This window comes from uncultured Psychrobacter sp. (assembly GCF_947500265.1).
GTDB lineage: Bacteria > Pseudomonadota > Gammaproteobacteria > Pseudomonadales > Moraxellaceae > Psychrobacter.
Window position 1 is genome coordinate 230,685 of record NZ_CANMRN010000004.1, and the last position, 57,671, is coordinate 288,355.

Sequence of the window (57,671 nt, forward strand, 5' to 3'; positions counted from 1 at the left end):
AAAATCATTGGCTTGTAGCGTATTGATAGGCGTGATTTTGATATTTTCAATATCTGTCGTCCAGTCAACGGCAGGCGCGCCACATGCTTGTAGTTCAGGTTCGATCTGTGCATTAATATAAGCAAGTTGATAGTAATCGCTAAGCAAGTTCGCAGTTTGCTTTAGTATCGGCAGCCATTCAGGGTTAATTTCATCGGAGAAGTCAGCAAATGCTTTCAACACAGTACGCAAGCGATCAATACCAATCCGTAATTGTAAAATATGATCGTCATCTATACTGCCAGCGACGATAGCACTGCTGTTTGGTAATATCTGCAATAAGCAATTATGTACGATCGCACGTATAAAAGCAGGTGCACTACTGTCTTTGTCTATTTGCAATTGACTTAGGTTTGCGTTGACCGCTGGACTGTGATTTTGTCCGTTAATAAGTAAACCGCCGTTTTCAGCTTTGGTAACGGTAGATAGACACAGCTTGTAGCGCTTGCACCATGTTTTGGCAGTCGTAAATAGAAAATCTAAATCTCCTGACACCAATTCAAACTCTATCTCTTGAATGGCTTTGCGTAGCGAGTCATCAGTACCATGGATGATTTCTCCCTGATCGTAAGCCATTTCGATGCAATTATCGGTTTCATCCTCATTACTTTCTGTTAGTAACCGCGTAGTGCGCTCGACGTCAGTCACATAAAGTCGTGTCAGATTTTTTGCCAACTTTTTTAATTTAAAATCAGCTAATGCTGCAGTGATTGGAGTGTCTTGATATATCGTTAAATCAGGCATCAGCTTATTATTATCGAGCATTATTTGTACTTGCTCATTATCGAGTACGGCATTGTGCTCCAAGCGTGCCGCGATACTATCACCACCAGCTTTAATGGTTTGGACCCATGTATCACCTTCTTTGCGAATACGCAGACCGATACCTGCCTGTGCAAGCTGTTGGTCAGGCGTATCGTAATAGTGTGCAGCCAGTTGTGTCACTTGTGAGGATTTAACATGCGTTTGACGCATTAAACCCTTTAGCCGTGACTCTGGTACCAAAAACTTCAGCTCTATCTCTTGCATATTAGCTCCTAATAATTCTGACTGATGGCTCTGATCGATGGTTGTGATAAACAATTATTAGTCTACCATTCTCTGATTATTTAAACCGTAATAAAAAACCGCCCTACATGATGTAGGGCGGTTTTTTGATAAATACTGCTAGTTTGTCGGTTATTAGAACTGGTTCATCGTGTTCTTGCCGCCGCCAGCTTTCAGAGCGTTATCGCCTGAGAAGATTTCTTTGTGGTCATCGCCAAGGTCAGAACCAGCCATTGCTTGGTGCTTAACACAAGAGATGCCTTCACGGATTTCTTTACGCTGTACGCCAGCTGCATAAGCAAGCATACCTTCTTCACCGAAGTAGCCTTTAGCAAGTTCATGAACGCTAAGAGCAGTCGTGTGGTAAGTCGGTAGCGTGATTAAGTGATGGAATACACCAGCTTCACGTGACGCATCACGTTGGAAGTTCTTAGCGGCTATGTCAGCTGCTGCATCAAGCTCAGTACCGTCATAATCAGCACTCATCAAGTCATCTTTATTGTATGCAGAGATGTCTTTGCCTTCTTCTTCCCACTGAGCGATAACTTGCTTACGGAAGTTAAGTGTCCAGTTGAATGATGGGCTGTTGTTGTATACAAGCTTGGCTTTAGGCTGCTGTTCTTTAATACGGTCAACCATCATTTTGATGTGTTCTACGTCTGGAGTCGGTGTTTCGATCCATAGTAGGTCAGCGCCGTTTTCTAGAGCAGTTACACAGTCAAGTACAACACGGTCAATGTTGGTCTCTTCACGGAACTGATATAGACCGTTAGGTAGACGAACTGGGCGTACTAGCTTGCCGTTGTGCTTAAGTAGGCTGTCATTTTCTTGAGCATTTTCTAGCGTTACTTCTTCCATTTCGATGAAATCGATATATTTAGAAGCAAGATCGCCTGGCTCATTTGATACTGGAATTTTTTGCGTTAGTGACGCGCCTTCAGAGTCAGTACGAGCAACGATAACGCCGTCTTCAACACCAAGCTCTAGGAATGCATAACGAATAGCGTTTAGTTTAGAGATGAAGTCTTCATGCGGTACAGTTACTTTACCAGCCTGGTGACCACATTGCTTAGCATCAGATACTTGGTTTTCAACCTGAATGGCACAAGCACCAGCTTCGATCATTTGCTTAGTCAATAGGTAAGTGGCTTCTTCGTTACCGAAACCTGCATCGATATCAGCGATGATTGGCACAACGTGTGAATCAAAGTTTTCGATTTTTTCTAGGATAGCTGAAGTGTCTTGGCCAGCTTCTTCAGCAGCGTTTAGCTCACGGAAGTAGTCGTTCAATACTTTAGCATCTGCTTGACGCAAGAAGGTGTAGATTTCTTCGATTAGCTTAGGTACTGACGTTTTTTCGTGCATAGATTGGTCGGGTAATGGACCAAACTCAGAGCGTAGAGCAGCTACCATCCAACCTGAAAGGTAGATGTAAGTTTTAGAAGTCGTACCGAAATATTTTTTCTTAGCGTACATAGTTTGCTGTGCAACAAAACCATGCCATGCACCTAAAGACTGCGTGTACTGAGACGTATCATTGTCATAATCTTCCATGTCTTGACGCATGATTTTTGCAGTATATTTTGCAATATCCAAACCCGTTTTGAAACGGTTTTGTGACATCATACGTGCAGCATCAACTTCGCTAATGTTCTGCCAGTTGCCGTGCTTTTGCTTTAATTCACGTACTAAGTCGATCGCTGATTTATATGCAGTTGACATCTATAGTCTCCTTGGTGGGGTGTAAAAACAAATAAGTTAATTGTTAAAATAATGGGTCTGTCGTTTTACTAAAATCCGCTTTACTAAAATCTTTGTACTAAAAAGTAATATTCAAAATTTGGTCCATCATTTATCTATCGAAGCTCTATTTACCCTAAACAAACCGTTAGGCTATTACAAGAAATTTGCTGAACTCAACAGTTGAAAATAATTGCTGGTTTATAAATATTTATCGATTCTCACTATATATCTAGAAGGTATCTGAATACTTAATAGCCAGTGATGTCATAATTGGTAGCAAGAGATGTTACAATAATGAGGTCAATTAACCGTATTTAACGACTGATAAAAACCATTAATATATTACTTAGCGACAATATTTAATCGGATAAAAACAGCTTATGAACCTAAAGTTCGTCATCTATGCTGCAAATCCTTTATAGAACTCACTATAACCACCTTACCAAGATTTATCTAATTTATGATAGTTATCTTTGGTATTTCTGTATGATATAATGTTTATATAACAGGGTCTTACGATAGGTTGAATGAGTTATCATACCTATCTATCAGAAAAAACTAGAACAAAATTAGTAAAAAATAATGAAATTATGCTGTTATAGCGCACAAATCACCGTAGCAGCACTACAAATGCCAGCATTAATATGGCGTTTATTCAAAAGCCAAGAGAACCAAATATGAATTTGCAGCGGGTTGATTTAAATTTATTAGTCCATCTAGATGTGTTGCTACGAGAAAAAAACGTTACTCGCGCAGCCGAGCAGCTTGGGATTACTCAGCCTGCTATGAGTAATATCTTGCGCCGTTTGCGTAAGCTGTTTAATGATCCATTATTGGTACGCTCATCTGAGGGGATGACGCCGACTGAACGCGCCCTTGAGCTACAGCCACGTATCCGCGAGATACTCGCTGACTTGACTCAGGTGTTGGAGCCGCGTACCGAATTCCGCCCTTATAGTACCTCTCGTGTGTTCCGTATCATGACATCGGATTATGCCGAAGCGACCCTAGTACCTAAGCTGGTAAAAGCACTACGTTCTGAAGCACCTAATGTAATTTTGGACTTTTTGACTCCATCAGATGTCTCTTACCGAGATATGGAGCAGGGACGAGTTGATTTAGCGATTAACCGTTTTAATGAGATACCTCAAAGTTTCCATCAGGTTCTAGTGTGGCGTGATACTTTTAGTTGCTTATTATCTTCTGACAGTCCTTATGCCAATCGTTTTAATTTAAAGAACTATCTAAAAGCACAGCACGTTTGGGTATCTAAAACAGGGATGGGTGTGGGTTTTGGGGTCAATCCAGAAAAATCTGGTGGACTAGGGTCTATCGATCAGGCCTTGCAGCGTCTTGGTCAGAAACGCCAAATCAGTGTCTTTACTCGTCATTATCAAATGCCTGCTATGCTTGCAGCAAATAAAGATTTGATAGCGACTTTGCCTACGCGTGTGGCAAGAATGCAGGCAAATAACGACAGTATCATGATGGAAGATCCACCGTTTTTTATCCCTGAATTTGAGCTTACGATGGCATGGTCACCTCTATTGCAGCATCATCCAGCCCATCGCTGGTTACGTCAGTTAATTATGCATGTAGCGCGCCAAGTCGTTGCTGAAGAAGAAAATCCACCACAAGAGATACCTGTCATCAATCATTTGTTTTGATTGGTTTGTGTGAGTCGAACCTATCTTTTATCAGAGCAGAATATTTTTGATTATCTGAATTTTTAATAAACATATTTTCCTATATCTCCCACTATATATAGTTATTAGACCAGCCACTAGGCTGGTTTTTTGTGTTCTAGCGTTTAATAGTTAGTGTATGATATTTAGTTATACTTAATAAGCCAGTCACACTATTAACATCTTCAACACACTTCACAATATATTGTAAAACTCTTAATCAAATAGCTTGTTAAGATAACGGCAGATAGAAAACGAGCTACCAATAGATTGTGCTATCGACGTAAATTTAATAATTAAGACTGTCACAGCAGCACAACTACAAGTGGCAGTAATTCCAATTATAAATCACAAATATAAATTCGAATAATAAGGACAGTAACTATGTCAGACATTACTACTATCAACCCCACCACGGGCGAAGAACTTAGTAACTACAATTATATGAGCAATGACGAAGTCAACAAGATTGTCGATGCTTCACATAACGCATTTCTAGAATGGCGTATAGTGAGTCACGAAGAACGTGGCCGTGTCATCAAATCTATCGGTGATAAGCTGATGGAGTATAAAGAAGAACTGGCTAAACTGATGACTGAAGAGCGTGGTAAGTTGTATAGCCAAAGCATGCAAGAGATTGATCTCTGTAAAGCCATCTGTGATTACACTGCTGAAAACGGCGTCGCTTCTTTGGCTGATGATGTACGTGATATCGAAAGCATGAAAAAAGGGCTAGTGACGTACCAACCTATCGGTATTATCTATGGCATGCAGCCTTGGAACTTCCCAGCGTATCAGGTATTCCGTTATACCATCGCGAACTTGATGGCAGGTAACAGTGTCTTACTAAAACACGCATCAAACGTAACAGGCTCTGGTCTACTAATTGAAAAAATTCTTCACGAATCTGAATTACCAAGTGATTTGTTCCGTACGATTATCATTGATCATGACCAGTCAGAAGCATTGATTGGCAATGACAAAGTACGCGGCGTGACATTGACAGGTAGTGACAAAGCAGGCGTGATCGTTGGTCAGCAAGCAGCTAAAGCGATTAAGAAAGCTGTATTAGAGCTAGGTTCAAATGATGCGTTCATCGTGTTAGAAGATGCTGACATTGAAACTGCTGTAGAAACTTGTACTCAAGCACGTTTAATCAATAACGGTGAAACCTGTGTAGCAGCCAAACGCTTTATCGTAGTCGATAGCGTATATGATGAGTTCCGTAAACGTATCGTTGAGAAATTTGAAGGTACTAAAGCAGGTGACCCAATGGATGATAGCTCAGATATCGGTCCATTAGCACGTGCAGATCTACGTGAGCAGCTACATGAGCAAGTAGAGCAAAGTGTGGCTAAAGGTGCAACGATTGCTGTTGGCGGTAAAGTACCTGAAGGTAAAGGTAGCTTCTATCCAGCAACTATCCTAGAGAACGTTGAAAAAGGTCAGCCTGCATATGATGACGAACTATTTGGCCCTGTCGCTTCACTAATTCGTGCCAAAGATGAAGACGACGCAATGCGCATCGCTAACGACAGTCGTTATGGTCTAGGTGGCGCGATTTTCTCGAAAGATGAAGAGAAAGCTGTTCGTTTAGCACGTGAGCAATTCGATACTGGTATGGTCTATATCAATGGTTATGGTCTTGCCAATCCTGCACTACCATTTGGTGGCGTGAAGAACTCAGGTTATGGCCGTGAGCATGGCGGCTTCGGTATCAAAGAGTTTGTCAACATTAAAGCGGTTCATGTATTCTAAGAATGAACTAATTAGACAAATTACCTAAATAGATAACTATTTACGATTTTAAATGATAGTAAATAATAAATAGTTATCAAATAAAAAAGCCCAGTTGCTCGTAATGAGTAGCTGGGCTTTTTATTGTGCTATATAAAGCATTATTAAAGGCATTTAATAAGCTTAAATTTTTATCCGTCTATCAGCAATTGCAAAGGTAACTTAGGTAAATAAGTTTCCGTTTGCGATGGTGTATTATTTTTTTCAAGTGATAATACGTTTTTTGCTAGTAGTAAAATCGTCCAAGGTAGCAACTGATGTTCAAGCTTCTGTACCCGTGACTGTAAACTCTCTGCGGTGTCGTTGATATCGACATTCAATACGGCTTGAGTCAACACCTGACCTGCATCAAGCTCCGCTGTCACTTTATGAATACTACAGCCGTGACGACGTTCACCCGCTTGTATAACCCGTTTGTGAGTATCTAAACCCTTATAAACCGGAAGTAGAGAAGGGTGAAGGTTAATCATGGGCGCTGGTACATTATCGATAAACGAGCCACTTAATACACGCATGAACCCAGCTAAGACGATCAAATCAGGTTGCCACGCTATTAGCTGCTCGTTGGCATGGGTTTCAAACGTCTTGATACCCATACGTTTACCATTAGTAACGTGTGACAATACCGCAACTGGAATATTGGCATCTTTAGCACGTGTCAACGCATAAGCATCTTCACGATTACTAATGACACCAACGATTTCAATCGGTAGCGCACCTGCTTGCATGGCATTGATTAACACTTGCAGGTTGCTACCACTTCCTGAGACTAGAACAGCAATACGCAATGGTTTGATAGGCTGGCTTGCGTTATCAATTGACATTAACGGTACACCACTGCATCCGCCTGATCATCAGTGCTGCGTTTGACCATTTCACCTATTTGCCAAGCTGTTTCGCCCGCGTCAGTTAAAGTCTGAATAGCAGCTTCTGCTTTGTCTTTTGGCATAACGATGACAAAACCAACGCCGCAGTTAAAGGTACGGTACATCTCACTCTGCGCGATATTACCTTGGGTCTGTAGCCAAGTGAATAGCTCTGAGAACTGCCAGCTATTGGTATCGATGCTAGCCGCTAGATTATCAGGTAGTACACGTGGCAAGTTATCCGTCAGACCACCACCTGTGATGTGTGACATCGCATGTAAGGCTGAGCTACCAAGCGTGTCTTGTAATGCCTTGATTGCTTTTACATAGATACGGGTAGGAGCCATTAAAGCGTCTTGAATAGGCTGGCCGTCTAGTTGCTCATCACTACTCGTAACATCCACACCGCTAACTTCGATGACTTTACGAACCAATGAGTAGCCGTTTGAGTGCGCGCCACTTGAGGCAAGTGCAATCAGTACGTCGCCTTCTGCGACATTTTCACCAGTGACGACTTCTGCTTCTTCAACCACGCCTACACAAAAACCAGCTAGATCGTAATCGTCGTCTTGATACATGCCTGGCATTTCAGCAGTTTCACCACCGATAAGCGCACAGTTAGCTAGTTTACAACCATCACCAATACCAGTCACGACAGTCGCCGCTACATCAACATCCAGCTTACCAGTTGCATAGTAGTCTAAGAAGAATAATGGCTCTGCGCCGCAAACCAGTAGATCATTGACGCACATCGCGACCAAATCAATACCAATCGTGTCATGACGGTTCAACTGTAGGGCTAATTTTAGTTTGGTGCCGACGCCATCAGTGCCAGAAACCAATAGTGGCGAAGTATAACCTGTCGGGATACGGCACAACGCACCAAAACCGCCAAGTCCACCCACGACTTCAGGACGAGTAGTGGCTTTTGCAACGGACTTGATTCGCTGAACCAAAGCATCGCCTGCATCGATATCAACACCGGCATCTTTGTAGCTTAAAGAAGGCTTGTCACTCATAGTCATCTCACAGTTGGGGATAGATAATTGGGATTAGAAGGTAAAGTAATTGAGCACGCAAAAATCAGCGTTATAAAGTTCAAAAGCAAAGTTTAAAGACAGTGCGCGCATTATACCCAAAAACAGACCGTACTCGCAAAGCAACTTGCCAATATTTGACTAAGATTTGCATTAAGTGGCAAATAAGCCGTTAAGAAACAAAAAATGACTGATTTTTTGTTGTACTCTGCGATAATAGAACGCTAAATTTATTGTCAATAATGGCTTTAATACAAGTCCAAATGTGATTGACAGAATAAAAACTAATAAACATAAATTTATCAAAAATTAGATTTTTTAGGAACTTTGATACGTCTCAGTCTAGCTAGCTAAAACTAATGAGAAAAGAATTCGCCTAGTGATACATCGTGATGGCTATAGTTATACCATTTAGAAATCGCTATCACTGACTGACTCACTGTCACTTTTTTAACCTCGTCCAACTATAGGATTACTTGCCATGATGAACCAACCAATAGATCCTTTTTTTCGGCGTTTATTTATTGTCGTGGCGTTAGTTGTGGCTGTGTTTCTCTTGTATTTAATGATGCCCGTCATCGTACCTTTCGTTTTTGCCTTTATGTTGGCTTATCTATTTAATCCTCTAGTCAAGCGCCTATCAAAATACATCAAGCGTTGGGTCGCGATTATTATCGTCTACTCGACGATTACTTTGGGGATGGCGTTATTATTATGGTGGTTGGTACCGACATTGTGGCATCAGTTGCAAGCGGCGTGGGATTATTTGCCAAAGATATTTAATTGGTACAACCAAGTAGTAAGAGAGTGGTTCAATAGTAATACTCGTATCAAACTGCCCCAATTAGAATCTAAAGAGTTTTCCGATACCCTCGTCGATTATATGCAAACGAACTATAAGTTCGCTGATGCTAGCACCATGATGAGCCAAATACTGACCTCAAGTATGAACTTCATCAATAATGCTGGCCTTATTGTATTGGTACCTATTTTGACCTTCTACTTTCTATTTAATTGGGATCAGCGTTTGCATAACTGGAAGATGGCGATACCAGGTGCTTACTGTCAAAAAGTAACTGAAATAGCTAAAGAATGTGATCTTGCATTGATGGCATTTATTAAAGGTCAATTGCTGGTGATGGTATTGCTAGGCGCTATTTATGCTGTACAGTTGCAGCTCATTGGCCTAGAGCTTGGGCTTATCATTGGTATGGTAGCAGGCATTGCCAGTTTTGTGCCGTACTTAGGGTTTGGTATTGGTTTTATCGCGGCTATTATCGCCTGTCTATTTCAGTTCGGATTGGACTGGACGTATTTGTCATTGGTCGTAGGTGCGTTCTTGATTGGACAAGCTGCAGAAGGTTATATTCTACAACCATTGCTGTTAGGTGATAAGATTGGTCTATCGCCATTGTGGGTCATATTTGCCGTATTGGCAGGTGCCAGTCTACTAGGCTTTGTCGGTATGTTAATCGCCTTGCCAGTATCCGCTGTCTTAAACGTTCTGTTCCGCCATTTATATAACTATTATCGGACCACTGACTTTTATAAAGGTCGTAAACAACTGGCACTGTTTGAAAAAAGATAATTATCTTATTATTGAATACACTAGATAAAGATTGCTATGTAATATCAAGATAGGAACGCAATGATTGATAAGGCTTAATGGGTAAAAGACTTGTCAGTCATTTTGTAAATATGTTATATATAGGCGCAGTGTTGATAGTATCAACCGTTTTGGTACCAGTTTTGCTAAATTTGTTTTCGACAAAGTGACTGACCTATTTTTGCAAATAATATAGGGCCATTACTTACAGTTGTAGCGGCTAGTATTGATAGTAATGAATACAGCTCAAAGCAACCTATCTTTTCTATTGTATTTTTCCATTGCACTACGCAACACGAGTTGATGATTCATGGCAGAAGCACAGCTAAGTCTCAATCTGGACATTAAGCATGATGCAAGTCTCAGCGACTTTGCCGGTCCCGGTTGGATGTCGATTATCGATGCAGTACGGCAGTTACATGTCGGCCTGATCGGTCAACTATATCTGTTTGGTAGCCCTGCCACAGGTAAGTCCCATTTGCTGTCCGCTATTTGTGAGTCATTTATCGAGATGGACAAATCGGCTATCTGTTTGTCCCTTAATGAGCTGATTCATACAGATGTCCACGTACTATCATCGTTAGAAAACTTTGATCTCATCGCCATTGATGATTTGGAAGTGCTTGAGCAAAGCAGTCAGTGGCAAGAAGCTTTATTTCACCTGATTAATCGTAGTCGAGAAGGGCAACGCCAGTTGTTGTTTGCCGCCAATAAACCAGCCGACGACTTACCATTTCAGTTAAGAGATTTAATGACGCGTTTGGCACAAGCACCGTCCTTTAAAGTGCCTACTGGTCATGATTTGGCAGACAGACAAGCATTATTACAGTCTATTTTGCGTCGACGTGGATGGCAGTTTGACGATCGAATTATTGATCACTTACTAACTGATGGACCGCATCGTATCGGTGCGATGATGGAAGTACTTAATTATATTCAACCAATGTTCTCTAACCTTGGTCGCAGTAATATCTCAAAAGCGGTCATAAGTGATGCTTTGCGTACCATCGATGAGCAGACGCTTGCCGCGGAGCTGGCGGATATCGCTCAAGAGACGCAAGTGGATAACGATACGCCTGATCAAGACCAACATACGATGCCACTTGATTTTTAGCAGCAAGACTCTTAGCAGTAAAACTTTTAGCAGCAAAAAATGAATAACCGTAAGAATACGAATCTTTTGTCCAACTCGCTTTTACTATTAATGGAATAACTTATGAAATCGAATGCTTCTTTGCTAAAAAAATTAACGATAGGTACGTTATTGGTAGGTGCTGCCTCGGTCTCTATGTTGTCACAGGCAGCAGTGACCCTACAGGTTGATGACCATATCAAAGTAACCGCTATTAATGGGCAGGAAATTCAGCAGAGCGCTTTTCAGCCGCTGCAAAAAACATTTACGTTACAGCCTGGACAACATGCTATTACTGCTAAGTATGACCGTCTATATAACTTGCCTCGTGATCAGCACGACTATTTGCGTTCAGGTAACGTCAGCGTGACAGCACAATTAGCCGACAATCAAACATATCGTTTGACTATGCCTAATCAACCAGAAGCATATGAAGCTGCTAAAGACTATGCCAAGCAGCCAACACTCGCTGTGCAACAAAACAATACGGTCATTGCTAGTCAGCAAAGTATGGTCGGCAACCAAGGCGGCATATTCTCAGGCCTTGGTAAGGCACTAGGCGGCGTGTTCGGCGGTGCAGGTGATGCAGAGCTACAGAATCAACGTGTTATTGCCTCTTTAGATCAACCAGTAGTAAATTCTACTAGCAACGTCAACGCTAGCACGACCACTGTTAAGCAAGCTACTAGTGTGAAGACTTCTACTAGTACGCTAGATACGTTTATGCAAGTATGGCTACAAGCCACGCCTGCTGAACGTGAAAAAATGCGTCAATGGATCGAAAAATAAAACAGTCTTTTCTAAAAGATAGACAATAAAAAAGCACCTAGTTAGGTGCTTTTTTGTTATTTAGAATTTGATAATCATTATAGTTGGTTAGGTTAAGCCGAATAAAAACTAACGACTCTTAACCCAAAAATGCGTTGTACATCCAGACGAGTTTCTCTTGTTCTTGTACGTAGGCATCGACTAGGTCAGCTGAACCTTGGTCTTCGCTCTCTTCTGCTAGGGCTGATACTTGACGCTGCTCTGCAATTAACGCTTGTAAGCCAGTGACCACACCTTTGACACAGCTTGTACCATCTTTGACGTTTTTATCTTCACTGATGCTAGTATGCTGCGTAAAATCACTATAAGCGTGAAGTGGTGTACCACCCAACGTTAAAATGCGCTCGGCGATTTCGTCGATTTGGACCTGTAGTGACGTATATAGTTCTTCAAATTGCGGATGCAAAGTAAAGAAATGCTCACCTTTTACGTTCCAATGATAGCCACGTACGTTTAGATAGAACACGTGATATGTTGATAGTAGATTGTTCAACTTGGCGATGACTTCGCTCATGTCTGCTTTTTCTAGACCGATCTGGTTAGTAGCATTATTAGAATTACTCATAGTATTGTCCTTATAGCGTGAGTGTAGTTATATGATAATGAACAAAGAAGAATAAAGACTCTAACAAATCAAAATACAGAGAAAGATACTTTATTTTTCATCTGTATCTATCAATATAGACTCTATCTCTTCCTTTGATGCTTATAATAATAGCAAACTATTATTAATAAGTTAAATTTAATAAATACAATTTTACGATTGGTTTTATAAAACTTAAATCAAGTCTCTCTACTGTTTTTCTAAACGATAGAGAGACCTCATTACATTTACGCTGGTGGTTGCAAGTTTTCAGGGTTTAAGCCTTTAACGGGAACCACTTCTTGTAAATGTTGACGTATCGTATCGATAGGAAACTTCTGTGCTTGCAAGCGTTTTGGTACGATTTGGCTACCTTGCTGACCTTTTAGCTCAAACATCATAAAGATATAATCATCAGTCTCATCCCAGCTCTTGATAGATGTCCAAGGAATAACTGCTTGCTGAGTCGCACCTGCACGCATTTGCATACCGCGCATTTGCGAGTTTTTCATCATATCAGGCTGGTTGCTTGGCATCGCCATGACTAGACCATGCTTTTGCACACCTAACTTCATCTGGCGCATTTCATCTGGCATCTCTTGGTCAGCCACTTGTTTGTCAAACTCTCTTTTTACGTACCATTTAAAACCTAAAGTACGTGCCAATAGATAAATCACCACACCAACCAGCATTAACCAAAATATAATGGTTGAATAGCCTGTGACAAAGATAAGTCCTGCAATAGCGAGTACCACAACCACGGCCATGATGATCCACTCTTTGGTCTTAAAGCTTGATAAACCAAAAGACGGGCTGGCACTGGCAAACAGTTCATACTGTGCTTGGTGAAATTCAGCCTCAGTTAGGTTTAAGGCGACAGGTTGGAGCGTGTAGGGGTACAGGGCCATAAAGGTTTCTCAAATACTTATATTAAAAGCGTTGGATTAAAACTGCCAAAGCGAAGCAGCGATGCTGTACTTGGCTAGAAGTGAATAAAGGTATGCGCTTATCTTACCGAAAAGTACTCCTAAATGAAACATATAAGCAAGACTGTTCACGGATAGATGTCATATTAATGACGTAGTTCACGCTCTATACTCAGCTTATTCAGACTAGACGAAAGTAAAAGTGAGAAATTAAAAACAGAATAATTTGCTATAAGCGATTAGCATAATGAACAAAACTTGGTGAGAAGCAGCTAAAAACAGGGAAAAGCAGTCAAAGATATCCAAAACATGGTCAAATCTGCCGTGTCTTGGTATTATAGCGACTACAAGATATGTTGATATAAAACATAACGTCATAGCCAGTTATCACAGAGACCGTGATAGCGATGCGCTAGGCAATTACCTTATTAATAATACTTTTAAACCTTTTACTCACCTTTAGTGTTACAGGCAACTACTATGATTGATCCGAAACTCTTACGCGGCGATTTAAGCGACCTACAACAGCAGCTAGCCACCCGTGGTTATGAGCTTGATATGGAGTTCTGGCAGACGATTGAAAACGAGCGTAAGTCTCTACAAGTCAAAACCGAAGAGTTGCAATCGCGCCGCAATGCTGGTGCAAAGCAAGTAGGTGCCCTAAAAAAATCAGGTGAAGATGCCAGTGAGCTATTGGCTGAGATGCAAAGCGTTAGTGGTGAGATTAAAGCTGCGGAAGACGAGTTACGTACGCTACAAGAGCGTATCACTCAAGCGGCTTTGCAAATTCCGAATATTCCGGCGGCGGATGTACCAGTCGGTACGTCAGAAGACGATAACGTAGAAGTGCGTAAGTGGGGCACGCCGCGTACGTTTGATTTTGAAATTCAAGATCATACGCATATCGGTGAGACGCTTGGTATGCTGGACTTTGAGGCAGCGACCAAATTGACTGGTAGCCGTTTTAACGTGCTCAAAGGGCAATTGGCGCAACTGCATCGCGCACTAATTCAATTCATGTTGAACACGCATACGATGAAGTACGGCTATCTTGAGACCTATGTGCCTTATATTGTCAATAGCGATAGTTTAAAAGGTACGGGTCAGTTGCCTAAGTTTGAAGATGATTTGTTTAAGCTAAGCAATCACACCAATAACGATGAGATGGATTTTTATTTGATTCCAACTGCTGAAGTACCAATGACCAACTTGGTACGCGGCGAGCGTTTAGATATTAAAGAGCTCCCATTAAAATTCACGGCGCATACACCATGTTTCCGTAGTGAAGCAGGCTCTCATGGTCGTGATACTCGTGGTCTGATCCGTCAGCATCAGTTTGAAAAAGTTGAGATGGTCAATATTGCCACGGCTGAGCAGTCTGATGACTTGTTAGAGGCAATGACTGGACAAGCCGAATATATCTTGCAGCAGTTAAACCTGCCATACCGCACGGTTCAGCTATGTACGGGTGATATGGGTTTTGCAGCACAAAAGACTTATGACATCGAAGTATGGTTGCCAAACCAAGATACGTATCGTGAAATCTCTAGCTGCTCTAACTGTGGTGATTTCCAAGCTCGCCGTATGGGAACTCGTGTCAAAGATGGTAAGCAAACCAGTTTGGCTCATACTTTGAACGGTTCAGGCTTGGCGGTTGGTCGCACGCTATTAGCAGTGATGGAAAACCATCAAAACGCTGATGGCAGCATTACGATTCCAGAAGTATTGCGTCCGTTTATGGGCGGTGCTGAGACTATTTCAGTTTAATAGATTGACTATAAGTAATGAGCTGCTTGTCACTTAGGTCACTCGCAGCTTATTATTTATAACTTAAATTGAAATATATAACTGTCTATCGTTTAACAAAACTGATGTGAGTCATTGCTAAATATAAACGGTCTTGTCACCGCATTTTTGGCTAGGCTCATAGCAAATATGTTAATATTGCATTTTTATTTTATAGCCTATCCATTGAGGACGCCTGTCGCGTTTTTGATGGATTATCCTCTGAGTAAACTCTCCTCTTATCTTTATACGACTCATTCGAATATTAGGACACTCTATGCCAGCTCCAATTAGCGAACGTAAACTAGCCAATGCCATCCGTGTACTGTCGTTTGACGCGGTTCAAAAAGCCAACTCTGGACATCCGGGTGCGCCAATGGGTATGGCTGATATTGCCGAAGTTTTGTGGCGCAAATTTTTGAAGCACAATCCAGCAGATCCTAATTGGCACAACCGTGATCGCTTTGTACTGTCAAACGGTCATGGCTCGATGCTTATTTATTCATTGCTACATTTATCAGGTTACGATGTGAGCGTTGATGACCTTAAAGGTTTCCGTCAGCTGCATTCAAAAACCCCAGGTCACCCTGAGCTTGGTTACACGCCTGGTGTAGAAACGACGACTGGTCCACTAGGACAAGGCATTGCTAATGCCGTTGGTTTTGCGATCGCAGAAAAAACCCTAGCCGCACAGTTCAACCGTGACGGTCATAACATCGTCGATCATCATACCTATGCGTTCTTGGGCGATGGCTGCTTGATGGAAGGTATCAGTCATGAAGTTTGCTCACTAGCTGGCACGTTGGCGCTTGGTAAGTTGGTATTCTTCTATGATGACAATGGCATCTCAATCGACGGTAATGTCGAAGGCTGGTTCACTGATGATACCGAAGCTCGCTTTGAGTCTTACGGTTGGCAAGTTATCAAAGTTGACGGTCATGATACTGATGTAATTACGCAAGCGACTGAGCAAGCGATTGCAGAGACTGCTAAGCCAAGTCTAATCATTTGTAAAACGACTATCGGTGCTGGTAGCCCGAACAAGCAAGGTCTAGCGGCCAGTCATGGTGCACCACTTGGTGATGATGAGATTGCCTTGACTCGTGATGCGCTATCTTGGAAGCATGCCCCATTTGAATTAGATGACGAAATCTATGAAGCATGGGATGCCAAAGCCAAAGGCGACGTCCAGCAAAAGAACTGGGATGCAGACTTTGCAGCGTATAAAAAAGCCTATCCAGAGCTTGCAGCAGAATTGTCACGCCGTCTCAATGGCGAGTTGCCTGCTGATTTTGCTAGCCAAGCACAAGCTTATATTCAGCAAACGCAAGAAGCGGGCGGTGATGTCGCTAGTCGTAAAGCGAGTCAAAATGCTATCAACAGCTTGCAGCCATTATTGCCAGAACTATTGGGCGGTTCAGCAGATTTAGCGGGCTCAAACCTTACGCTATTCAAAGGTGCTAAAGGCATCGAAAAAGACGCTGACGGTAACTATATCTATTACGGTGTACGTGAGTTCGGTATGACTGCGATTGCCAATGGTATTGCATTGCATGGCGGCTTTATCCCTTACGTAGCGACGTTCCTCATGTTTATGGAATACGCACGTAACGCAGTACGCATGGGCGCATTGATGAAGCAGCGTGTCATCCATGTCTATACGCATGACTCTATCGGTCTTGGTGAAGATGGCCCAACGCATCAGCCAGTTGAGCAATTGACTAGCCTACGTACCACGCCAAACCTACGTACATGGCGTCCTTGTGATGCGACTGAATCTGCAAGTGCCTGGGTAGAAGCAATCAAGTCTGAAAACAACCCATCAGCATTGATCTTTAGCCGTCAGAGCTTGCCACATCAAGCACGTGATAGCGAGCAAGTAGCGAACATCACCAAAGGTGGTTATGTACTGGCAAAAGAGCAAAGCGAGCTACAAGCAATCATCATCGCCACTGGTTCAGAAGTTGGCCTAGCGATGGAAGCGTACGAAGCGTTGAGCGCGAATGGTGTTGGCGTACGTGTAGTGTCTATGCCATGTGCTGAGATTTTCGTCGAGCAAGATGCTAGCTATCGCGAGGCCGTATTGCCTACCAATATCCGTGCTCGCGTCGCAGTAGAAGCCGCACATGTAGATTACTGGTATAAGTTCGTTGGTCTAGATGGCAAAGTCATCGGTATGACCACTTATGGTGAATCTGCTCCTGCTAGCGACTTGTATAAAGAGTTCGGTATCACGACTGATGCTGTGATTGAAGCGGTAAATAGTTTAGTGTAATAAACCTAACTTAGTTAGTATTTAAAAAAGAGCTACTAGAGAAATCTAGTGGCTTTTTTTATGGCTTAATCTTTGGCTTTTCTTTTGGTCTGCTTTCATCAATATGGCTATCGGTAAAATAACTGCTGCAATCAGTACTAAATTCTGTGCCTTAATATAATGATTTAGTGGTAAATTAGAATAGATTGATTGCTCACAAAGTTAAGTTTTATTTCTTGTGCAGCTCTCATATAAAAATAAATTATATGACTATAGAACTGGAAAAATTAGATGGATAGTATCGAACTGGCAAATGCTATTACATGGCTAAAACAGATTGAACTAAGTGAAGGCTTGATAGCAGCCTGCATAATCGGAATATTTGGGCTATGCGGTATTCTCATTACTCAGAGATCTGAACGCAAAAAGGAGTATGAAGCCTTTTTGAGAATAAAGTTTGAGGAAGTGGTTTTTAGACTGGTTGATTTTGCAGCCATTATTCAGGAAGTTCAATCCAAAAGTTTTTCAAGCAATTGCGATGAAGCTTTGGACGTTGATGAGTTTTACAGAGAAGGTGGCAAGATAGAAATATTAATAGCTTTATATTTTCCAGAGCTTGAGAAAAAATATGAGTTGTTTTTGAATACAGGGGGAAACCTGATAAATGCACAGCAGGAATATGAAACTAATCCTAACGATAGTACTTTAGATGTACTTAAACAGCTTGATGAAGAGTATGATCGGGTTTATAAGAGTTTTTATAAACATATCAAATTATGTTCTTCTACTTATGCCAAGCCTTTAAAGCATCGTAAGAGAGTGCTGATTAATTAAATTTAAAGAGTCTTGGTATTACGCCTAGTACATTCTATAACCATTCTAAAGATCGCTACCATGTCCCTAAAATCCTCCTTCAAAGGTTTCCTAGGTGAGACCGTCATCAACGTCGCCATGTGGTTAAAGCTTGAAAAAGATGTTTACCACCGATTAAACGGTATTACTTTGCCACGAGCTAATGACGGCAGTACCCAAATCGATCATATCATCGTTTCTGCATACGGCATATTCGTCATCGAAACCAAAAACTATAAAGGCTGGATATATGGTAGCGAGAACCAAAGACAATGGACACAAGTTTTCCAAAATGGAAGTAAATTCAAATTCCAGAACCCACTCCGCCAAAACTACTTGCACATTAAGACGCTGGCAGATTTATTGGGCTTGGAGCTGAGCTACTTTCATTCGATGATTGCTTTCATCGGTGAGTGCGAATTAAAAACCCGCGATGAGTTGCCCGAGCATGTATTGACGAGTGGTATGGTCTCGTATGTAAAGAAAAAGCAAGATAAGATACTCACTGAAGATGAGGTTGCATCTATTGTTGAGCAGATTAATAGCAATAGATTTAGCAAATCGTGGCGCACCAATCGGCAGCACAAAGCCTATCTAAAAGACAAGCATAGCAATCCAAGCCAGAATACAAACAAACAGCCTAGCGGTAACGCTAATGATAAACCAATTGCTAAAGTGGCTACTAAGGCTACACCAGAGCCGATAGTAAAAGAGACCGCTAAACGCGCTATTCTAAAAAGTAGAGAAGTGCATCGATGGTCTGGTCAGACTGAAATTGAATTTAGCGAGTTACCAATTGATAGTATGGACACTCAGCAGGCAGTCACTCAGCATACAATTACATCGCACGATATTGCTGATAAGGTTTTTCTTACGCCGTTTGAAGTTATGGAACCTGAACTAGCAGCGAGTTCCTCTGCGACAGATGAAGTGATAGACCATACAGCTGATTTAATTCAAACACCAACCTGCCCAAGATGTAACGGTGAGATGATAAAGCGCGTGGCAAAAAAAGGCCTGAATCAAGGTCAGACCTTTTTTGGTTGTAGCAAATTTCCTAAGTGTCGCGGTGTGGTGAATATTGATTAATCGTTAATTATCTTAACCTTAATCATCTTAACCATATATCTCTTCTAAACGTAAACAAGCAACCAATCGACCATCCCATTCGCGCAGTTGTGGCTCTACTTCGCTGCATTGCTGCTTGGCATAGGGGCAGCGTTTGTGTAGGGCGCAGCCACTTGGTGGATTGAGCGGACTTGGTAGCTCACCTTGTAGGGTTAAATCATTCTTATGACCATTTACCGTTGGGGCAGCAGCCAATAACGCGATAGTATAGGGATGCTTTGGCGCATTATAAATCGCTTCTTTGGGGCCGTGCTCAACAGCTTGACCCAAATACATCACCATCACATCATCAGCGACGTGGCGCACGACCGACAAGTTGTGCGAGATAAAAACGTAAGCAGTACGATACTCATCCTGCAAATCCATAAATAGATTTAAGACTTGTGCTTGGATTGATACATCAAGGGCGGAAGTTGGCTCATCAGCGACGACGATTTTAGGGTTGAGCATCATGGCGCGGGCGAGGGCAATACGTTGACGCTGACCACCCGAAAACATATGCGGATAACGACCAGCGTGTTCGGGACGTAGACCGACATGTCTCATCATCTCGTTGATTTTGTCGCGCTTTTCCTCTTTAGACAGTTTGGTATGGATATCCAATGGTTCTGTCAATTGATAGCCAATGGTATGACGCGGATTTAAGCTACCATAAGGGTTTTGGAAGACCATTTGAATTTCAGTACGCAATTCTTTTAGCGCTTTTCTGCTATAGCCAGTGGTGCCTTCATCGTTGATAAATAGCTCACCATGTGTGGGCGCTTCAATCAGCGTCAACTGGCGGGCAAGCGTGGATTTACCGCAGCCTGACTCACCAACGACGGCCAATGTCTTGCCAGCTTCAAGTTCGAAAGAGACACCATTGAGCGCTTTTACATACGCTTTTGCTTTGCCCAGACCTTGTGATACTGGGTAGTGTTTGTGTAGATTGTCTGCTTTTAGGACCACTTTATTACTCATACTTGTGACTCCAAGGTAGCAGCGTGAGAGGGGCGAGAGGTAATATCAGAATCAATACAGCGCACCTTGCCATTGTGCGTATCTAAAATAGGTGGCGGTACTTCGCAAGCAGGTTCTTTATACGGGCAACGCGGAGACAACAAGCAACCAGCTGGCCTGTCATATTGACTTGGTACGACCCCTGGTAAGCTGTTCAATCTATCTTGACCGATGGCTAATTCAGGGATGGCTTGTAGCAATGCTTCAGTATAAGGATGTGCAGGCTTTTGAAAAATCTCTGGCACGGTACTGGTTTCGACCACTTGTCCAGCATACATAACCGCGACATCGCGCGAGTTCTGTGCGACCAAACCCAAGTCGTGAGTAATCAGTACCATCGCCATTTGCTTTTCGCGTTGCAATCGGCTCAGCAAATCCATGATTTGCGCCTGTACGGTGACATCCAGAGCCGTAGTCGGTTCATCAGCGATCAGTAGTTTTGGCTCGCAAGCAATCGCCATCGCAATCATGACTCGCTGACTCATACCGCCTGATAGCTGATGCGGATAGACCTTAAGTCGATTTTTGGCATCGGGCATCTCGACCAACTCTAGCAGTTCTAAGATACGTGTTTGTACGGCTGCGCCTCGTAAACCAAGGTGCTTGCGTAGTACTTCACCCAATTGCATCTCAACCGTAAAGCTTGGATTTAGGCAAGACATCGCATTCTGAAAAATCATAGAGATGTCTTTGCCAATGATGCCGCGTCTCTCTTTGGCTGACATACTGAGCATGTCTTTATTGTCAAAGACCACTCGCTGTGCACGTACGGTCGCAGAAGGTGGCAATAGCCCCATCAGCGCCATCATGGTGACTGATTTACCTGAGCCAGATTCACCCACGACAGCAATGACCTCACCTTGGGTTATCTTTAATGACACATCATCCACTGCACGAAAGGCACGCACTCCTTGTCCAAAAGTGACAGACAGGTTTTCAATATCTAACAGCAAGGGTGAGTCTTTTGTTGATGCACCATTCATAGACGTGTGAGTGATAGGTGTATTGATTAATGGTTCAGTCATCTTAGGTCACCTGCTTTAATTTAGGATCTAGCGCATCGCGTAAGCCATCACCAGTCAGGTTGATCGATAGTGCAGCCAAGAAAATAGCGACACCCGGCCAAATTGCTAGCCAAACATTACTTTGAATATATTGACGCGCCGTACCTAGCATCGCGCCCCATTCGGCATCTGGTGGCTGTACGCCAAAGCCCAAGAAACCAATCGCACCTGCTTCTAAAATAGCAGACGAGAAAATCATCGTTGCCTGTACGATAAGCGGTGCCATACAGTTGGGCAAAATGGTGATAAACAACAATCTGAGCACGCCAGCACCCATCACTTGTGAAGCAATGAAGTATTCTCGCTGCAGCTCTACCATCGCAGTCGCACGAGTCAGCCGAATGAATGGCGGTGTACAGACCAGTGCGATCGTAATAATCGTATTGGTCATAGATGGCCCTAAGATAGCGGCAATGATAATGGCCAATAGCAAGCTCGGGTATGACATCAAGATATCATTGACCAACATGACGGCTTTGCCCCAGACCTTTGGCCAAAACGCCGCACTTAGACCTAATGAGATACCAACCAACATCGCCAGAGTCGTTGCGCTTAGACCGATAAACAATGAATAACGTGCGCCATACATCACTCGAGACAATGTATCTCGGCCCGCATCATCAGTGCCTAGCCAAAACATCGAATTGCCGCCATCTAAAAAGGCAGGCGGCAATTGCTCTTGACCGGTGAACAGCTCGTAAGGATCGTGAGGCGCAATAGCAGGCGCAAGTATGGCAACAAGTACCATTAATGCCAGTACGATAAAACCAATCACTGCGCCTTTGTTTCGGCAGAACGTCGATAAAAATAGCTGCCAAGATGACGGCGGTGTGGCGGCCATTAGATTGACATCAGAGGGGAGAACAGAAGGCTTCATGAGCATTTCCTATAGTGGCTAGCGCAGTGACATTTTTTAGAATCTTATTCATAAAAAAGTACTAAGCATTGCTAAAACTTCACTTGAGCGCTAATCATCACTATTTATAATGTGAGTATTTATCAATGTTAAATTAAGAAGTATGGCGTATACGTGGATTGATCAGACCATACAAAATATCAATAAATAAACTAACCAAAATCAGAGCAGTGGCGACCAACAGGATACCGTTTTGTACAATAGGGTAGTCGCGAGTGAAAAACCCATCGAGTAGCCAATTACCAACGCCTGGCCAACTAAAGATAGTCTCAGTAATAATGGCACCTGCGAGCAATGTCGCCATCTGTAGGCCAACGACGGTAACCACAGTAATCAAGGCATTACGCATCACGTGGACCAGTATTACTCGGCGTGGAGATAAGCCTTTGGCTCGTGCTGTACGCACGTAATCCTCGTCTAATACCTCTAGCATCGCAGAGCGTGTCATCCGTGCAATCATCGCTAACGGAATGGTCGATAGAGCAATAGAGGGCAATATAAAGTGTTTGACCACGTTCCAAAACGCACCAGGTTCTCCTGAGCTTAGTGAGCCGAGTAACCATGAGCCATACAGTGGCTGCACATCTAAAAACTGTGCGACAGATATCACCCCAGCGACGGGCAGTAGACCTAAATAATGAGCGAAGATACCAGTCAGGATGGGGCCCAATAAATAGATAGGCATAGAGTAGCCTGCCAATGCGCCTGACATGAGGGTGTAATCAATCCATGTACCACGGCGTAAGGCAGCAAAGATGCCTAAGCTGACACCAATGACACTAGCGATAACAATAGCGCATAATGCTAACTCTAAAGTAGGAACAAAATGGGCAAAAAAGTCTTGTAGTACGGGCGTACGAGTACGAAAGGACTGACCGAAATCACCCGTTAAGATACCAGTCAAATAGTCCCAATACTGGGCAACGAGTGGTTTGTCTAATCCTAGCCTTTCTAAGGCACGAGCATGTAGCTCTGGATCGACCATACGCTCGCCCATCATAATCTCGACGGCATCTCCAGGTACGAGACGAATCAGAGTAAAAGTCGATAACGTTAGGCCAAGATAGACGGGTATTAAAATGGCAATACGACGCAGAATATAAAGTAGCATGGGCTGCTCAATAGTTGTGGTTCAATGATTAGAGTATTAGCGATGATGAAGAGATCCGTGACAAAGCGCTTAGTTCATATTGTCCATATCATTCATATAAGTGCGGCTGGAGCAGAGTATCTGACCCAGCCGCACTTATATGAATGAATAAAATGAATAAATTGCTTATGTCGTAACGGAATTAATCAGTCAAGGTTATTCAACTTTTACACCATCGAAGCGTATTGAGCCAAGTGGGCTGATTTTATAATCGACCACGTTTGGTGCGGTGAATACGGTCACTACCGAGTGTGCCATTGTTGTCCAAGGAAGCTGCTCTTTGAATATCTGCTGAGCTTGCTCATATTCACTGACACGCTCATCTTGATTGTTAATCTGACGGGCATTGGTCACCAAATTATCGAAGTCTTTGTTACACCAGCGCGAGTAGTTGTTACCACCGACCGCGTCACAAGACAATAACGAACCAAGCCAGTTGTCTGGATCACCATTGTCGCCAGTCCAGCCTGCTAGAATGACATCAGGTTCACCTTTAGCAGCGCGTTTCAGGTACTCGCCCCATTCATAAGTCACAAGCTTGGTATCGACGCCAATCTTCGCCCAATCTGCTTGTAGCATTTCAGCCATTAGCTTGGCATTTGGGTTGTACGGACGCTGAACTGGCATATACCATAGATTGATAGAAAGGTTATCCGCGCCAGCTTCTTTGATTAGTGCTTTTGCTTTTTCAACATCGTAAGGCGCGTCTTTAAGTGACTCGTCATAGCCCCACTGCGTTGGCGGCATTGGGTTGGTTGCCTTGAGGCCTTCGCTTTGATAAACCGCATTAATAATAGCGTCTTTGTTGATCGCCATATCTAATGCTTGACGCACTTTAAGATCGCTTAATTGAGGTTTTTCTACGTTGTAACCGACATAGCCAACGTTGAAGCCAGGCTGATCGAGAACAGTGGCTTTACCTGATTTTTTGACAGATTCGATTTCGGCAGGTTTGGGATAAGCGGACACATGACATTCGCCAGCCTGCACTTTTTGGGCACGGACTGCTGAGTCTTTAGTGATGACAAACACGAGGTTGTCGATATAAATGTCGTCTTTATTCCAATAGTCTGGGTTTTTGGTATAACGAATTTGCGCGTCTTTTTGATAAGAAGTAAAAACGAACGGTCCAGTACCGACGGGCTTAGTATTTATATCAGCAGCATTGCCAGAGGCTAGCAATTGATCTGCGTACTCAGCAGAACCAATATAAGCAAAAGGCATTGCTAGGTTCTGTAGGAAAGGCGCATTGGTTTCGCTAAGGGTGATTTTTACCGTATAGTCGTCAACCTTTTCGATATCAGAGATGATATCAGGTAGTCCCATACCGACTGAATATGGGAATTCAGCAGGATAAGCTTTATTAAATTCAAAGTCTGGGTCAGTGATACGTTCTAGCGTAAAGACAATGTCATCCGCGTTGAAATCGCGAGTCGGAGTAAAGTAATCAGTTGTACCGAATTTAACTCCTTTGCGTAGATTAAAGGTATAAGTCTTGCCGTCTTCGCTAATATCCCAGCTTTCAGCAAGTCCTGGTTGAATCTCAGTCTCCGCTCTTTTGAATTCTACCAAGCCATTATAAATAGGAAAGGCACTCGCATCAAAATCCGTACCTGAAGTATATTGCGCTGGATCGAATCCAGCAGGGCTACCTTCTGAGCAATAGAGCAATGTTTTGGCGGCTTTGGCATCTGAGCTAGCAGCAGAGTCATCCGTAGTTTTGTTGTCTCCACTACAGGCGCTGATACTTAAGACAAACGTCGCCAACATCGTAAGTTTGAAGAGTGATTTTTGCATTATTACATCCTATGTAATGGTAGGTAGGTACTCATGTATCCATATGTTCGTACTCGAGCATGAATACGATGAGAAAGCGTTTAGTGACCTCTAAAGTATCTATTTATACAATGTTTGTTATATACAAAATAAAACATATTAAAGGTTGTTATAACTTTAAATTATATAGATAGAAACTAAAAATATAAATAAGTCGTTCGAATATACTCTCTTAATCTGTGATAATGCAAGCGATAAATAGACTAATTTTGATAAAAATTGCACGATTTTGCCGTATTTAGCATCAATAAGATATTAAATACTAAATTCTATGGCTTTATGTTTATTCGCTCTAAATAGCAAAGAGACATATTTTTAGATCGCTAATTAGTTACAATTTTACTAGGTGTAAACAATTAGAAATAATAAAGTTATGTCTCTTTAAGGTACTCAGCTATAATCCGTTTGTCCAATGCAGCATTAAACAGGGCTATGATTCGCTTTAATGAGATCGGCTATTTTTTCGGCAATCATAATAGTTGGCGCATTGGTATTGGCGCTAATAAGCGTTGGCATCACTGATGCATCGATGACTCGTAGTCCGCTCACACCTCGTACCTTTAATTCCAAATCAACCACAGAGCTGTCATCTGAGCCCATGCGGCAAGTGCCTACTGGGTGATAGATGGTATCTGACTTATTGCGGATATAGCCGAGCATGCCGTCTTTTTCAAGGTAAGGGGCAGGGTAATCTTCAGTGATATACTTAGCGAGTGCGGACTCTTGCATGATGGCGCGAGTACGCTCGGCACCGGCAACCATATACTCTATGTCTTTTGGATGCGACAGATAGTTTGGATCGATCAAGACAGCATCAGAAGGTTCGGCTGAGTCCAATCTAACAGTACCTCGACTTTCAGGTCGTAAGTAGCAACTGTGACAAGAGACAGCAAATCCGCGTCTGAGATCGCGACCGTGCTCGATCACGCGTGAGATGACAAAGTGCAGCTGTGTATTTGGCCACTCTTTTGGGTCATCACCGACGCTAAAGAACGCACCTGCCTCTGCATAGTTGGTAGACAGCAGCCCTGTACCGTCTTTTCTCCACTGCCGAATACTTTTGGTTAATGTCGAAATCGATGCCATGCCAATACCGATGACATCAGTAGTATTGACCTCGTAATCAAAGACGACATCTAAGTGATCCTGCAAATTGCCACCGACTTCAGGTGCATCTACTACCACATCGATACCATGAGACTGCAAATGCTCTGCAGGGCCGATACCTGAGAGCATCAGAACTTTAGGTGAACCAAACGCGCCACCTGATAGTAAGACTTCATGACGCGCCGTGACAGTATGTTCGACACCGTCTTTTTCGTAGACGACGCCTGTCGCTTGATTGTTTTCAATAATGACGCGGTTAGCCTGTGCATGAGTGATAACAGTCAGGTTGGCACGGTTTTGTACAGGATGTAGATAGGCAGCTGCGGCAGAGCAACGCTGGCCTTGTTTTTCACCATGGAAATGAGTGACTTGATACAACCCTGTACCGTCTTGCTTTTCGCTATTAAAGTCAGGGTTGTGATCTAGGCCATTGGCAATCGCAGCTTCTACAAATGCTTTGGAGATGTCTCGCGGACTGAGTAGGTCGCTAACATGCAGCGGCCCGCTATCACCATGTAGGTCATCGCTACCACGAACGTTGTTTTCAGCTTTGATAAAGTAGGGTAATACATCGTCAAACCCCCAGCCAGTACAGCCTTGCTCTACCCAGCGCTCATAATCTAGCTTACTACCGCGTGTATAGATCATAGCATTGATAGCTGATGATCCGCCCAAACATTGTCCACGCGGCTGAAAACCTTTACGGTTATTAAGGTGCTCTTGCGGAGTGGTGTGAAAGCACCAGTTATTCAATTTAAGTGGTTTGCCAGGAACCATCAGAATCAGTCCAGCAGGCACACGTACTGCTAGATCTTTGCCATCACCGCCGTACTCTAATAAACAGACACTGATATTTGGGTTTTCAGTGAGACGGCTGGCGAGCACGCAACCTGCTGATCCACCACCGACGATGACATAGTCAAATGTTGTGTCAAATTCCATTTTATATTCCTTATAGCATCCATGCTAATTAAAATAGGGTACGCTTTACAGTAACTATTATTCTGCTGAAATAATAAAATAAAAATGACTCTGCGGTATCTGTTTGCGCCAATATCGTAGGACAAGCTAAGACTGTTATATTCGGTACATTATTTAAAATTAATGCTACTTAATTTTGCATCGAACGACCTTATATCGCACAGATTTCTGAGCGTACGATAAAGCGTTTGCCTTCAGGGATTTCTAACGAAAAGCTCGCACCGCGACCATTGACGACATCAATGGTGAGATCGGTATGCTGCCATAGATTGTACTGTGCCTTACCCATATAAAATGGACAGCCAGCAAGCTCACCAACCAAAACATCCTGACCACCCACTTTGAACTCTCCTAATGGATAGCACATGGGCGAGCTACCATCGCAGCAGCCACCTGATTGATGAAACATCAGCTCACCGTGCTTGGATTTCAATAGCTCAATTAACGCTTTACAAGACTCTGTTGCCGTAATTTGCATAATGATTTCCTTATCTTTAGAGAATCTTAATGTAATCCATAGTTTTATTGAGTAAGAATGCAAAAGTCGCATCTTTTTCTTTCACATCATTTATAGCATGTGATTGAAATCGATACGACCTGTCGTTCACGATTATACCTGCGAATCATTAAAGCAGTATTAAAATGTCAAAAGACATGTCTACATACTATAGTCAATCACAATCCGTCCCTCGATTTTACCGTCACGCATACGCTGAAAAATATCATTGATGTTCTCAAGTGGCTCAGCGGCAACAGTCGCTTTTACTTTACCTGCTGCTGCCATCTCTAGCGACTCTTGTAAATCCAGACGGGTACCAACGATTGAACCACGAATGGTGATACCATTCAAAACGGTATCAAAGATTGATACAGGGAAATCACCAGTTGGTAGACCATTACAGACTAAAGTACCACCGCGTCGTAACATACTTAATGCTTGATCAAATGCTTTGGTGGATACGGCTGTCACTAGTACACCATGAGCACCACCGATCTCTTGTTGTAGGAATTCACCCGGATCAGTGTTTTTTGCATTGATAGTGACTTTTGCGCCCAGTTTTTTGGCAAATTCGAGCTTCTCGTCGTCAATATCAACAGCAGCAACATTGAGTCCCATGGCAATGGCATACTGTACAGCCATGTGACCAAGGCCGCCTATACCTGAAATGACAACCCAGTCGCCTGGCTTGGTGTCGGTCATTTTAAGACCTTTGTATACCGTGACGCCCGCACATAAAACAGGGGCAATCTCAATAGAGTCGACACTCTCAGGGATAATGCCAACATAGTTTGCATCTGCTAGTACATATTCTGCAAAACTACCATTTACGGAGTAACCAGAATTTTCTTGCTTTTCACACAAGGTTTCCCAGCCACCCAAGCAGTGCGTACAGTGTCCACAAGCAGAGTAGAGCCAAGGCACACCAACGCGGTCACCTTCTTTAACGTGATGTACATTGTCACCAACGGCAGTTATAAGCCCGACGCCCTCATGTCCCGGAATAAAAGGTGGACTGGGTTTGACAGCCCAGTCTCCCTCAACCGCATGTAAGTCAGTGTGACAGACACCTGATGCCTGCATCTTAACGACGATTTGACCAGCGCCTGGCGTTGGTATATCTACTTCTTCAATTTCTAAGGGTTGCCCAAACTCATGTAGCACAGCCGCTTTCATTTTTTGACTCATATGGCGCTCTCTTATGGATTAATTTTATATGCATAGCACAATACCTCTGTGCTATGACGTTATCTATAAATCGTCGCGTTAAATCAAATCTTAAAAGAAACCCATTTTTTTAGGGCTGTACGAAACCAGCATGTTTTTGGTTTGCTGATAATGATCGAGCATCATCAGATGGTTTTCGCGGCCGATACCTGATTGCTTATAGCCACCGAATGCCGCATGTGATGGATATAGGTGATAGCAGTTGGTCCATACGCGGCCCGCTTGGATACCACGTCCAAAACGATAGGCCTTATGTACACTACGTGTCCAAACACCAGCGCCTAGACCATATAGTGTATCGTTGGCAATTTGCATGGCTTCTTCGTCGTCTTTAAAGGTAGTAACAGCGAGCACAGGTCCAAAGATTTCTTCTTGGAACACGCGCATGTCATTAGTACCTTCAAAGATAGTTGGCTTAACATAATAGCCGTCTGCTAAGTCGCCATCGTGTTTGGCTTGATCGCCACCGACTAGGACTTTTGCGCCTTCTTTTTTACCGATATCAAGATAAGATAAAATTTTCTCTAACTGGTCTGAGCTGGCTTGCGCGCCAATCATAGTCTCAGTATCTAGTGGGTTGCCCATTTTGATGGCTTCGACACGAGCGATACAGCGTTTGATAAATTCGTCATAGATGCTTTCGTGTACGAGCGCACGTGATGGACAAGTACAGACCTCACCTTGGTTTAAGGCAAACATGACTAGGCCTTCGACCGCTTTGTCCAAGAAGTCATCGTCTTCGTCCATGACATCAGCAAAGAAGATATTTGGGCTTTTGCCGCCAAGCTCTAGCGTCACTGGAATAATGTTTTCGCTAGCGTACTGCATGATGAGGCGACCCGTTGTGGTCTCACCAGTGAAGGCAACTTTGTTAATACGTGGGTTTGAGGCAAGTGGTTTACCAGCTTCGACACCAAAGCCATTGACGATGTTTAACACGCCTTTAGGTAAGATATCAGCGATACCGATCGCTTCTAACATATATAGTATCGAAGCAGGCGTTTGCTCAGCAGGCTTCATGACGATACAGTTACCAGCGGCTAGAGCCGGGGCGATTTTCCATACTGCCATTAGAATAGGGAAGTTCCATGGGATAATCTGTCCGACAACGCCTAGCGGCTCATGGAAGTGATAAGCAACGGTGTCTTCATCAATTTGACTGATACCGCCTTCTTGTGCGCGGATGGCACTGGCGAAATAACGGAATTGATCGATGGCTAGTGGAATATCTGCCATTAAGGTTTCGCGCACAGGCTTACCGTTTTCGTAGCATTCAGCAATAGCGATCGCTTCTAGATTGGCTTCCATGCTATCTGCAATTTTTAATAATAAATTAGCACGTTCAGCGACGCTGGTTTTGCCCCAAGCGTCTTTGGCAGCATGCGCGGCATCTAGGGCTTTTTCGATATCTGCTTCTTTTGAACGGGCGACTTGGCAAATGGTTTTACCATCGATAGGACTTGGGTTGTCAAAGTACTCGCCATCGACAGGAGGGGTCCACTCACCATTAATAAAGTTATCGTATTTTTCGCGGAATTGGACGGGACTGTTTTCAGTATTGGGATAAGCGTATAACATTAACCACTCCTTGTTGTGTATTATGGTTATTTAAAATATGGTTACTTACGTATGACCATTTAAAAATACATTCTTGGTCTTCCTAACCAAGTTATCATCCTATCGTACTGAGCTTTTTAGCAGAACGATAATGACTTTTTATAATGATATATTTTGTATCGTATAACTTTAAGTTATGTGATATGAGTCGGTTAAAATGGTTCGCAAACGGTATGCAGCTGTTATAATTGTGAGCATCTACTTTGGCTTGCTATGGTTACTGAATTAATCATGGCGGCTTTCTTTTTGTACTATTTCTTCTTCATAATATTGGTTGGTTTGGATCTATGCGTCAATCTTCTGCTCTTGATATCCTAAAAACAGGTCAAAACGTCTTTTTGACCGGCTCAGCAGGTTCAGGTAAGACTTATACTCTCAATCAATACATCGATTATCTACGCGCCCGCCGCGTCCCTGTTGCGGTGACAGCCAGTACGGGTATTGCTGCCACGCACATGAACGGCACGACGATTCATAGTTGGTCAGGCATCGGTATCAAAGATGAGCTCACTGATCGAGATTTGTCTACCTTGTCACGCAAGCAGTTCTTAGCAGACAGATTGAAAGATACTGCGGTCTTGGTCATTGACGAGATCTCGATGCTACATGCCAAGCAGCTTAACCTGGTCAGCCAAGTGCTCAAGCATATTCGCAAAAATGACAAAGCGTTTGGTGGTATTCAGGTGGTAGTCGCAGGAGACTTTTTTCAGTTACCGCCGATTGGTAGTAAAGGCGAGACGAATCGTGAAAAATTCGCGTTTATGTCCGAAGCATGGCTCGATGCCAAGTTCCATATTTGCTACTTGTCTGAGCAGCATCGTCAAGTCAGTGATGCAGCCAATGGCGGACTCGATTTAGACGATATTCTTAACCAAATTCGTCGTCAGGAAGTAACCTTTGAGGCGATTGCCGCTTTAGAGGCGACTTATGACCAAAGTGTCGATATCAAGCGTACGCGTCTGTATACCCATAACCTCAACGTCAATAAAATCAATGACAAAGAACTGGCGTCTCTAGATGGAGAGATGATGCGTTTTGAGGCGACGGCGACAGGCGATAGTAAGCTGGTAGAAACGCTAAAAAAGACCGTACGTACCCAAGACGAGCTGATTCTCAAAGTCGGCGCCAAAGTGATGTTTATCAAAAACAATGCTGAGCTTGGTGTCTCTAATGGGACGATGGGCGAGTTGATTGGATTTGCTGCTGTCAAAATAGATGATAAAGACAGTAATGACGCGTTAATCGAAGACGATAGCAGCGATGACGTTGATGAGGATGCTGCTGACGAAAAAACGACAAAAGGTAAGAAGTCCGCTGCTAAAAAAGACAAAGAAAAACCAAAGTCGAAGAAACCAACGACCCAAAAAATGCCTGTCGTGCGGCTTAATTCAGGACGAGAAGTCATCGCTGAGCCTGAAGAATGGATTATCGAAGATGAGACGGGTGACGTGCTAGCAAGTTACTTACAAGTGCCGCTCTGTCTGGCATGGGCGATTACCATTCATAAATCGCAGGGCATGACCCTCGATGCTGCTGAAATCGATTTGTCGCGTACCTTTGAGTTGGGACAAGGCTATGTGGCATTATCACGCCTCAAGTCGCTATCTGGCCTACAGCTGCTGGGTATGAACGACATGAGCTTGCAACTCGATCCATTGGCTCGCGGCGCGGATAAGCGGTTTTTGGTACTGTCTGAAGAAGCCGATGCCAACTATGCGATGCTAGATGAAGAAAGCATGCAGCAGGCACATGAAAAATTCGTGTTGAAGTCAGGTGGGACATTGAGCAAGTCGGTAATCGATGCTTATGCCACGCTACAAAAGAAACGCCGCGAACAACAGCAATCGAAAATCGATAAAAAACAGAAACTTGGCAATCAGGTCTCTGACAAATCAGACAGTACTCTACTTGCGACCAGAGTGTTGTTAGAAGAGAGTTTGACCATCGCGGAGATATCACAAGCCCGTCAGTTGTCACAGTCGACCATCATGCGTCATATTGCTGACCTAAAATCGCAAGACCCAAGCCTTGCCTGCGATCATCTGCGTCCAGATGATGAGGTAATGACAGCCGTTGGCAATGCCTATATCGCTATTAAAGTCGCTAATAGTCCAAATGATTTCAATGATGACGGTAGCATCAAATTGCGTCCGATATATGATCATCTCAAGCAAAGCATTGACTACAATACCATTCGCCTCGCATTGATTTTTATCACACCATAGTTTTGCTGCTTATAATTTTATTGCCTATAACTTTGTTATCTCTAGTTTTATAGGCTTTATTTTTGCTATTTCTTAGTATTCAGCAATCAAAAGCGCACTCAACGTGATAACGCTCAGTTTTTACACCCATTTATAGCGATACCCTTTATGTCCAATGTTATGCCTGATTTTTCGAGCGCTACTTATCAATTGACCTCTGACCCGATAGCGGCGACGTTCCGTACTACTGGTGAGCACACACAGCCACTGAGAGTCGCTATCAATGGCTTTGGTCGTATAGGGCGCAATGTACTTCGTGCTTTGCTAGAGCGCTTTGAAGTGTTGGGCCGTGCGATTCATGTGGTGGCAATTAATGACTTAGCGCCAGCGGATATATTGCTGCATTTACTCAAGTTTGATAGCACACATGGCCGTCTCAGTCGATTAGGCGTAAATGCTGAGATTGTAGAGAGTGAGTCAGGTGATACAAGCAAGACTGAGCTCTGTCTGACCAAAAACAATCTGACTTACTGCATCAATATGCTATCAGAGCCTGATCCTAAAAATTTACCTTGGCAGGCGCTGGGTGTCGATGTGGTTTTAGAATGTACTGGGCACTTTCGCTCGTATGAACAAGCAACGCTACATATCGATGCTGGCGCGCAGCAAGTAATTATCGGTGCCGCGCCATTTGACGATGTGGATGCCTGTATCGTGATGGGCGTGAATACCAATGCGCTCACGCTTGAGCTACCGATTATCTCTAGTGTTTCTTGCACCACGCAAGCATTGGTACCGTTGATTGATACGCTTGATAAAGCGTTTGGTGTGCAGTCCGCCATGATGACAGAGATTCATGCAGTTACTGCTGATCAGACAGTGCTGGATCAAGCACATCGAGATCCAAGACGGGCGCGCGCTTCTGGCTATAACATTATCCCAACGACCTCCAGTAGTATAGCTGCGACAGAACGAGTGCTACCAGCCATGGTCGGCAAGATAAATGGACATTCGATACGGGTGCCCACTATCGACGTGGCTGCGATTGATGTCACCTTTGTATTTGATACGCCAGATGTCGATGTTGAGACAGTGCGAGAAGTACTTAAATCTGCCAGTCAGGCGCATTTGCATGACATCATGGCATATACTGATGAGCCGTTAGTATCTAGTGACTTTATCCATCAGACTGAGTCGCTTATCATTGATGGGCAACAGCTTATGCAAGTGGGTGGTCAATATAAGGTTTTTGCATGGTATGATAATGAATGGGGCTATGCCAATAGGCTGCTCGATATGTGCTTACATCTGGCCTCAAGCAAGCGATAATGCACCAATTTACAAGTATTCGAAAATTAATTGAATTTTTTTAGTTTAGGGGCTTGCATTATAAAATGATATCTATATAATGATGCACCAATGGAGACGTGGCAGAGCGGTTGAATGCACCGGTCTTGAAAACCGACAAGGGTTAATAGCCCTTCGAGAGTTCGAATCTCTCCGTCTCCGCCAAATTCGAAAAAGCCCCAATCAGCAATGATTGGGGCTTTTTTTATGGTATTGATAAAAGTATTAATTAGTACCTTCTATAAAATACTCAATAGTAGGTTGTACAGCTACTTCACTAACGAATTTTCAAATTCGATTGTCTGATCGTCTACTAAGGTAAGCGTACCTTTATTAATCTCGATAATGATGCCACTAGCATTTTTGATAGCGCGCATGACATTGATATCCTCAATGCTGCTTTCAATAATAATCTTGCCGGACTGTTCTGGTGAGATAGGTGGATCAAACGTTGTCAAAGGCACATTAAAGTTTTTGCCTTTTGTCAGGTTGGCATCCTTCATGGTCAGCGTCCCCTTAAAGCTTTTTATCGCGCTTTTGCCATGATTGGATAGCATAAACTGCATTTTGACCTGATTTAAGCTATCGCTATCACTGGTTTTCACAGGTAGTAGGGCGACAGGGTACATCTGTGCGGTAGCATTAGCTACCTGACCTTTGACAATAGGACTTTTCTTACCCGTTGGGTTGTTTGGATGCAGCCGCTCGTATTCACGCTGTTGTATCAGCGCTTGCTTAATAGTGGTGCGCGGCATGGCTCCTGATTCATAAGCGTCGCTCAATTTCATGCGCAGCATATATCGGCTGAGTACTTGTTGATCGGCCTCAGACAATTGCTCAAAAGTTTGCCCTAGCTTTTTTTGCCATTGGTCTGAATCTGTCGGTATGGTTATTTTACTTGGATCAGTCTGCGGTGATGAGCAGCCAGTCGCAATCACTAGCATTGCTACCGTCATGGTTGAAAACAAAGTTTTGTTGAAACGCTGATGTAAGCCCGTCATCGTAACCCTCCTTGCAGATCTTTATTATGTTGAAACCTTATAAATAGTCGCGACTATCTTCTTAATATACCTTGTTTAAACATCTGTTGTGTTTAATTATGGCTAACTAGCATTGCAAATATCGCAGAGTATTTAAAAAAATATTTACTGTAGATGAGATGGAAGCAGGGCGTAACAAGAGGAGAGTTAGAAAAATATCAATAATGCTTTAACTTTTATAACAGCCACAAAAAAGACCAAGCTCGCGTCAGCAAACTTGGTCTTTTTTATTTTAATATTATCTAGCAGCGTTACTATTGATGAGCAACAATACTATTAATTGTTTAATCGTTGTCTTGCAACTCAGATAGCGGATGAGTGATGTTGTTATTATGCGTCACTACAATCGCCTCATCAATAATATGTTGGCTAACACCGCGCTTACGTAGCGTTTCGATGAATACTTCATCATGGGCAAGCGTATAATCCTGATGGTCACGGTCCAAGCCCTGACGAATATAAAGACGAATAAGCCCTTGAATGCGCTTAAAGCCCAAGTCTGATGACGTCGTTTCTAATAGACCAATCATTTCTTCAGACAAACGAATACTAATCGGGCGCATGATCTTTTGCGGATGATCAGAAAACTTATTTTTTATACGTACAGGTATCATAATAAACCATTACTTTTAGTGAGTAAGAGCGAAGCACTCAAACAAAAACGAACCCAATCAAAACTAATCTTACCATACAACAAAAATGTCTAAAAGAACACCACAGCCGTGCTAATATTATTAGAAGTAAATATAAAAGACGCAACAATAAAAAAACCTCCATCAAATTATGATGAAGGTTTTTAGTATATGGCTCTCCAACCTGGGCTCGAACCAGGGACACACGGATTAACAGTCCGTTGCTCTACCAACTGAGCTATTGGAGAATAGTTGGTCATAACAGCAAGTTATTGACGCTTTATATTAAAGCAGTTAATTAGCTTGTTTGCGTTATGTGGGGCACATTTTAGCCAAGTCACTACAGGCTGTCAACCTTATTATGCGTTTAATTATAAATATTATCGCAATTATTGAAAATTAACGCCAATCCCTTATCAGATAGGCTATCTCAAGGCAGAACTCAATAGAAAATGGCGATAAATATGATTTGAAAACAAAAAAATATTTTCAGAAACCTTTATATGGCACATAGAGTAAACGATAAAAGTATCGAAATAGATAGCAATTCGGCAAAGTAAAACTAGATTTGGTGTTCTATATTTTCGAATATTAAGATCGTGCGATACCGTTTGACACAATAAAGTTGCAAGACAGCCCTTCACATTGGCAGTAGAGTTCTATAAAATACCGACCATGTGGTTTCTTTGCTATGTTTTTTCATAGCATGCGTTGAAAAAAAGCGGGTGTTCTAAAGATGAGTCCTACTACGATTGCTTACGGTTATCTGACTATTGCCATTATATGCGAAGTGGTGGGTACGACTTTTTTGGTAAAGTCAGAACAGTTCACCCGTTTGGTACCAACTTTGATGATGGGTGCGCTCTATGCGGTTTCATTTTATCTGTTGGCTCAGACGCTCAAAACCATACCGCTAGGTATTGCGTACGCACTGTGGGGCGGGCTTGGGATTGTACTAACCTCACTCGCTGGTGTAGTGCTATTCAAGCAAAATCTTGATACAGCAGCAGTGGTCGGGATCGCGATGATTGTCGGCGGTGTTGTTGTAATGAACTTATTGTCTAATTCTGTGGTGCATTGATATGGAAAATGCTTATAAGCGTAAAAAACAGCCAGAAGTCATTCGTCGTGCGTTGTTAGATCAGGCAGCACGTATCACATTGGAGCAGGGCTTATCTAAAGTGACTTTTCAGGCAGTCGCTGATGCGGTTGGGGTGACGAAGGGTGGTGTGATGCATCATTTTTCTACCAAAAACGCACTCGTGCTAGAAGTCTTCAATGATGCAATGGCTAAGTTTGAGGCAGAAGTAAACGCAGCAATGGCTGATGATCCTGTTAAGTACGGTTCATTTACCCGCGCTTATATAGATGCCACTATCAGCCTCGGCGAGCAAGGGCAGGAAGAATATGATAACCAAGCGACCTTATATGTGCTGATGTTAGGCGATAGCGAGCTGCGTGAATTGTGGGCTAAATGGGCGAATGAGCAACTCAAAAAACATGCAACAACGGATAATACCGAGACGTTATGTATGGTTCGCCTTGTCGCTGACGGTATTTGGCTCTCAGACTTTTCAGGCATCGATATCGCAGACAAACAGTCATTACGCGATCGCTTGATAAAAATGACGCAACAAGACTTTGATTTATAAGACAACACTGATTTATAAAATAATTTTTACTTCACTATTTAAAGACTAAATTTCTTAAAGACTAAATTTCGAAACTTAACTAACGACGACACTATTCGGCTTCAGTACTTTTACACAGTTACTTTTATATAGCTACTTTTGCCAATCGTCCTAAGGAGAATTTATGACTGATTTTAATAATTTGACAGATATTATCGATTTAGACCAAGTACAAACAGCTTATATCAACGGTCGCTATCTAGCGGTTGATGAGTCGCTAGCGACTTTTGAAGATATCAATCCAGCCACTGGTGAAGTATTGGCAACGATTCAGCAAACGAGCAATGAGCAGATTGATGAAGCCGTAAAAGCCGCACATAAAGGTCAAAAAGTTTGGGCGGCGATGACAGCGGTCGAGCGTGGCCGAATTTTATCAAAGGCTGTTGAGATATTGCGTACGCGCAATGATGTGTTGGCACTACTTGAGACCAAAGACACAGGTAAAGCCTACTCTGAGACGAAGTATGTCGATATCGTCACTGGTGCTGATGTCGTTGAATACTATGCAGGTCTGGCACCGATGATTGAGGGTCGTCAGATTCCATTGCGTGATACTAGCTTTGTCTATACTCGCCGCGAGCCACTTGGCGTAGTCGCAGGTATTGGTGCGTGGAACTATCCGATTCAAATCGCGATGTGGAAAGCAGCACCAGCATTGGCTGCCGGTAATGCGATGATTTTTAAGCCATCAGAAGTGACACCATTGACGGCATTGAAACTGGCAGAGATATTGACCGAAGCTGGATTACCAGATGGTGTGTTCAACGTGGTACAAGGTAACTATGAAGTGGGTCAAGCGCTAACCGAACACCCAGATATCGCAAAAGTATCGTTCACAGGTGGCGTACCGACTGGCAAAAAAGTCATGTCGAGCGCGGCAAGCTCATCTCTAAAAGACGTAACCTTAGAGCTTGGTGGTAAATCGCCATTGATCATATTTGATGATGCAGATATCGATACCGCTGCTGACATCGCTATGATGGCCAACTTCTATAGTACGGGTCAGGTATGTACCAATGGTACGCGTGTATTCGTTCCTAAAGCACTACAAGCCAAATTCGAGCAAGCGATCTTAACTCGTGTTGAGCGTATTAAGCTAGGCGATCCAATGGATGAGAACATCAATATGGGTCCATTGGTTAGCTTCCCGCATATGGAGCGCGTGCTTGGCTATATTGAACAAGGTAAGGCTAGTGGTGCACGCCTGCTAACAGGTGGCGCACGCGTTACAACGAACGAGCTTGTAAACGGCGCATTTGTCGCACCGACAGTATTCACTGATTGCACAGATGATATGACTATCGTACGCGAAGAAATCTTTGGCCCAGTGATGTCGATATTGACGTACGAGACCGAAGAAGAGGTCATTCGCCGTGCTAATGATACCGATTATGGCTTGGCCGCTGGGGTTGTGACTGCAGATCTAAAACGCGCGCATCGAGTCATCGCTCAGATCGAGGCTGGCATCTGCTGGTTGAATACGTGGGGCGAGTCGGCAGCACAAATGCCAGTAGGCGGCTATAAGCATTCTGGTATCGGCCGCGAAAACGGTATCGAAGCGCTCGAACACTATACTCAGACCAAATCTATCCAAGTAGAGTTGGGTGCGTTTGAATCTGTCTTTTAATCAATCTTATTGAGAAAAACGAAGCCAGTAAGGTTTCTTATTAGCTTTAATTTAGCCTTTTAGGACACCTTATTGACCCTAAACGATTTATGTTTTTTCAATATTATGGAGTATGTTATGACATCAACCACACCTGAGTATGACTATATTATCGTCGGAGCAGGTTCAGCAGGAAATGTGCTGGCCACGCGTCTGACCGAAGATGCCAGTATTAAAGTACTGCTATTAGAAGCAGGTCGTCCAGATTATCGTTTTGACTTCCGTACCCAAATGCCAGCTGCGCTTGCCATGCCGCTACAAGGGACGACTTATAATTGGGGTTATAAGACAGATCCTGAGCCATACATGAATAACCGTGTCATGGACTGTGGCCGCGGCAAAGGGCTAGGTGGCTCATCATTGATTAACGGTATGTGCTACATCCGTGGTAATGCGCTAGATTTTGACGATTGGTCTAAGATAAAAGGCCTATCAGACTGGACGTATTCGGATTGCTTACCGTACTTCAAAAAGCTAGAAAACTGTGACGCTGGCGAGAACGACTATCATGGCGTGGGCGGTCCTGTTGAAATGACTACCTCAAAGCCAGGGGTCAATCCACTGTTCCAAGCTATGATTGAAGCGGGCGTACAAGCGGGCTATCCACGCACCGAAGATCTAAACGGTTATCAGCAAGAAGGTTTTGGTCCGATGGATCGATTCGTGACGCCTAATGGTCGCCGTGCATCAACGGCTCGCGGCTATCTTGACCGTGCCAAACCACGTAGCAATATTACGATTTTGACAGGTGCATTGACTGACGTAATTTTATTTGACGGCAAACGCGCTGTCGGTGTCAAAGTCGAGCACGAAGGCCAGACCAAAAACTTCCATGCCGCTCGTGAAGTGATTGTCTCATCTGGTGCGATTGCCTCACCGCAACTGTTGCAACGTTCAGGTATCGGCCCTGGTCAGTGGTTAAAAGACGCTGGCGTGACTGAAATATTGGATCTGCCAGGTGTTGGTAATAACTTACAAGACCATTTAGAGCTGTATATGCAGTATGAATGTAAACTGCCAGTGTCAATCGCGCCTGCCAATAAATGGTGGAATAAGCCTGCGATTGGGGCAGAATGGTTATTCAATGGCACAGGTCTTGGTGCGTCTAACCAATTCGAAGGTGGCGGCTTCATCCGTACGGATGAGAAGTTTACCCATCCAAACATTCAGTATCATTTCTTACCACTAGCTGTACGCTACGATGGCCGCAGTGCTGTGAAATCGCATAGCTTCCAAGCACACGTCGGCTCACTGCGCTCACCAAGCCGTGGCCGCGTCAAGCTAAAATCACGTGATCCGAAAGCACATCCAAGTATCTTGTTTAACTACATGTCACATGATCAAGACTGGCAAGAGTTCCGTGCTGCGATGCGTATTACGCGTGAAATCATGCATCAGCCAGCACTGGACCCTTATCGTGGTCGTGCAATTGCACCGACCGATGATCTGGTCACCGACGCCCAGCTAGATGAATACGTACGTAATCATAGTGAGACGGCTTATCATCCATCTTGTACCTGCGCGATGGGCGAAGATAACGATTCGGTAGTGAATGGCGAAGGTCTGGTACATGGTATTGATGGCTTGCGAGTCGTCGATGCGTCTATCATGCCAAACATTATTAGTGGTAATCTCAATGCCACGACTATTATGTTAGCAGAAAAAATCGTCGATAAGATGAGAGGCGTACAGTTGCCACGTTCAACGGCAGATTATTACGTGGCCAATGGTGCACCGCTGCGCTCAGAGCCGATGCGTGATTATCTCTCGACGGTGTAGGCTGCGATATAAACCTGCATGCAGGATACTGAATAAATAACGATATGAGAAAATTTTAACCAAAAGGCCTTTCCAAGTAGAGGCCTTTTTTATCAACGCTAACGTATTAGAATAATGAATACCGTTCAGGTTGAATTTGTTTATAATTTTATTAGCTTTTTATTTATTGGTACTGCTTTGTCCGTCATGCGGTTGGTTCCACGTATACGGTTATAGATCATCAGTCTACTATTAGACGATGCCGGACAAAGCAATATCGGACCCTGTTTAATTTACCTATTGAGGTCTTTTATGTACAGTTCGCCATCACAAGATGTGACGAAACCTCTGACCCTAAACAAAACCGTGTTTATGGGCTCAGCTATTATTTCTATTTTATTGATAATCTGGACCATCGCTTTTCCAGATTATAGTGAGGCCTTGTTGAGCGCTAGCATGACTTGGGTATCAGACAAGTTTGGCTGGTATTATATGTTGGTGGTTGCTGCTTATAGTATCTTTGCGTTGTTTGTTGGTTTTTCTAAGTACGGTGATATAAAGCTTGGTCAAGACCACGAAAAAGCACAATTTCCGTTTTTAGCGTGGGCGGCCATGCTGTTCTCAGCAGGTATTGGTATTGACCTGTTGTTCTTTGGTGCCTCTGAGCCTTTAATGCATTATTTGACCCCGCATACAGGCCTAGAGCCTGCGAGTGCTGAGGCCATGCGCGAAGCACTTGCTCAGACTTTCTTGCACTGGGGTCTACACGGTTGGGGTATTTATGCGCTGATCGGTATGGCGCTGGCTTATTTTGCTTATCGCAAAAACATGCCGCTGGCGTTACGCTCGCCGTTGACTCCGATATTTGGTGAACGTTTAATCAAAGGTTGGTTAGGCGATGGTATTGATACCTTCGGCGTCGTCTGTACGTTGATGGGTATTGCAACCAGTTTAGGTATTGGGGTATTGCAGGCCAATGCTGGCTTGACCCATGTGTTCGGTATCGAATCTAGCAAAACAGTTCAGGCGCTCATCATCGTAGGTGTCGTCGCTGCAGCCGCTATTTCTGCGATGACAGGTGTCGAGAAAGGCGTTCGTCGTCTATCTGAATTCAACATGTTGTCGTCAATACTGTTGTTGCTTGCCATATTGGTAATGGGCAATACGGTGTATCTATTAAATACCTTTACTCAAAATATCGGTCAATATTTCCAAACCATCATTTATAAAACCTTTGACGTTTATGCTTATGACGGTGCTGCTGGTGCCGAGTGGAAATCTTGGTGGACGATATTTTTCTGGGCATGGTGGGTTGCTTGGGCACCATTTGTAGGTCTATTTATTGCACGTATTAGCCGTGGCCGTACGTTGCGCGAGTTTGTATTTGGCGTGATGTTTATTCCTCTTGGTTTTATCTTCGCATGGTTCTCTATCTTTGGTAATTCAGCAATAGATTTGGTTGCCAATGGCGCAACAGAGCTTGGCGAAATCGCGGTCAATGATGCGGCAATGGGCATGTTTGCGCTGTTTGAGTACTTCCCTTACAGTGAAGTATTGTCATTTGCTGGTGTGGTTATTGGTCTTATTTTCTTTGTGACTTCTGCTGACTCAGGCGCGTTAGTATTAGCGAACTTGAGCTCAAGAGGTATGACCAATGATACCGATGCTCCTGTTTGGTTACGTCTGTTTTGGGCAGCAGCGACTGGTCTTATTACGTTAGGACTGTTATTTGCAGGTGGTTTTGCCTCATTGCAATCTGTCTCTGTCATTGCAGGTTTGCCATTCTCTATTATTCTTGTGCTCTACATGATGTCTATGTGGAAGTCGCTAAAAGAAGAAGGCAACAAGCGTAAAGCCAGTACAATCGGCACGGCAAATGTATTGGACAGCGGGAAGAGCTGGAAAGCGCGCTTGCAACGTATTGTGAGCTTCCCAGGCCATGCACAGGTTGAAAAATTCTTGCATACGGTTGTGATGCCAGCGATGTCTGAGGTCGAAAAAGAATTTAAAGCAGGTGGTCTCAAAACCTCGTTAGATACCAAAAACCTTGCTAGTATCGGTGAAGGTATCGATGCAGGCATGGACCAAGATAGTGGTCAGGTAGACGGTCTAAAACTGCGTGTCGGTCATGGCGATGAAGATGACTTTATTTATGAAGTTAATCTAATTAAAGCGCATCGTCCTAACTTTACATTGAGCACATCTACCAAGCACGCAGAGTACTACTACCGTGCGGAAGTGTTCTTAAGTGAAGGCTCGCAAGAGTATGACTTGGTTGGCTACTCAAAAGAGCAAGTATTGGTTGATATCTTAAATCAGTACGAGCGTCATTTGCAGTATCTGCATTTAGAGCGTTAATCAGACACACTTTTTAAGTGAAACTATCAGTAAAAATGTCCCCATAAGTTGAACGCAGCTTATGGGGTTTTTTTATGAATAACTATTTATAAATAACTATCGTTTAAGTTGAGGGTATATCCCAAATAAGTGGCAAACAAGCACCGCAAATATAAGGTAAAATTCATTAAGATTAAATTGATCGACTGATACGCTGCAACGTATTAGCAAAGGATACACTTGTGACCAAATTAAAGTACATAGCACATTACTCAGAACAGATTCAAACTCAAGCTGCTCAGCTTATAACTGATGGTAGGTTGGGCGAGTATCTGGAAAAAAAGTACCCAACTCAGCATCAAATCCAAAGCGACAAAGCGCTCTATCAGTATATAAATGAGATAAAAATCCAATACATGCGTAAGATTGGTCAGCTATCAAATGTCAGCTATAGCAGTAAGCTCAAGGTTTTAAAACATGCCCTAGGTATCCATACCACTCAGTCTCGTATACAAGGCAGCAAGCTTAAATCGCACAATAGCATCACGGTAGCTAGCCTATTTAAAGACGCGCCGCCAGAGTTTTTGCGCATGATTGTCGTGCATGAGTTGGCGCACTTTAAAGAGCACGATCATAACAAAGCGTTTTATCAATTATGCTGCCATATGGAGCCTGAGTATCATCAATTTGAGCTAGATACACGCCTGTGGTTACACTGGCGCGAGTTGTAACCCTAATATAGTCAACAACCTTAACAAGGTTCATAATAATGTTAATAACAGCCACATAAATATCGTGTTCTTCTCTGTAGCAATCATCTGAGCCGCTAGAATTACGTTATAATCCTAACCACACACGATATAGTCAATAAAAGGTTGTAAACAATGATTAATACCAAAATATATAAAGCTATTTACACCTTAGCTGAAGAGTTGTTGGAAGCGGATCGCAGAGGCAATCAAGAAAAATTTGATTCGTTATATGCTGAACTAAACGCCATTTGTACCGATAATGAAGGCACTGACAAAGACCACCCAGAACAATGGGAAACGCTTGCTGATTTCACAGAAGATTTGGACGCAGCACTAGTGATTTATGACAAAGCATTGGCCAAGGCTACTGCCATTAACTCAAAAGACCATATGTCATCGATTGCTTTTTCTATGGCGGTGCTACAGCTTGAGACAGGTGAAAAAGAAGCCGCTATCCAAAGCCTACAAAATGCCAAAGTCACAGCCAATAAAATAGAAGATAAAGAGTTCAAGGTTGAGATTGATGAGATGCTTACGAAGCTATTGGCAGAGTAGTTTTGATTATAGTCAATCCTCTATAAACTGGGTACGGTGTCAGTCTTGCCTAGCCTACTACTTGTAGTGCTTTCACTCGGCTTCCTTGTATTCAAGTTATATTGAACCGATTATAAATAGGGTAATCAGTTATGCAAGACATACCTGTAGTAATCGTTGGTGGTGGGTTAAGTGGATTATATTCCGCCTTTTTATTAGAGCAAAAGGGTATAGCTTATAGACTCCTAGAGGCGCGTGTTACCTTGGGTGGTCGCATTACAGTTGCTAAATATTCAGATGCACACACTGTTAATAACAGTACTGATATCGATCAAGCAGAATCAAGCGCCGCGTTCGACTTGGGACCATCTTGGTTTTGGCCTGATTATCAAACGCAGTTAAGTACGCTTATTGAATCGTTAGATTTATCACGTTTTGCGCAGTTCAAAGAAGGCGATATGATGGTTGAGCGCGCTGCCAATCAGCCACCTGTGCGTATGCAAGGTTATAAAAGCGCACCACCTTCTATGCGGCTAGTCGGTGGTATGGCCGCGTTGACTGATACGCTATATGCTCGCCTAGATGCTAGTTGCATCTTGACCAGTCAAACGGTAAAGCAATTAAGTAAGACATCTCAATATATTGAAGTACAGAGCGAAGATACTTCTGGACATGTGACCGGACATATGACGACGTTCCGAGCGCAGCATGTGCTACTGGCGTTACCGCCTCGATTGGTAGAAGGTCGGATAGTATTTCAGCCAGCGCTACCGCAAGACTTAAGTGGACAGTGGCGCGAGACAGCTACTTGGATGGCGCCCCATGCCAAATACGTCGCTGTTTATGAATCACCATTTTGGCGAGATGCTGGTCTCTCGGGTGCTGCGCGCAGTGCGATAGGGCCGCTTACTGAGATACATGATGCCTCGACATTAGAGAACGATGGGGCATTGTTTGGTTTCTTTGGCGTTCCTGCTCAAGTACGTCAGAGCGTTTCTGATACGGTGCTAAAAGAACATTGCCGTGCCCAGTTAGTGCGACTATTTGGTGATCAGGCAAGTACTCCAAAAGCTGAATATCTCAAAGACTGGGCACAGGATCCATTAACAGCGATGCCTGCTGATGCCAGCGGCAACGGTCAGCATGCAGTAGCTCCGCCATCCAAACCAAAGACAGGCGTGTGGCAAGACTGTCTAACAGGTTGTGGTAGTGAGTGGTCAGCGCAGTTCCCTGGATATGTCGCTGGAGCAATTGATGCAGCAACCGTCGCTGTAAGAAGCTTACCTGCTGACATTTTATGCCAGTAGCTATGAGGGTGCTGTTGTAAGCTATACAAAAGCCATCCAACATGACTAAGAAAATTCGTCATCCAATAGGATAGTCGATGAATGACTCGCTCAAACAAACCAGTACTCAAAAGACCACTTGGCTGGTGCCTTTTGTTTGTCTACTGGCAGGCGGCGCACTCACTGGTATCTCGACCAATGTGGCAAAGTACGCTATCGATGTCGGTCTGACCCCATTAGGATTTTTGTTTTGGTCGATTACTGGTGCTGCTGTTATTTTATTACTAGTAGCGCTCATCAAAAAAGAACTCCCTCCTCTTAATGCGCGCAGCTTAGAGTATTACTTTGTCGCGGCGCTTGTCAGTGTTGCGGCCGCCAACTTGCTATTATTTTCTGCTATTCCTCATGTGGGCGCAGGTTTCGTCGCCTTAATCCTTTCATTGCCGCCACTGCTAACTTATCTTGGTGCGCTGTTACTACGTATAGAGCAATTTTATATTGTCCGTGCGCTTGGGGTCATCGCGGCACTCATCGGGGCAGGAGCATTAGTCGTACATCAATTCACGGCGCCAGATTCTAGTGTGTTTTGGATTTTAATCGCGCTTTGTGGTCCAGTGCTACTCGCTATTGGCAATATATATCGGACGTTACGCTGGCCTGATAATGCGTCTTCTGGTGCACTCGCTCCAGGTATGTTGCTTGCGGCAGCGATGCTGCTAGGTTTATTCGGTATGATCTCAGACTTCTCTATTGCTGTACCTTTAGAGAATTGGTTGCCGCTAAGCATGATAGCTACACATGCAGGCGTATTTGCTGGACAGTTTTTACTGTTATTCCTATTGCAAAAGACAGGTGGTCCTGTGTTACTGAGTTTGTTAGGTGCGGTAGGGGCCATTGTCGGCGTACCCGTTGCTATTTTTTTGCAAGGGGAAAGTCCTCCAGAAGGTTTATTTTTAGGCGCTACTTTAATTGCGATTGGCGTGGCATTAGTCACATGGGGCGGTGTAAAAATAGCAAAAGTAAAAGAAGAGGTTTAATAAGTGTGTATAGGCGACAGCATTAAACTATAGAGTTATTAAAACCGTTACTGCCTAATGGGTGCTTCTTATCTCGCTCTGGTTATCAGTATCTAGCTTATCAATAGCTACTATGACTCAATAATTGGTTACGATTAACTTAAATCACTTTTTGTGGATACGACAAAAAAGGAGTATAAGTATCGTGGTTATCGTTGTCATGGACTCAGGCTATGAATGCAGCCACGCGTTATCGATTATTAAATAATTTTACGATTCTCATTAGTGTCATCGGGGTAGCGATTGCCTTGTTAGATAGTGGTTTTACACTACCGACGTGGCTCCAACAAGTATTCCATATTTTCTATTTGGTCATTATCTTTCTTAGTTTTATGGTGACCGCTGGTCGTTACATCTATACCAAAAAACCATTAACGCTTAATAAAGTCGCCGTCTTTGACGCACTGACTAGCATTGCCATTATAATTTTATTGACCGCACATTTTACGGACTTAGTACGTTCGGGCCTATCTGCTGCCGTGGATGGCTTTGTCGCGATAAAGATAGCGGTGTTTGTCACCTTCGTCCGCGAACTCTCCGATCACAATTTCAATCTCAATCGTACCTTTCTACATCCTGCCCAGTTTTTTATTCTAAGCTTTTTAGTCGTGGTGCTGGTTGGTGCCTTGCTATTGATGATGCCCAATGCGACGACGCAGCCACTGTCTTTTGTTGATGCGCTTTTTACTGCGACCAGTGCGGTTTGTGTGACGGGGCTTATCGTAGTGGATACTGCCACCTATTTTACGACTTTTGGCCAAGTTATTATTATGGGGCTGATACAAATTGGCGGTTTGGGTATTTTGACCTTTGTGACCTATTTCAGTTATTTTTTTAAGGGCGGTGTCAGCTATGAGACACAAGCCAGCATCAGCGAGATGTCTTACATGCGCGGTATGGGTGATGTGGTGTCGACACTCAAGTCTATCTTATACGTCACATTTGCTGTCGAGGCGGTGGCGGCTGCGCTGATTTATATCAGTATTTATGACATACCCAATATGGATTGGTCTGAGCAGCTATTTTTTTCGGTCTTTCATGCGATTTCTGCTTTTTGTAATGCTGGGTTCTCTACCTTTAGTGCTGGCTTGTACGATGATTCGCTACGTTTTAATTATTCGCTACAGCTGATTCTGGCGATGACATTTATCTTCGGTGGTATGGGTTTCACCATCGTGGTCAATGTGCTTAGATATTTACGTTATCGTGCTCAGCGGCTGATAAATCGCCATGACCAACGCTATATTCATCAGCCTTGGTTACTTAATATCAATAGCCGTATTACTTTGATTACCACAGGCGCATTATTGCTAGTCGGTCTGATTGGGGTGATGATATTTGAATACAATAATGTGCTCGCTGACCATACCAGTTTCCTTGGCAAGCTGGTAACAGGGTTTTTTACGGCGGCTACCCCGCGTACGGCAGGTTTTAATGTGATTGATATGGGTGAGCTGACGTTTCCAACAGTGATGCTGACGATATTTCTGATGTGGATTGGGGCGTCACCCAACTCGACAGGTGGTGGTATCAAGACCAGTACCTTTGCGATTGCGTTATTGAATACATTGAGCCTAGCTCGTGGACAGACCAAGATAGAGGTGTTTAAACGGGAGATTGCTGAGATTTCTGTACGCCGCGCGTTTTCTATTATGTGGCTGTCGCTACTGGTCATTGGTACGGGTGTGACACTCATCAGCTATGATCAGCCAGAGCTTGATTTGATCAAAGTGGTATTTGAGTGCTTCTCAGCTTATAGCACGGTGGGCCTAAGTTTAAACTTGACGGCAGACTTATCAGATTTCAGTAAAATCGTGGTTTCGGTCATTATGTTCGTTGGCCGCGTTAGTATGCTAACAATCTTTATTGCACTGCTTAAAAATATGCGTCAACGTAATTATCGCTATCCTACTGAAGAGATTACGATTAACTAATTCGTCGCAAACAGTTAAATAAACCGTCGTAAACACACTATGTCGTTCTTAATAAATAGCAAAAAATACTAAAAAGGTTGTTTAAGTTATGAAGTACATCATCGTAGGGCTAGGGAATTTTGGTGCATCGTTAGGGTCGGCATTGACCAGCCAAGGTCATGAAGTGATTGCTATTGATAGTAGTATGCAACGGGTTGAAGCGTATAAAGAAGTTATTTCTCATACGCTGTGTATGGATGCCACGGACGAGTATACAGTTAGCGGACTACCAATCGTTGATACTGATATCGTCATCGTGGCGATTGGTGAAGATCAAGGGGCCAATGTTATGGCAACAGCGCTATTTAAGACGTTAAAAGCCAAGCGTTTGATCAGCCGTAGTATCAATCCGCTACATGAAAAAGTCCTCCAAGCCATCGGCGTGGATGATTTGATTCACCCTGAAAAAGAAGCGGCCAATCGCTGGGCCAAGCGTCTGTCACTACGCTATTTTGTCGATTCGTTTGAATTGAGCGATAACTTCAGCATGGTAGAGATTAAGATTCCAAATGTGCTGATTGGTAAGACTGTCGACGACTTACAGTTAGAGCAAAAGTTTAATATCCGATTGCTTAGTACGTTGCGCTATGAGTATTATGAAGACAGTTTTGGTCGTACGCAGAGCAAGCCTAGCATTCAAGGTTTGGCGACGCCTGAGCAAGTATTGCAAGAGCGCGATGTACTGGTGATCTATGGTGCCAACAAACATATCAATCAGTTCTTACGTAGTGTGGGTGTGAAAATCAAATAGTAGCTTGCCATCGCAGTGATACCAGAAGGTATAGGGAAATGATTATGAATAAGCGAAGTATATCTGTCCTACTGATCGCTATAATGGCACTACTGTCAGGTTGTGATCAGTCCGCGCAAGACCCGAACGTTCTTCTGTCCGAGCATCAAAAAGACCCGATTAAAGAGTTGGCGATTACCTCAGACGTGGATCACAGTCAGTTTGGTTACAAGCAAACCTTTTATGTGCCGATTTATTCTGATATCTATACCGATAGAGACGCTCGCAAGGTGCTGCTATCGGCGACGCTGAGTGTACGTAACACCACGCTCAAAAAGTCATTGTATATCAATAAAATTGATTATTATGATACGGATGGGGCATTGGTCAAATCATATCTAGATAAGCCTATCGAGCTACCAGCGATGGCCACGCTCAACTATATCGTCGAAAAAGAAGAGGACAAAGGTGGTTCTGGCGCTAATTTTATCATCGAAGTCGAAGGTATGGATGAAACCGTCAAACCAGTGATAGAAGCGGTCATGATCGGTAATTTTAGCAATAAAGGATTTGCCTTTAGTACAGAAGGCACGCCCGTGATACATTGAGATATGTATAGTCGGTACGTAATTTAGAGCATTAAAAGAGCCCTGTAGCATAGGCGGAAGTAGTTTCTACTTTGCTATCTAGCGATGATCGTGCAAATGTATTAAACAAATCAACATGGATAGTTCAATTCAAGGAAGAGTTATGTCTGCAACCAAAGAAGAAATCAGCGCCTTTATGGCATTGGAGTTTCCCCAAACCAAATGCGTCGTCGAGGCGGTCAACGAAAATGGTGCGACCTTATCGCATGAGATCGGTGTAAATGAGCTTCGTCCCGGTGGCACCGTTTCAGGACCTGTCATGATGGCTGTCGCTGATGTAGCCATTTATGTGGCGATACTCGGAAGAATTGGTATTGTCCCGTTAACGGTGACGACGAGTTTGACCATCAATTTCTTGCGTAAGCCATCAGCAAGTGCTCGTATTATCGCTGAATGTACCTTGATGAAAGTAGGACGCACGTTGATAGTAGGCGAGGTATCTCTGTATTCAGAAGGCTCTGATGACATTGTGGCTCACGTAGTTGGCACGTATTCGGTGCCGCCTAAGCGTATTGAAGGCTAGCTATTTTGTCGTGTATTTGACTTACTCACTAGGATCTGATCCTAGTGGGAAGTCATGGCGTAGCTGTGCGACATTGGCAGGAGTCACTATATCTGTGAAGCTATTTAGATCGCTATGCACGTATTGTGTGACGGCTGCTATTTGTTCATCACTCATCATGCGGTGGAACGATGGCATACCGCGCAGGCCATTGATAACGACACTAATAATATAATACTTCGATTGCATCTTGCTGTTGTTGGCCAGTGGTGGATAGTAGCCTGCTCCTTGCGCGCCTTCACCTTTTTGCATATGACAACCAGCACAAGAGTCATCGTAGAGCTTTTTGCCATGAGTGGTAAAGAACCCCGTTTTGCCTTGTATGCTGCCTTCAAATTTAGTGAGCCACTGCTGCATGCTGCCATCATCGCTCATGTTTGGTATTGAGCGTACACCGACGATATTGGTAGCGGGTTCAGTCAACTCTTTTTTGGCCATATATACGCCGCCCCATGCGCCCTGATTGCGACTGGCCTGATTGTCAAAATTTTTGTCGAATATCATTGGTGCTGTCTGCGGGTTGGCTATAGTGGCTACGTTTTCTGCTTTATACTGACTACAGCCTGACAACGTTATTAACGCTATCGACCCACCAACCATGAGCGTCATTATTGATTTGCCCGAGCTGAGCGGGCTAGATAATTTGATTGGGTTTGATGTCACCACGTTCATGATTGTTCCTAATGTGCCTAGTCTCATTGTTATCATCCTTGCTTCAACGATAGACGTGTTATACAGAAGCTTATTAAAAAACACTGCTACCCAAGCTTTTTAGCCTTTTGATGCAGGCGTTTGGCGGCATCCATACCAGATAGTATCGCGCCTTCTTGCCATGCAGGAATATGTGAGCAATGCTCACCTGCCAGTACGATACGGTGATTAATCTCGCAAAGCGTATCGTAGTACTGCTCACGACTAGATTCACTCCAGATACCGTAGCAGCCAAGCGACCAAGGGATACGGTGCCATGCGACAGACGTGCCCGAACGGAACTCTTTGGTATATTGCGGATGAATCTGTTTGCCATAGGCGAGCGCCGCGTTGATACGCTCTTTGGGAGTCAACGAGTTAAACTTGTATGAGGCTTCCCCAAACCCATACGCGCCAAGTAGCACGCCCGAGCCTGTGGTAAACATATCTTGTGACGGGTAGGAGATTTGTGAGATAGGCATATCGGTATAAGTGATGCCACCATAGATCCATTCATCCTCTTCCCAAAACCGTCGTTTAAACTCCAAACCAACTTTGTAAGAGCTATCATAAGGGACAGCTGCCATTGCTTGTTTCATTTGCGCAGAGACATTGATATCAATTTGAGTCAGTATGGACAAAGGAATGGTGCAAATACACCAATCCGCGCGCACTGTTTTGGCTGCACCGTCAGGGCTGTTGCTATCGACATAGTCAACGGTAACCCCAGTTTCGTCTTGATTGATTTTAGTGACTTTGGCATTGAACGTAATCATCTCGCGACACTCGCGCGTGAATGCATCACCGATTTTTCCCATACCGCCGACAGGCTGAAACATAGTAGGTTGATGCACATGCACGGTATAGTTGTTATAAATGTCCGACCACATGCCTGAGTCTAGTAGCTTATCCATCGGTATAGGCGTTGATGGTTTAGCATCTGGCATCAGACCACCACCGGGATATACACTATAGCCACGATGCTTACCTGTTTCATGACTTTTGACATAGCGATAGTTGGTATCTAGGACGCCCCAGCCTTTTAGTCCCTCAAGTAGTTTTTCTTTGTCTTCTTTATTGACCGTACTATCGAGACTGCCTTTATTGACGGCTTTGGACAACAACTCTGACACATAACCGCGTATATCGCTTTGCACTTCGCCCAAGCGCTGCGGCGCACCATCGAAGTGATTGGTACGATGCAGATAAGCGCGATCATTGGTCTGGATAAATGGCTGTAGTGCCACACCGAACTTTTTGCAGTAATGAAAGACCGCATAATGATGGATGGGCAGTCGCCATGGCCCACCATTGAAGTAATTGCCTTTTTCGAAGTCGCAAGTGACTTCAGCACCGCCTAATTCAGTGTATTTGTCACCACTATTGAGTGTCCAGCTACGGCCGCCGCCACGATTTTGGTACTCAAGCACGGTGACTTTATAGCCCGCTTTGCGTAGCTCATAGGCCGCAGTTAAACCACCCAATCCTGCACCCAAAACCACGATACTTGCGCCAGCCGGTGCGCCTTTGAGATTCATCTCTTCTTTAAAGCTCGACTCAGATGCAAACCCCAACGTAGTCATCGCTTGATACATCGCGGTCGCGCCTACCGTCTTGCCTATCATGGAGAGCAGTTGTCGCCGCGTGGGAGATTGGAGCAGGTCATTCATAGGACTATCCTTATCGTGCTAAGTCTTTGCGTTATTATTGAAAATATTAATTTATGCCTATTCTTTATAGCTAACTTTTTTCTTTTATCACACGCGAGACGTCAGCCACGCTGACATCGCTGTTCGGTAAACCACCAAACTTAACCCGTACGTAGTTAGTAATATCAGCAATCTGAGCAGGGCTTAAATCTTTTGAGAAGCCAGGCATTTTTGGTGCTGTGTTAAACGCACCTTTTGCCCCAAAGGCAATCACGCCAACGAGCGCATCAGGTTTTACGCGGCGAATACTACTGAGGCCAACGATGGATGCATAGCGCGCATCGGGCTGGGCGTAACCATCGACCCCATGACAACTGGCGCAATGGATGAGATATAAGTCTTTTGGCGAATTGCTATCATTTACATCGTGCGAGCTGACCATGCTATTTACACTAGTAACCGTCTCGGCTTTTGCCTGTGCCAAATAGTCTTTTTGCTCAAGTAAGTCATAAGTAATAGAATCGCTGACTGGTTGCGGTAGGCGAGACACATTGACAGGTATCAAATAATCATCGGTCTTAATGGCTGGAACGACTTTTAAATAGTCAGCCATCGCTATCAGGTCTTCATCAGTGAGATAACGCGTACTATGCGCCACGGCTTCTGCCATTGGCCCGCCCGCGTAAGCGCGCTTATCAAGCGTGCCTGTACGCAGGTAAGTTACGATATCCATTTCGCTCCAAAGGCCGATACCCGTATCGTTGTCAGGCGTGATATTTGGTGCAAACCATTTACCAAGTGGCGCGCCAGATAAATAGCGGTCTTTATCAAGACCTTGTGTTAGGTTGCGCGGCGTATGACAGGTTCCACAATGCTCTAAGTTATTGACCAAGTATTCACCGCGTTGTTGGGTCTGGGTCAGTCCTGAGCGATTTTCGGTAGAGGGCACATTGATGACATTCCATGTCAGCATGAGGCTTCTGATATTTAATGGGAAAGGCAAATGAGTGGTTTTTTCAGGTGGTTTGTCTACGATAGGTAGGGTCTGAAAGTACGCGAACAAGGCGCTGATATCCTCATCTGTCATGCCATGATAAGACGGATAAGGCATCGCAGGATAAAGCTGATGATTGGGTGCACGACCTTTTCGCAGAGCCTTTTTGAAGTCAGATTCAGTATAGTTGCCGATGCCATAGCGCGTTGACGGTGTGATATTGGTCGAGTAGATATTGCCAATCGGCGTCTCAATTGGTACGCCGCCACTATAGTCATCACGGTGGCAGGCCATACAGTCGGCGCTGCGTGCTACATAAGCGCCGCGATTGGCAAGCGCACTATTAGCAGGGCTGACATTTGGTAGGGTTATTCGACTGGGCAAAGTTTCCATTGGTAGGGTGACCGTGCCTGCCATCACGGCGGTAGACACTAAGCTGAATCCCAATGTCAGTGTTATTATCGAAGAAAATGACAATGCTGGCACGACGGCAGAAAATGGCTTCACAATGTCCTTATAATACCGATGAATCATGTCTAATTCCTTTTTAAGCTTTCTGCAAATCACTACCCGTATCTATTAAGACAGTGGCGAAACGTTAAAAATACTACTGTCTGGCGGCTTCGATCTTGATACTTAAGTCAAGGTTTTTGGTCAGTCCGAACCAAGCGAATTTATTGATATTCCATTTTGTGCGATTAATCGTAGCAGTGAACTCGCCACCGCAAACATCTTTTCTGATGCTCGTGTTTAGATAACAATCGAACTTAGTCGCGGTTAGGCTAATTGGATGTGTTTCGCCATGCAGGGTCAGTTGTCCGTCTACCCGAGTAACCTGAGGGCTTTTTTTATCTTGATTGAAATGCCATTTTGTCGATTCAAACTGCGCTGAAGGAAACCTCTGCATATCAAAAAAATCAGGCCCTGTTAAGCTATCATTAAAAGAGGGATTGCCTGTATTTAAAGAATCTATCGGTATGATTAATGAGATGTCGCCTGTTTGTAGGCTCGGATTGTATTGCAATTGACCTCTGATATCATAAAAGCCACCAGTCGTGGTCGAATTTTTGAAGCGTTCAATGGAAAATCGTATGTGAGTATTGGCAGGGTTGATGGTGTAGCTAGCAGCATGGCTATCAGCTACAGCGCTTGCGAGCAGTAATGGAATGGTCAAAAAGGAATAGATATGCGAAGGTTTTGGCCTAATAAACAACAAGCGCATAGCTATATTCCTTTACAGGCTATTGATATAGAGGAGCTTATTCACAAGCGCTATCCGTGCGTTTACTTAACAATAAGCCAATGATTGTTTATTATTTATACAGGGTTTTTCAAATACTTAGTAGTGCTATTTTAGTAAAGAGTTAACGAACAACTCTGTCATGCCCGAACGTTAATTCAAAGTACTGATAAATAAGTATTGATGCATAAGTACTGATACCTAATTACTGATGCATAAGTACTGAACCTAAGTGCTGACTTTAAGTATTAGAATGCTCAATGTTAGACAAGCTAAGACCAGTACGTCCTTTATTATTGTTGGTGCTGTGTGCCTTAATCTTAATCGATTGTTTGAAAAATAGGGCTGCGAGCGCACAGGCTATCGTTAATGACAGCAGCATTGAGACCAATGTATGGCTAAAGAAATGATCGCCAAACAGCATCTTATACAGTCCCATTGTCCAGCCCAAAACAGTTACTGATATGACTATCTGGTAGCGGTGTTTTCTTAGTGTCGGTAAAAAAGCCAGTCCATATAAAGAAAACCCTGCGCTGGCGTGAGCTGCTGGGAAGCATCTGGCAGGCGTTGCTGCTACGATGTTTTGCCAAAGATTGAGGTAGGGCAGATCCCCATTAAAAATAACTAAGTCATTTGGGCAACTAACATGGGTGACGCCTTTGAGCGTGGCAATGATAGCAGGTACAATCGCCAATATAATCAGTAGGTAGCCAATCTCGCGCATAGGTAAAGGAAGTAGAAATTTATCAAGCTTATTATGACTGAGCTTACTACGATTATACTTATTACGGTTTAAGGCAGTAGCATTAAGCCTTGCCTGTCTATACTTGATGATTAAAACCGCTATGAGGTAGACAGCCAATATAATCAATAATACTTTGGGCAAATCATAAAAGATAAATGCATAAGGCTGCGCGCCTTTTTCAAGTAGCCAGTGATCATTATTATAAAAAAGCTCACTGATGCGTACATCTAATTGGCTATGCTCAAAAACCAAGGTGGCCATGATGGTCACGCACAGTAGTTTTAGCCAGTCCCAAGTCATTGCGTTGTTTTCTGAAGTCATGACTACACCTGATAACGTATATGCGATGTTGATAGATCCTAATACGACCTTCGTTTCATTGTTTGTCTAAGATAGTGCTAGCAGCGTGTTGCGCTGTTATACGAATGCTCGCCATGCTTTAATAAAATAGAGCAGACTTTAATAAAATAGCGCAGACAACGCCATGACCCATAAAGCCATTAACAAACATAAAGACAAAAACTGTGCCGCAGATCCGACATCTTTTGCGATTTTTGCGAGCGGGTGTTTGGCGGTTGAAGTATGGTCAACACAGGCTTCGAGTCCTGTATTGAGCAGCTCGACAATCAAAGACAAAAAAGAAGCGACGACCAGCATCATTTTTATACCAAGTGCAAAAGGCATAACGATGACAGCTGTCAGTAGCGCAAAATTGAGCCACACAACTTGTCTAAAAGCCGCTTCCAATTTATATGCGGCTTTAAAGCCGTCTAGAGAGTAGCCAGTGGCTTTTATGATGCGGTAAAGCCCTGTTTTACCTTTAGCATGACTCGCAAAGCTATCAGCTGTGAGTGCATTATCATGCGTCGTCTGATTGATAGAACTATGCTCGGCTGATGGGCCTACAAGGTTGGTATGAGTAATTTGCTTCATAGGGCATTCTTAATGGTCTATTAAAATTAAGATAGCCTGAGTATAAGACGGAAGAAGTTAAGAAAACGTTAAGAGGAGATGGATGGATGAGAATAAAGCGTAATGGTTGTTTAAATTTGTCGTTTCCCAATCAGCAATTATTATTAGGAAATGAATATGTCTTTGGACTATCACAAGGTTACTTATAATAAATACTAAAGGTGCTGCCACCTGAGCGGTTGGCTTGGTGAGTGAGCTGCCAGCCCATATGCGACATGATACGCTGGACGATACTGAGTCCTAGACCTGAGCCTTCAACCTTATGTTTTGTCTCATGCTCTGACAACAGGATTGTTTGCTCGTCTTTATAATGAGACTCTAATCGCTCAAACCGTTCATAGAGTAGAGGCATCATCGCTTCAGGAATACCTAAGCCAGTATCAGTTACCGTAATTTTTCCGTCATCAATAGTAATGGTTACCTCGCCATCATCGGTATATTG

48 protein-coding genes and 2 tRNA genes (2 of these 50 cut by a window edge) are annotated in these 57,671 nt (G+C 43.5%); 25 read left to right on the forward strand and 25 right to left on the reverse strand.

Features of this window, described 5'->3' with window-relative positions; all coding sequences use genetic code 11:
* Positions 1 to 1,068, reverse strand: partial view of a CYTH and CHAD domain-containing protein gene (locus Q0788_RS08050; protein ID WP_298809410.1) — the 5' portion only. The gene continues 531 nt to the left of window position 1, outside the view; the window shows 1,068 of its 1,599 coding nt (coding positions 1-1,068); the start codon lies at positions 1,066 to 1,068; its stop codon lies beyond the left edge, outside the window.
* 153 nt (positions 1,069 to 1,221) lie between these two features.
* A complete protein-coding gene (locus Q0788_RS08055) occupies positions 1,222 to 2,808 on the reverse strand; it encodes an isocitrate lyase (RefSeq protein WP_298809412.1) in 1,587 nt (528 codons plus the stop codon).
* Between the two features lie 698 nt (positions 2,809 to 3,506).
* Between Q0788_RS08055 and Q0788_RS08060 the strand changes: the two genes are divergently transcribed.
* Both Q0788_RS08060 and Q0788_RS08065 read left to right on the forward strand, forming a co-directional pair.
* Complete coding sequence (locus Q0788_RS08060; protein ID WP_057761159.1) at positions 3,507 to 4,496, forward strand: LysR family transcriptional regulator; 990 nt, start codon at positions 3,507 to 3,509, stop codon at positions 4,494 to 4,496.
* Positions 4,497 to 4,898: 402 nt separating this feature from the next.
* Positions 4,899 to 6,272, forward strand: a complete 1,374-nt coding sequence (locus Q0788_RS08065; RefSeq protein WP_298809415.1) for an NAD-dependent succinate-semialdehyde dehydrogenase — start codon at positions 4,899 to 4,901, stop codon at positions 6,270 to 6,272.
* 170 nt (positions 6,273 to 6,442) lie between these two features.
* Here Q0788_RS08065 and purN read toward each other — a convergent pair whose 3' ends face one another.
* Positions 6,443 to 7,135 (reverse strand): phosphoribosylglycinamide formyltransferase, encoded by a 693-nt coding sequence (gene purN, locus Q0788_RS08070; protein ID WP_298809417.1) that lies wholly within the window; start codon positions 7,133 to 7,135, stop codon positions 6,443 to 6,445.
* On the reverse strand, positions 7,135 to 8,196 hold the full coding sequence (gene purM / locus Q0788_RS08075; RefSeq protein WP_201570979.1) for a phosphoribosylformylglycinamidine cyclo-ligase: 1,062 nt from the start codon (positions 8,194 to 8,196) through the stop codon (positions 7,135 to 7,137). Before purM ends, purN begins: the two co-directional genes overlap by 1 nt.
* A gap of 499 nt (positions 8,197 to 8,695) precedes the next feature.
* Between purM and Q0788_RS08080 the strand changes: the two genes are divergently transcribed.
* The 3 genes from Q0788_RS08080 to Q0788_RS08090 all read left to right on the forward strand — a co-directional run bounded on the left by Q0788_RS08080 (position 8,696) and on the right by Q0788_RS08090 (position 11,741).
* The gene (locus Q0788_RS08080) at positions 8,696 to 9,802 is read left to right on the forward strand and encodes an AI-2E family transporter (protein ID WP_057761151.1); all 1,107 of its coding nucleotides are present in this window, start codon (positions 8,696 to 8,698) and stop codon (positions 9,800 to 9,802) included.
* A 328-nt stretch (positions 9,803 to 10,130) separates the two neighbouring features.
* Positions 10,131 to 10,934: a DnaA regulatory inactivator Hda gene (hda, locus tag Q0788_RS08085; RefSeq protein WP_298809424.1), complete on the forward strand. Its 804-nt coding sequence runs from the start codon at positions 10,131 to 10,133 to the stop codon at positions 10,932 to 10,934.
* A gap of 102 nt (positions 10,935 to 11,036) precedes the next feature.
* The gene (locus tag Q0788_RS08090; RefSeq protein WP_298809425.1) at positions 11,037 to 11,741 is read left to right on the forward strand and encodes a DUF2057 family protein; all 705 of its coding nucleotides are present in this window, start codon (positions 11,037 to 11,039) and stop codon (positions 11,739 to 11,741) included.
* A 118-nt stretch (positions 11,742 to 11,859) separates the two neighbouring features.
* Here the strand turns inward: Q0788_RS08090 and Q0788_RS08095 are convergent, their stop codons facing one another.
* Both Q0788_RS08095 and Q0788_RS08100 read right to left on the reverse strand, forming a co-directional pair.
* On the reverse strand, positions 11,860 to 12,345 hold the full coding sequence (locus Q0788_RS08095) for a Dps family protein (RefSeq protein WP_057761146.1): 486 nt from the start codon (positions 12,343 to 12,345) through the stop codon (positions 11,860 to 11,862).
* A 266-nt stretch (positions 12,346 to 12,611) separates the two neighbouring features.
* Positions 12,612 to 13,271 (reverse strand): YcxB family protein, encoded by a 660-nt coding sequence (locus tag Q0788_RS08100; protein WP_101206317.1) that lies wholly within the window; start codon positions 13,269 to 13,271, stop codon positions 12,612 to 12,614.
* A 498-nt stretch (positions 13,272 to 13,769) separates the two neighbouring features.
* Here Q0788_RS08100 and serS point away from each other — a divergent pair, with 498 nt between their 5' ends.
* The 4 genes from serS (at position 13,770) to Q0788_RS08120 (ending at position 19,269) form a co-directional block, all read left to right on the forward strand.
* Positions 13,770 to 15,056: a serine--tRNA ligase gene (gene serS, locus Q0788_RS08105; protein WP_298809427.1), complete on the forward strand. Its 1,287-nt coding sequence runs from the start codon at positions 13,770 to 13,772 to the stop codon at positions 15,054 to 15,056.
* Positions 15,057 to 15,351: 295 nt separating this feature from the next.
* A complete protein-coding gene (gene tkt, locus Q0788_RS08110) occupies positions 15,352 to 17,349 on the forward strand; it encodes a transketolase (RefSeq protein ID WP_298809430.1) in 1,998 nt (665 codons plus the stop codon).
* Positions 17,350 to 17,619: 270 nt separating this feature from the next.
* Entirely contained in the window at positions 17,620 to 18,162 is a 543-nt protein-coding gene (locus Q0788_RS08115) for a hypothetical protein (RefSeq protein ID WP_298809433.1), read from the forward strand.
* A 60-nt stretch (positions 18,163 to 18,222) separates the two neighbouring features.
* The gene (locus Q0788_RS08120) at positions 18,223 to 19,269 is read left to right on the forward strand and encodes an NERD domain-containing protein (RefSeq protein ID WP_298809435.1); all 1,047 of its coding nucleotides are present in this window, start codon (positions 18,223 to 18,225) and stop codon (positions 19,267 to 19,269) included.
* Positions 19,270 to 19,296: 27 nt separating this feature from the next.
* Here Q0788_RS08120 and Q0788_RS08125 read toward each other — a convergent pair whose 3' ends face one another.
* From Q0788_RS08125 to Q0788_RS08165, 9 genes are all read right to left on the reverse strand, one after another.
* Positions 19,297 to 20,268 (reverse strand): peptide ABC transporter ATP-binding protein, encoded by a 972-nt coding sequence (locus Q0788_RS08125; protein ID WP_102093680.1) that lies wholly within the window; start codon positions 20,266 to 20,268, stop codon positions 19,297 to 19,299.
* Complete coding sequence (locus Q0788_RS08130; protein WP_298809440.1) at positions 20,265 to 21,332, reverse strand: ABC transporter ATP-binding protein; 1,068 nt, start codon at positions 21,330 to 21,332, stop codon at positions 20,265 to 20,267. Before Q0788_RS08130 ends, Q0788_RS08125 begins: the two co-directional genes overlap by 4 nt.
* Position 21,333: 1 nt before the next feature.
* A complete protein-coding gene (locus Q0788_RS08135; RefSeq protein WP_298809442.1) occupies positions 21,334 to 22,248 on the reverse strand; it encodes an ABC transporter permease in 915 nt (304 codons plus the stop codon).
* Between the two features lie 133 nt (positions 22,249 to 22,381).
* Entirely contained in the window at positions 22,382 to 23,398 is a 1,017-nt protein-coding gene (locus tag Q0788_RS08140; RefSeq protein WP_057761126.1) for an ABC transporter permease, read from the reverse strand.
* 195 nt (positions 23,399 to 23,593) lie between these two features.
* The gene (locus Q0788_RS08145) at positions 23,594 to 25,234 is read right to left on the reverse strand and encodes an ABC transporter substrate-binding protein (protein ID WP_298809443.1); all 1,641 of its coding nucleotides are present in this window, start codon (positions 25,232 to 25,234) and stop codon (positions 23,594 to 23,596) included.
* Positions 25,235 to 25,693: 459 nt separating this feature from the next.
* Positions 25,694 to 27,322: a GMC family oxidoreductase gene (locus Q0788_RS08150; RefSeq protein ID WP_298809446.1), complete on the reverse strand. Its 1,629-nt coding sequence runs from the start codon at positions 27,320 to 27,322 to the stop codon at positions 25,694 to 25,696.
* A gap of 190 nt (positions 27,323 to 27,512) precedes the next feature.
* Entirely contained in the window at positions 27,513 to 27,839 is a 327-nt protein-coding gene (locus Q0788_RS08155; protein WP_298809448.1) for a DUF779 domain-containing protein, read from the reverse strand.
* 180 nt (positions 27,840 to 28,019) lie between these two features.
* The gene (gene adhP / locus Q0788_RS08160) at positions 28,020 to 29,048 is read right to left on the reverse strand and encodes an alcohol dehydrogenase AdhP (RefSeq protein WP_298809450.1); all 1,029 of its coding nucleotides are present in this window, start codon (positions 29,046 to 29,048) and stop codon (positions 28,020 to 28,022) included.
* 90 nt (positions 29,049 to 29,138) lie between these two features.
* Complete coding sequence (locus tag Q0788_RS08165) at positions 29,139 to 30,665, reverse strand: aldehyde dehydrogenase family protein (RefSeq protein ID WP_114700459.1); 1,527 nt, start codon at positions 30,663 to 30,665, stop codon at positions 29,139 to 29,141.
* A gap of 326 nt (positions 30,666 to 30,991) precedes the next feature.
* On the opposite strand from Q0788_RS08165, the gene Q0788_RS08170 reads away from it, so the two are divergent.
* The 3 genes from Q0788_RS08170 (at position 30,992) to Q0788_RS08180 (ending at position 34,420) form a co-directional block, all read left to right on the forward strand.
* Positions 30,992 to 32,929, forward strand: a complete 1,938-nt coding sequence (locus Q0788_RS08170; RefSeq protein ID WP_298809453.1) for an AAA family ATPase — start codon at positions 30,992 to 30,994, stop codon at positions 32,927 to 32,929.
* Between the two features lie 159 nt (positions 32,930 to 33,088).
* Complete coding sequence (locus Q0788_RS08175; protein WP_298809602.1) at positions 33,089 to 34,237, forward strand: type I glyceraldehyde-3-phosphate dehydrogenase; 1,149 nt, start codon at positions 33,089 to 33,091, stop codon at positions 34,235 to 34,237.
* A gap of 92 nt (positions 34,238 to 34,329) precedes the next feature.
* Positions 34,330 to 34,420: transfer RNA gene (locus Q0788_RS08180), tRNA-Ser, on the forward strand.
* Positions 34,421 to 34,524: 104 nt separating this feature from the next.
* On the opposite strand, the gene Q0788_RS08185 is transcribed toward Q0788_RS08180, so the two are convergent.
* The 3 genes from Q0788_RS08185 to Q0788_RS08195 all read right to left on the reverse strand — a co-directional run bounded on the left by Q0788_RS08185 (position 34,525) and on the right by Q0788_RS08195 (position 36,175).
* The gene (locus Q0788_RS08185) at positions 34,525 to 35,256 is read right to left on the reverse strand and encodes a hypothetical protein (RefSeq protein ID WP_298809455.1); all 732 of its coding nucleotides are present in this window, start codon (positions 35,254 to 35,256) and stop codon (positions 34,525 to 34,527) included.
* 323 nt (positions 35,257 to 35,579) lie between these two features.
* The gene (locus Q0788_RS08190; protein WP_057761113.1) at positions 35,580 to 35,909 is read right to left on the reverse strand and encodes a hypothetical protein; all 330 of its coding nucleotides are present in this window, start codon (positions 35,907 to 35,909) and stop codon (positions 35,580 to 35,582) included.
* Positions 35,910 to 36,099: 190 nt separating this feature from the next.
* Positions 36,100 to 36,175 (reverse strand) — tRNA-Asn (locus Q0788_RS08195).
* A gap of 488 nt (positions 36,176 to 36,663) precedes the next feature.
* Between Q0788_RS08195 and Q0788_RS08200 the strand changes: the two genes are divergently transcribed.
* The 13 genes from Q0788_RS08200 to Q0788_RS08260 all read left to right on the forward strand — a co-directional run bounded on the left by Q0788_RS08200 (position 36,664) and on the right by Q0788_RS08260 (position 50,900).
* The gene (locus Q0788_RS08200) at positions 36,664 to 37,008 is read left to right on the forward strand and encodes a multidrug efflux SMR transporter (protein ID WP_057761111.1); all 345 of its coding nucleotides are present in this window, start codon (positions 36,664 to 36,666) and stop codon (positions 37,006 to 37,008) included.
* Between the two features lies 1 nt (position 37,009).
* On the forward strand, positions 37,010 to 37,579 hold the full coding sequence (locus Q0788_RS08205) for a TetR/AcrR family transcriptional regulator (protein WP_298809457.1): 570 nt from the start codon (positions 37,010 to 37,012) through the stop codon (positions 37,577 to 37,579).
* 163 nt (positions 37,580 to 37,742) lie between these two features.
* Entirely contained in the window at positions 37,743 to 39,245 is a 1,503-nt protein-coding gene (gene betB / locus Q0788_RS08210; RefSeq protein ID WP_298809459.1) for a betaine-aldehyde dehydrogenase, read from the forward strand.
* Between the two features lie 117 nt (positions 39,246 to 39,362).
* The gene (betA, locus tag Q0788_RS08215) at positions 39,363 to 41,063 is read left to right on the forward strand and encodes a choline dehydrogenase (protein WP_102092282.1); all 1,701 of its coding nucleotides are present in this window, start codon (positions 39,363 to 39,365) and stop codon (positions 41,061 to 41,063) included.
* Between the two features lie 291 nt (positions 41,064 to 41,354).
* Complete coding sequence (gene betT, locus Q0788_RS08220) at positions 41,355 to 43,400, forward strand: choline BCCT transporter BetT (RefSeq protein ID WP_191114027.1); 2,046 nt, start codon at positions 41,355 to 41,357, stop codon at positions 43,398 to 43,400.
* A gap of 221 nt (positions 43,401 to 43,621) precedes the next feature.
* The gene (locus tag Q0788_RS08225; protein ID WP_298809470.1) at positions 43,622 to 44,110 is read left to right on the forward strand and encodes a M48 family metallopeptidase; all 489 of its coding nucleotides are present in this window, start codon (positions 43,622 to 43,624) and stop codon (positions 44,108 to 44,110) included.
* Between the two features lie 153 nt (positions 44,111 to 44,263).
* Complete coding sequence (locus tag Q0788_RS08230) at positions 44,264 to 44,686, forward strand: hypothetical protein (protein ID WP_057761099.1); 423 nt, start codon at positions 44,264 to 44,266, stop codon at positions 44,684 to 44,686.
* Positions 44,687 to 44,817: 131 nt separating this feature from the next.
* Positions 44,818 to 45,972: an FAD-dependent oxidoreductase gene (locus tag Q0788_RS08235; protein WP_298809472.1), complete on the forward strand. Its 1,155-nt coding sequence runs from the start codon at positions 44,818 to 44,820 to the stop codon at positions 45,970 to 45,972.
* 77 nt (positions 45,973 to 46,049) lie between these two features.
* Entirely contained in the window at positions 46,050 to 46,988 is a 939-nt protein-coding gene (locus tag Q0788_RS08240; protein ID WP_298809474.1) for a DMT family transporter, read from the forward strand.
* 212 nt (positions 46,989 to 47,200) lie between these two features.
* Entirely contained in the window at positions 47,201 to 48,961 is a 1,761-nt protein-coding gene (locus Q0788_RS08245; protein ID WP_298809476.1) for a TrkH family potassium uptake protein, read from the forward strand.
* 88 nt (positions 48,962 to 49,049) lie between these two features.
* Positions 49,050 to 49,751 carry a TrkA family potassium uptake protein gene (locus Q0788_RS08250; protein WP_057761091.1) on the forward strand — a complete coding sequence of 234 codons (702 nt, stop codon included), beginning with the start codon at positions 49,050 to 49,052 and terminating at the stop codon, positions 49,749 to 49,751.
* Positions 49,752 to 49,795: 44 nt separating this feature from the next.
* A complete protein-coding gene (locus Q0788_RS08255; protein ID WP_298809479.1) occupies positions 49,796 to 50,338 on the forward strand; it encodes a DUF3124 domain-containing protein in 543 nt (180 codons plus the stop codon).
* A 142-nt stretch (positions 50,339 to 50,480) separates the two neighbouring features.
* Complete coding sequence (locus Q0788_RS08260) at positions 50,481 to 50,900, forward strand: PaaI family thioesterase (RefSeq protein ID WP_298809482.1); 420 nt, start codon at positions 50,481 to 50,483, stop codon at positions 50,898 to 50,900.
* Positions 50,901 to 50,921: 21 nt separating this feature from the next.
* On the opposite strand, the gene Q0788_RS08265 is transcribed toward Q0788_RS08260, so the two are convergent.
* The 7 genes from Q0788_RS08265 to Q0788_RS08295 all read right to left on the reverse strand — a co-directional run.
* Positions 50,922 to 51,611 carry a c-type cytochrome gene (locus Q0788_RS08265; RefSeq protein WP_298809606.1) on the reverse strand — a complete coding sequence of 230 codons (690 nt, stop codon included), beginning with the start codon at positions 51,609 to 51,611 and terminating at the stop codon, positions 50,922 to 50,924.
* An 86-nt stretch (positions 51,612 to 51,697) separates the two neighbouring features.
* Positions 51,698 to 53,299 carry a flavin monoamine oxidase family protein gene (locus Q0788_RS08270; RefSeq protein WP_298809484.1) on the reverse strand — a complete coding sequence of 534 codons (1,602 nt, stop codon included), beginning with the start codon at positions 53,297 to 53,299 and terminating at the stop codon, positions 51,698 to 51,700.
* Between the two features lie 70 nt (positions 53,300 to 53,369).
* Complete coding sequence (locus tag Q0788_RS08275; protein WP_298809609.1) at positions 53,370 to 54,689, reverse strand: cytochrome c; 1,320 nt, start codon at positions 54,687 to 54,689, stop codon at positions 53,370 to 53,372.
* Positions 54,690 to 54,879: 190 nt separating this feature from the next.
* Entirely contained in the window at positions 54,880 to 55,494 is a 615-nt protein-coding gene (locus tag Q0788_RS08280) for a YceI family protein (RefSeq protein WP_298809486.1), read from the reverse strand.
* A gap of 259 nt (positions 55,495 to 55,753) precedes the next feature.
* Positions 55,754 to 56,578, reverse strand: coding sequence for a PAP2 family lipid A phosphatase (locus Q0788_RS08285; protein WP_298809489.1), 825 nt, complete (start codon positions 56,576 to 56,578; stop codon positions 55,754 to 55,756).
* A 138-nt stretch (positions 56,579 to 56,716) separates the two neighbouring features.
* Entirely contained in the window at positions 56,717 to 57,190 is a 474-nt protein-coding gene (locus tag Q0788_RS08290) for a diacylglycerol kinase (RefSeq protein ID WP_298809492.1), read from the reverse strand.
* 178 nt (positions 57,191 to 57,368) lie between these two features.
* Positions 57,369 to 57,671 carry the final stretch of a HAMP domain-containing sensor histidine kinase gene (locus Q0788_RS08295; RefSeq protein WP_298809495.1) on the reverse strand. Its footprint extends 1,038 nt past the window's final position, so the window shows 303 of its 1,341 coding nt (coding positions 1,039-1,341); the start codon falls outside the window, past its right edge — the gene reads right to left on this strand; it ends in the stop codon at positions 57,369 to 57,371.

Bases quoted from the DNA above. Each gene is read 5' to 3' on its own strand.
- Q0788_RS08265 (WP_298809606.1), bottom strand. From the start codon at position 51,611: ATGAACGTGGTGACATCAAACCCAATCAAATTATCTAGCCCGCTCAGC.
- hda (WP_298809424.1), top strand. From the start codon at position 10,131: ATGGCAGAAGCACAGCTAAGTCTCAATCTGGACATTAAGCATGATGCA.
- adhP (WP_298809450.1), bottom strand. From the start codon at position 29,048: ATGAGTCAAAAAATGAAAGCGGCTGTGCTACATGAGTTTGGGCAACCC.
- Q0788_RS08175 (WP_298809602.1), top strand. From the start codon at position 33,089: ATGCCTGATTTTTCGAGCGCTACTTATCAATTGACCTCTGACCCGATA.
- Q0788_RS08250 (WP_057761091.1), top strand. From the start codon at position 49,050: ATGAAGTACATCATCGTAGGGCTAGGGAATTTTGGTGCATCGTTAGGG.
- Q0788_RS08280 (WP_298809486.1), bottom strand. From the start codon at position 55,494: ATGCGCTTGTTGTTTATTAGGCCAAAACCTTCGCATATCTATTCCTTT.
- Q0788_RS08260 (WP_298809482.1), top strand. From the start codon at position 50,481: ATGTCTGCAACCAAAGAAGAAATCAGCGCCTTTATGGCATTGGAGTTT.
- Q0788_RS08165 (WP_114700459.1), bottom strand. From the start codon at position 30,665: ATGTTATACGCTTATCCCAATACTGAAAACAGTCCCGTCCAATTCCGC.
- Q0788_RS08055 (WP_298809412.1), bottom strand. From the start codon at position 2,808: ATGTCAACTGCATATAAATCAGCGATCGACTTAGTACGTGAATTAAAG.
- betB (WP_298809459.1), top strand. From the start codon at position 37,743: ATGACTGATTTTAATAATTTGACAGATATTATCGATTTAGACCAAGTA.
- Q0788_RS08275 (WP_298809609.1), bottom strand. From the start codon at position 54,689: ATGGCAGGCACGGTCACCCTACCAATGGAAACTTTGCCCAGTCGAATA.
- Q0788_RS08290 (WP_298809492.1), bottom strand. From the start codon at position 57,190: ATGAAGCAAATTACTCATACCAACCTTGTAGGCCCATCAGCCGAGCAT.
- Q0788_RS08190 (WP_057761113.1), bottom strand. From the start codon at position 35,909: ATGATACCTGTACGTATAAAAAATAAGTTTTCTGATCATCCGCAAAAG.
- Q0788_RS08100 (WP_101206317.1), bottom strand. From the start codon at position 13,271: ATGGCCCTGTACCCCTACACGCTCCAACCTGTCGCCTTAAACCTAACT.
- Q0788_RS08235 (WP_298809472.1), top strand. From the start codon at position 44,818: ATGCAAGACATACCTGTAGTAATCGTTGGTGGTGGGTTAAGTGGATTA.
- purN (WP_298809417.1), bottom strand. From the start codon at position 7,135: ATGTCAATTGATAACGCAAGCCAGCCTATCAAACCATTGCGTATTGCT.
- serS (WP_298809427.1), top strand. From the start codon at position 13,770: ATGATTGATCCGAAACTCTTACGCGGCGATTTAAGCGACCTACAACAG.
- Q0788_RS08120 (WP_298809435.1), top strand. From the start codon at position 18,223: ATGTCCCTAAAATCCTCCTTCAAAGGTTTCCTAGGTGAGACCGTCATC.
- Q0788_RS08155 (WP_298809448.1), bottom strand. From the start codon at position 27,839: ATGCAAATTACGGCAACAGAGTCTTGTAAAGCGTTAATTGAGCTATTG.
- Q0788_RS08090 (WP_298809425.1), top strand. From the start codon at position 11,037: ATGAAATCGAATGCTTCTTTGCTAAAAAAATTAACGATAGGTACGTTA.
- Q0788_RS08080 (WP_057761151.1), top strand. From the start codon at position 8,696: ATGATGAACCAACCAATAGATCCTTTTTTTCGGCGTTTATTTATTGTC.
- Q0788_RS08200 (WP_057761111.1), top strand. From the start codon at position 36,664: ATGAGTCCTACTACGATTGCTTACGGTTATCTGACTATTGCCATTATA.
- Q0788_RS08245 (WP_298809476.1), top strand. From the start codon at position 47,201: ATGAATGCAGCCACGCGTTATCGATTATTAAATAATTTTACGATTCTC.
- Q0788_RS08060 (WP_057761159.1), top strand. From the start codon at position 3,507: ATGAATTTGCAGCGGGTTGATTTAAATTTATTAGTCCATCTAGATGTG.
- betT (WP_191114027.1), top strand. From the start codon at position 41,355: ATGTACAGTTCGCCATCACAAGATGTGACGAAACCTCTGACCCTAAAC.
- betA (WP_102092282.1), top strand. From the start codon at position 39,363: ATGACATCAACCACACCTGAGTATGACTATATTATCGTCGGAGCAGGT.
- Q0788_RS08255 (WP_298809479.1), top strand. From the start codon at position 49,796: ATGAATAAGCGAAGTATATCTGTCCTACTGATCGCTATAATGGCACTA.
- Q0788_RS08205 (WP_298809457.1), top strand. From the start codon at position 37,010: ATGGAAAATGCTTATAAGCGTAAAAAACAGCCAGAAGTCATTCGTCGT.
- Q0788_RS08095 (WP_057761146.1), bottom strand. From the start codon at position 12,345: ATGAGTAATTCTAATAATGCTACTAACCAGATCGGTCTAGAAAAAGCA.
- Q0788_RS08270 (WP_298809484.1), bottom strand. From the start codon at position 53,299: ATGAATGACCTGCTCCAATCTCCCACGCGGCGACAACTGCTCTCCATG.
- purM (WP_201570979.1), bottom strand. From the start codon at position 8,196: ATGAGTGACAAGCCTTCTTTAAGCTACAAAGATGCCGGTGTTGATATC.
- tkt (WP_298809430.1), top strand. From the start codon at position 15,352: ATGCCAGCTCCAATTAGCGAACGTAAACTAGCCAATGCCATCCGTGTA.
- Q0788_RS08230 (WP_057761099.1), top strand. From the start codon at position 44,264: ATGATTAATACCAAAATATATAAAGCTATTTACACCTTAGCTGAAGAG.
- Q0788_RS08130 (WP_298809440.1), bottom strand. From the start codon at position 21,332: ATGACTGAACCATTAATCAATACACCTATCACTCACACGTCTATGAAT.
- Q0788_RS08115 (WP_298809433.1), top strand. From the start codon at position 17,620: ATGGATAGTATCGAACTGGCAAATGCTATTACATGGCTAAAACAGATT.
- Q0788_RS08145 (WP_298809443.1), bottom strand. From the start codon at position 25,234: ATGCAAAAATCACTCTTCAAACTTACGATGTTGGCGACGTTTGTCTTA.
- Q0788_RS08240 (WP_298809474.1), top strand. From the start codon at position 46,050: ATGAATGACTCGCTCAAACAAACCAGTACTCAAAAGACCACTTGGCTG.
- Q0788_RS08150 (WP_298809446.1), bottom strand. From the start codon at position 27,322: ATGGAATTTGACACAACATTTGACTATGTCATCGTCGGTGGTGGATCA.
- Q0788_RS08140 (WP_057761126.1), bottom strand. From the start codon at position 23,398: ATGCTACTTTATATTCTGCGTCGTATTGCCATTTTAATACCCGTCTAT.
- Q0788_RS08065 (WP_298809415.1), top strand. From the start codon at position 4,899: ATGTCAGACATTACTACTATCAACCCCACCACGGGCGAAGAACTTAGT.
- Q0788_RS08170 (WP_298809453.1), top strand. From the start codon at position 30,992: ATGCGTCAATCTTCTGCTCTTGATATCCTAAAAACAGGTCAAAACGTC.
- Q0788_RS08135 (WP_298809442.1), bottom strand. From the start codon at position 22,248: ATGAAGCCTTCTGTTCTCCCCTCTGATGTCAATCTAATGGCCGCCACA.
- Q0788_RS08125 (WP_102093680.1), bottom strand. From the start codon at position 20,268: ATGAGTAATAAAGTGGTCCTAAAAGCAGACAATCTACACAAACACTAC.
- Q0788_RS08185 (WP_298809455.1), bottom strand. From the start codon at position 35,256: ATGACGGGCTTACATCAGCGTTTCAACAAAACTTTGTTTTCAACCATG.
- Q0788_RS08285 (WP_298809489.1), bottom strand. From the start codon at position 56,578: ATGACTTCAGAAAACAACGCAATGACTTGGGACTGGCTAAAACTACTG.